Source organism: Mesorhizobium sp. P2_F7 (assembly GCF_056403695.1).
On sequence record NZ_JBFUFA010000015.1, the window covers coordinates 1 to 55407 of the forward strand.

The 55407-nt window shown below is 62.4% G+C and carries 57 protein-coding genes and 1 pseudogene (1 of these 58 only partly in view); 22 read left to right on the forward strand and 36 right to left on the reverse strand.

What is annotated here, in order from left to right:
• Positions 1–962 precede the first annotated feature (962 nt).
• A complete protein-coding gene (locus tag AC1DZ8_RS29480) occupies positions 963–1637 on the reverse strand; it encodes a recombinase family protein (RefSeq protein WP_477305380.1) in 675 nt (224 codons plus the stop codon).
• Positions 1638–1861: 224 nt separating this feature from the next.
• On the opposite strand from AC1DZ8_RS29480, the gene AC1DZ8_RS29485 reads away from it, so the two are divergent.
• The 12 genes from AC1DZ8_RS29485 to AC1DZ8_RS29540 all read left to right on the forward strand — a co-directional run bounded on the left by AC1DZ8_RS29485 (position 1862) and on the right by AC1DZ8_RS29540 (position 14180).
• Positions 1862–2587 carry an SDR family NAD(P)-dependent oxidoreductase gene (locus tag AC1DZ8_RS29485; protein WP_477305382.1) on the forward strand — a complete coding sequence of 242 codons (726 nt, stop codon included), beginning with the start codon at positions 1862–1864 and terminating at the stop codon, positions 2585–2587.
• A gap of 88 nt (positions 2588–2675) precedes the next feature.
• Positions 2676–3476: a class I SAM-dependent methyltransferase gene (locus AC1DZ8_RS29490; RefSeq protein WP_477305384.1), complete on the forward strand. Its 801-nt coding sequence runs from the start codon at positions 2676–2678 to the stop codon at positions 3474–3476.
• A 596-nt stretch (positions 3477–4072) separates the two neighbouring features.
• Complete coding sequence (locus AC1DZ8_RS29495; RefSeq protein WP_477402079.1) at positions 4073–5314, forward strand: pilus assembly protein TadG-related protein; 1242 nt, start codon at positions 4073–4075, stop codon at positions 5312–5314.
• 56 nt (positions 5315–5370) lie between these two features.
• Positions 5371–5760 carry a TadE/TadG family type IV pilus assembly protein gene (locus AC1DZ8_RS29500; protein ID WP_477305388.1) on the forward strand — a complete coding sequence of 130 codons (390 nt, stop codon included), beginning with the start codon at positions 5371–5373 and terminating at the stop codon, positions 5758–5760.
• Complete coding sequence (locus AC1DZ8_RS29505; RefSeq protein ID WP_477305390.1) at positions 5750–6160, forward strand: TadE/TadG family type IV pilus assembly protein; 411 nt, start codon at positions 5750–5752, stop codon at positions 6158–6160. Before AC1DZ8_RS29500 ends, AC1DZ8_RS29505 begins: the two co-directional genes overlap by 11 nt.
• A 484-nt stretch (positions 6161–6644) precedes the next feature.
• Positions 6645–7850 (forward strand): septal ring lytic transglycosylase RlpA family protein, encoded by a 1206-nt coding sequence (locus tag AC1DZ8_RS29510; protein ID WP_477402082.1) that lies wholly within the window; start codon positions 6645–6647, stop codon positions 7848–7850.
• Positions 7851–7953: 103 nt separating this feature from the next.
• The gene (locus tag AC1DZ8_RS29515) at positions 7954–9120 is read left to right on the forward strand and encodes a D-alanyl-D-alanine carboxypeptidase family protein (RefSeq protein WP_477402084.1); all 1167 of its coding nucleotides are present in this window, start codon (positions 7954–7956) and stop codon (positions 9118–9120) included.
• Between the two features lie 77 nt (positions 9121–9197).
• Complete coding sequence (gene tmk, locus AC1DZ8_RS29520) at positions 9198–9872, forward strand: dTMP kinase (RefSeq protein WP_477305394.1); 675 nt, start codon at positions 9198–9200, stop codon at positions 9870–9872.
• A complete protein-coding gene (locus AC1DZ8_RS29525) occupies positions 9869–10924 on the forward strand; it encodes a DNA polymerase III subunit delta' (protein ID WP_477305396.1) in 1056 nt (351 codons plus the stop codon). Before tmk ends, AC1DZ8_RS29525 begins: the two co-directional genes overlap by 4 nt.
• A gap of 92 nt (positions 10925–11016) precedes the next feature.
• Positions 11017–12570, forward strand: coding sequence for a methionine--tRNA ligase (metG, locus tag AC1DZ8_RS29530; RefSeq protein WP_477305398.1), 1554 nt, complete (start codon positions 11017–11019; stop codon positions 12568–12570).
• The gene (locus tag AC1DZ8_RS29535; RefSeq protein WP_477305400.1) at positions 12570–13358 is read left to right on the forward strand and encodes a TatD family hydrolase; all 789 of its coding nucleotides are present in this window, start codon (positions 12570–12572) and stop codon (positions 13356–13358) included. Before metG ends, AC1DZ8_RS29535 begins: the two co-directional genes overlap by 1 nt.
• Before the next feature lie 3 nt (positions 13359–13361).
• On the forward strand, positions 13362–14180 hold the full coding sequence (locus AC1DZ8_RS29540; RefSeq protein WP_477305402.1) for an MBL fold metallo-hydrolase: 819 nt from the start codon (positions 13362–13364) through the stop codon (positions 14178–14180).
• Between the two features lie 13 nt (positions 14181–14193).
• Here the strand turns inward: AC1DZ8_RS29540 and AC1DZ8_RS29545 are convergent, their stop codons facing one another.
• The 3 genes from AC1DZ8_RS29545 to AC1DZ8_RS29555 form a co-directional block, all read right to left on the reverse strand.
• Positions 14194–14955 carry a GNAT family N-acetyltransferase gene (locus AC1DZ8_RS29545; protein WP_477305404.1) on the reverse strand — a complete coding sequence of 254 codons (762 nt, stop codon included), beginning with the start codon at positions 14953–14955 and terminating at the stop codon, positions 14194–14196.
• A 157-nt stretch (positions 14956–15112) separates the two neighbouring features.
• On the reverse strand, positions 15113–15553 hold the full coding sequence (locus AC1DZ8_RS29550) for a hypothetical protein (RefSeq protein WP_477305406.1): 441 nt from the start codon (positions 15551–15553) through the stop codon (positions 15113–15115).
• Positions 15554–15693: 140 nt separating this feature from the next.
• Positions 15694–16176, reverse strand: coding sequence for a RidA family protein (locus tag AC1DZ8_RS29555; protein ID WP_477305408.1), 483 nt, complete (start codon positions 16174–16176; stop codon positions 15694–15696).
• 192 nt (positions 16177–16368) lie between these two features.
• On the opposite strand from AC1DZ8_RS29555, the gene AC1DZ8_RS29560 reads away from it, so the two are divergent.
• Positions 16369–17055 carry a TetR/AcrR family transcriptional regulator gene (locus AC1DZ8_RS29560; protein WP_477402088.1) on the forward strand — a complete coding sequence of 229 codons (687 nt, stop codon included), beginning with the start codon at positions 16369–16371 and terminating at the stop codon, positions 17053–17055.
• Positions 17056–17080: 25 nt separating this feature from the next.
• Here AC1DZ8_RS29560 and AC1DZ8_RS29565 read toward each other — a convergent pair whose 3' ends face one another.
• The 8 genes and pseudogenes from AC1DZ8_RS29565 to AC1DZ8_RS29600 all read right to left on the reverse strand — a co-directional run bounded on the left by AC1DZ8_RS29565 (position 17081) and on the right by AC1DZ8_RS29600 (position 22649).
• A complete protein-coding gene (locus tag AC1DZ8_RS29565; protein WP_477305411.1) occupies positions 17081–17410 on the reverse strand; it encodes a hypothetical protein in 330 nt (109 codons plus the stop codon).
• A pseudogene (locus AC1DZ8_RS29570) lies at positions 17407–18303 on the reverse strand (translation factor GTPase family protein); the annotation flags it as partial. The gene AC1DZ8_RS29565 and the pseudogene AC1DZ8_RS29570, both read right to left, overlap by 4 nt.
• The gene (locus AC1DZ8_RS29575; protein ID WP_477305413.1) at positions 18304–18663 is read right to left on the reverse strand and encodes a hypothetical protein; all 360 of its coding nucleotides are present in this window, start codon (positions 18661–18663) and stop codon (positions 18304–18306) included.
• Positions 18664–18665: 2 nt separating this feature from the next.
• The gene (locus tag AC1DZ8_RS29580; protein ID WP_477305415.1) at positions 18666–19460 is read right to left on the reverse strand and encodes a DUF2066 domain-containing protein; all 795 of its coding nucleotides are present in this window, start codon (positions 19458–19460) and stop codon (positions 18666–18668) included.
• Positions 19461–19552: 92 nt separating this feature from the next.
• Positions 19553–20425 (reverse strand): aldose 1-epimerase family protein, encoded by an 873-nt coding sequence (locus tag AC1DZ8_RS29585; protein ID WP_477305417.1) that lies wholly within the window; start codon positions 20423–20425, stop codon positions 19553–19555.
• Positions 20426–20598: 173 nt separating this feature from the next.
• Positions 20599–21318, reverse strand: a complete 720-nt coding sequence (locus tag AC1DZ8_RS29590) for a Bax inhibitor-1/YccA family protein (protein WP_477305419.1) — start codon at positions 21316–21318, stop codon at positions 20599–20601.
• Positions 21319–21342: 24 nt separating this feature from the next.
• Positions 21343–22119 (reverse strand): anti-sigma factor family protein, encoded by a 777-nt coding sequence (locus AC1DZ8_RS29595; protein ID WP_477305421.1) that lies wholly within the window; start codon positions 22117–22119, stop codon positions 21343–21345.
• The gene (locus AC1DZ8_RS29600; RefSeq protein WP_477305570.1) at positions 22116–22649 is read right to left on the reverse strand and encodes a sigma-70 family RNA polymerase sigma factor; all 534 of its coding nucleotides are present in this window, start codon (positions 22647–22649) and stop codon (positions 22116–22118) included. Before AC1DZ8_RS29600 ends, AC1DZ8_RS29595 begins: the two co-directional genes overlap by 4 nt.
• A gap of 175 nt (positions 22650–22824) precedes the next feature.
• On the opposite strand from AC1DZ8_RS29600, the gene AC1DZ8_RS29605 reads away from it, so the two are divergent.
• Positions 22825–23262: a DUF3592 domain-containing protein gene (locus AC1DZ8_RS29605; RefSeq protein WP_477305423.1), complete on the forward strand. Its 438-nt coding sequence runs from the start codon at positions 22825–22827 to the stop codon at positions 23260–23262.
• Positions 23263–23396: 134 nt separating this feature from the next.
• Here AC1DZ8_RS29605 and phnX read toward each other — a convergent pair whose 3' ends face one another.
• Positions 23397–24209: a phosphonoacetaldehyde hydrolase gene (gene phnX, locus AC1DZ8_RS29610; protein WP_477305425.1), complete on the reverse strand. Its 813-nt coding sequence runs from the start codon at positions 24207–24209 to the stop codon at positions 23397–23399.
• The gene (locus AC1DZ8_RS29615) at positions 24209–25369 is read right to left on the reverse strand and encodes a TIGR03364 family FAD-dependent oxidoreductase (RefSeq protein ID WP_477305427.1); all 1161 of its coding nucleotides are present in this window, start codon (positions 25367–25369) and stop codon (positions 24209–24211) included. The genes phnX and AC1DZ8_RS29615 overlap by 1 nt, the downstream gene beginning before the upstream one ends.
• 191 nt (positions 25370–25560) lie before the next feature.
• Between AC1DZ8_RS29615 and AC1DZ8_RS29620 the strand changes: the two genes are divergently transcribed.
• Positions 25561–26745 (forward strand): amino acid aminotransferase, encoded by a 1185-nt coding sequence (locus tag AC1DZ8_RS29620; RefSeq protein ID WP_477305429.1) that lies wholly within the window; start codon positions 25561–25563, stop codon positions 26743–26745.
• A 36-nt stretch (positions 26746–26781) separates the two neighbouring features.
• Here the strand turns inward: AC1DZ8_RS29620 and AC1DZ8_RS29625 are convergent, their stop codons facing one another.
• The gene (locus tag AC1DZ8_RS29625) at positions 26782–27000 is read right to left on the reverse strand and encodes a hypothetical protein (protein WP_477305431.1); all 219 of its coding nucleotides are present in this window, start codon (positions 26998–27000) and stop codon (positions 26782–26784) included.
• 151 nt (positions 27001–27151) lie between these two features.
• Here AC1DZ8_RS29625 and AC1DZ8_RS29630 point away from each other — a divergent pair, with 151 nt between their 5' ends.
• Together AC1DZ8_RS29630 and mazG are read left to right on the forward strand one after the other, a co-directional pair.
• Positions 27152–28639 carry a winged helix-turn-helix domain-containing tetratricopeptide repeat protein gene (locus AC1DZ8_RS29630; RefSeq protein ID WP_477305433.1) on the forward strand — a complete coding sequence of 496 codons (1488 nt, stop codon included), beginning with the start codon at positions 27152–27154 and terminating at the stop codon, positions 28637–28639.
• A gap of 149 nt (positions 28640–28788) precedes the next feature.
• A complete protein-coding gene (mazG, locus tag AC1DZ8_RS29635) occupies positions 28789–29613 on the forward strand; it encodes a nucleoside triphosphate pyrophosphohydrolase (RefSeq protein WP_477402126.1) in 825 nt (274 codons plus the stop codon).
• A gap of 6 nt (positions 29614–29619) precedes the next feature.
• Here the strand turns inward: mazG and hflX are convergent, their stop codons facing one another.
• From hflX to dusB, 8 genes are all read right to left on the reverse strand, one after another.
• A complete protein-coding gene (gene hflX, locus AC1DZ8_RS29640; RefSeq protein ID WP_477402093.1) occupies positions 29620–31011 on the reverse strand; it encodes a GTPase HflX in 1392 nt (463 codons plus the stop codon).
• Positions 31012–31257, reverse strand: coding sequence for an RNA chaperone Hfq (gene hfq, locus AC1DZ8_RS29645; RefSeq protein ID WP_006202172.1), 246 nt, complete (start codon positions 31255–31257; stop codon positions 31012–31014).
• A 145-nt stretch (positions 31258–31402) separates the two neighbouring features.
• A complete protein-coding gene (locus AC1DZ8_RS29650) occupies positions 31403–32263 on the reverse strand; it encodes a D-amino-acid transaminase (protein WP_477402095.1) in 861 nt (286 codons plus the stop codon).
• Positions 32264–32480: 217 nt separating this feature from the next.
• On the reverse strand, positions 32481–33842 hold the full coding sequence (ntrX, locus tag AC1DZ8_RS29655; RefSeq protein ID WP_112561767.1) for a nitrogen assimilation response regulator NtrX: 1362 nt from the start codon (positions 33840–33842) through the stop codon (positions 32481–32483).
• A complete protein-coding gene (locus tag AC1DZ8_RS29660) occupies positions 33832–36120 on the reverse strand; it encodes a sensor histidine kinase NtrY-like (protein ID WP_477402097.1) in 2289 nt (762 codons plus the stop codon). Before AC1DZ8_RS29660 ends, ntrX begins: the two co-directional genes overlap by 11 nt.
• 143 nt (positions 36121–36263) lie before the next feature.
• Positions 36264–37721, reverse strand: a complete 1458-nt coding sequence (gene ntrC, locus AC1DZ8_RS29665; protein ID WP_477305441.1) for a nitrogen regulation protein NR(I) — start codon at positions 37719–37721, stop codon at positions 36264–36266.
• A complete protein-coding gene (locus AC1DZ8_RS29670) occupies positions 37718–38863 on the reverse strand; it encodes a two-component system sensor histidine kinase NtrB (RefSeq protein ID WP_477305443.1) in 1146 nt (381 codons plus the stop codon). Before AC1DZ8_RS29670 ends, ntrC begins: the two co-directional genes overlap by 4 nt.
• A complete protein-coding gene (dusB, locus tag AC1DZ8_RS29675) occupies positions 38860–39888 on the reverse strand; it encodes a tRNA dihydrouridine synthase DusB (protein ID WP_477305445.1) in 1029 nt (342 codons plus the stop codon). Before dusB ends, AC1DZ8_RS29670 begins: the two co-directional genes overlap by 4 nt.
• A gap of 140 nt (positions 39889–40028) precedes the next feature.
• On the opposite strand from dusB, the gene AC1DZ8_RS29680 reads away from it, so the two are divergent.
• Together AC1DZ8_RS29680 and AC1DZ8_RS29685 are read left to right on the forward strand one after the other, a co-directional pair.
• A complete protein-coding gene (locus AC1DZ8_RS29680; RefSeq protein ID WP_477305447.1) occupies positions 40029–41252 on the forward strand; it encodes a bifunctional 2-C-methyl-D-erythritol 4-phosphate cytidylyltransferase/2-C-methyl-D-erythritol 2,4-cyclodiphosphate synthase in 1224 nt (407 codons plus the stop codon).
• Positions 41249–41758 (forward strand): CinA family protein, encoded by a 510-nt coding sequence (locus AC1DZ8_RS29685; RefSeq protein ID WP_477305449.1) that lies wholly within the window; start codon positions 41249–41251, stop codon positions 41756–41758. The genes AC1DZ8_RS29680 and AC1DZ8_RS29685 overlap by 4 nt, the downstream gene beginning before the upstream one ends.
• Here the strand turns inward: AC1DZ8_RS29685 and AC1DZ8_RS29690 are convergent.
• The 11 genes from AC1DZ8_RS29690 to eno all read right to left on the reverse strand — a co-directional run bounded on the left by AC1DZ8_RS29690 (position 41734) and on the right by eno (position 52108).
• Entirely contained in the window at positions 41734–42192 is a 459-nt protein-coding gene (locus AC1DZ8_RS29690) for a type II toxin-antitoxin system RatA family toxin (protein WP_477305451.1), read from the reverse strand. The two genes, AC1DZ8_RS29685 and AC1DZ8_RS29690, sit on opposite strands and share 25 nt — an antisense overlap.
• A gap of 10 nt (positions 42193–42202) precedes the next feature.
• Entirely contained in the window at positions 42203–43168 is a 966-nt protein-coding gene (gene lipA / locus AC1DZ8_RS29695) for a lipoyl synthase (RefSeq protein ID WP_477305453.1), read from the reverse strand.
• 208 nt (positions 43169–43376) lie between these two features.
• Positions 43377–43634: a GlsB/YeaQ/YmgE family stress response membrane protein gene (locus tag AC1DZ8_RS29700; RefSeq protein ID WP_477305455.1), complete on the reverse strand. Its 258-nt coding sequence runs from the start codon at positions 43632–43634 to the stop codon at positions 43377–43379.
• A gap of 102 nt (positions 43635–43736) precedes the next feature.
• Positions 43737–45185, reverse strand: coding sequence for a dihydrolipoyl dehydrogenase (gene lpdA / locus AC1DZ8_RS29705; RefSeq protein WP_181056889.1), 1449 nt, complete (start codon positions 45183–45185; stop codon positions 43737–43739).
• Between the two features lie 24 nt (positions 45186–45209).
• Positions 45210–45851, reverse strand: a complete 642-nt coding sequence (locus AC1DZ8_RS29710) for an SGNH/GDSL hydrolase family protein (protein WP_477305457.1) — start codon at positions 45849–45851, stop codon at positions 45210–45212.
• Positions 45848–46261, reverse strand: coding sequence for a hypothetical protein (locus AC1DZ8_RS29715; RefSeq protein WP_477305459.1), 414 nt, complete (start codon positions 46259–46261; stop codon positions 45848–45850). Before AC1DZ8_RS29715 ends, AC1DZ8_RS29710 begins: the two co-directional genes overlap by 4 nt.
• A 15-nt stretch (positions 46262–46276) precedes the next feature.
• Positions 46277–47647, reverse strand: a complete 1371-nt coding sequence (locus tag AC1DZ8_RS29720) for a pyruvate dehydrogenase complex dihydrolipoamide acetyltransferase (RefSeq protein ID WP_477305461.1) — start codon at positions 47645–47647, stop codon at positions 46277–46279.
• Positions 47648–47665: 18 nt separating this feature from the next.
• Positions 47666–49057 (reverse strand): pyruvate dehydrogenase complex E1 component subunit beta, encoded by a 1392-nt coding sequence (locus AC1DZ8_RS29725; RefSeq protein WP_477402101.1) that lies wholly within the window; start codon positions 49055–49057, stop codon positions 47666–47668.
• A gap of 15 nt (positions 49058–49072) precedes the next feature.
• Entirely contained in the window at positions 49073–50119 is a 1047-nt protein-coding gene (pdhA, locus tag AC1DZ8_RS29730) for a pyruvate dehydrogenase (acetyl-transferring) E1 component subunit alpha (protein WP_477305465.1), read from the reverse strand.
• 196 nt (positions 50120–50315) lie between these two features.
• Positions 50316–50639, reverse strand: a complete 324-nt coding sequence (locus AC1DZ8_RS29735) for an FtsB family cell division protein (RefSeq protein WP_352558862.1) — start codon at positions 50637–50639, stop codon at positions 50316–50318.
• A 194-nt stretch (positions 50640–50833) separates the two neighbouring features.
• Positions 50834–52108: a phosphopyruvate hydratase gene (gene eno / locus AC1DZ8_RS29740; RefSeq protein WP_477402103.1), complete on the reverse strand. Its 1275-nt coding sequence runs from the start codon at positions 52106–52108 to the stop codon at positions 50834–50836.
• Between the two features lie 263 nt (positions 52109–52371).
• Between eno and AC1DZ8_RS29745 the strand changes: the two genes are divergently transcribed.
• Both AC1DZ8_RS29745 and AC1DZ8_RS29750 read left to right on the forward strand, forming a co-directional pair.
• Positions 52372–53661 carry a glycoside hydrolase family 19 protein gene (locus AC1DZ8_RS29745; protein WP_477305471.1) on the forward strand — a complete coding sequence of 430 codons (1290 nt, stop codon included), beginning with the start codon at positions 52372–52374 and terminating at the stop codon, positions 53659–53661.
• Between the two features lie 152 nt (positions 53662–53813).
• The gene (locus tag AC1DZ8_RS29750; RefSeq protein ID WP_023688444.1) at positions 53814–53936 is read left to right on the forward strand and encodes a hypothetical protein; all 123 of its coding nucleotides are present in this window, start codon (positions 53814–53816) and stop codon (positions 53934–53936) included.
• A gap of 69 nt (positions 53937–54005) precedes the next feature.
• Here the strand turns inward: AC1DZ8_RS29750 and AC1DZ8_RS29755 are convergent, their stop codons facing one another.
• Positions 54006–54371 (reverse strand): PRC-barrel domain-containing protein, encoded by a 366-nt coding sequence (locus AC1DZ8_RS29755; protein WP_477305474.1) that lies wholly within the window; start codon positions 54369–54371, stop codon positions 54006–54008.
• An 86-nt stretch (positions 54372–54457) separates the two neighbouring features.
• A complete protein-coding gene (locus AC1DZ8_RS29760) occupies positions 54458–54661 on the reverse strand; it encodes a dodecin family protein (protein ID WP_112395110.1) in 204 nt (67 codons plus the stop codon).
• Between the two features lie 145 nt (positions 54662–54806).
• Here AC1DZ8_RS29760 and AC1DZ8_RS29765 point away from each other — a divergent pair, with 145 nt between their 5' ends.
• Positions 54807–55407, forward strand: partial view of a hypothetical protein gene (locus AC1DZ8_RS29765; protein WP_477402106.1) — the 5' portion only. It continues 68 nt past the right edge of the window; 601 of the gene's 669 nt are visible here — the first part of the coding sequence; its start codon is at positions 54807–54809; the stop codon falls past the right edge of the window.

Here is a 55407-nt window from a genome sequence, read left to right on the forward strand (position 1 = left end):
CATTTATCTCACTCACTCAGCGACTCTGGATCTCTTTGAGAGGCATGCTCACCTTGTTTCCTGTGCGCTCTTATTCACCGAGAAGGTCCTTAAGGGAACCGCGTGGCAGTTCATCTTCGGTGCGTAGGTGCTTTATCCGACCGGCGATGCCCGGCTTGTAGATGTTCTGACTTGGCAGAAGTGTTTTACTGCTAGCGGTTCCCCTTCCTGGCATCTAACCTGTGCACAAGGTCCGTCGGCTGCTAAGTTTTGCTACCTTCGCTCGGGCGACTCATTTACCCGGCGGATGATGGAACGGCGATACACCATACGAAGGGCCCACGACGACCGTTGGGATGTCTATGACATAGGCGACGGAGAGGTTGTCATCGTAGAGGGGGTCGCATTGACAGATCTTGAAGGCGAAGACGCGCTTGACGCGCTTGGATTGCTCAAGGAGGGGTTCCTGAGGCCAAGCCGGCGGAGAGCTACTTCTTCCCGAACTGGGTAAGCGGCGGGAGGCAAACGCCCGGTTGATAGCTGAAATGTTCCGGCGGGCCAAAAATACCCGCCAGCGCGGACTGGCGGCTTTGAATTGTGGTAGACGGCCAGGGGTTTGAATTCTCGCCCAAGGGCGCTGTAAGTCCGGTCCGGGCCAAAAGCAATCGCCATAGCCCACCTCCCCTCAGTGTTCCAATGTCTCACAGGGGCCGACTGCTGACAGTCCGCTAGTGATGGTCAACGCGGAAACTAGAAGATTAACGCGATACCGAACCGAGCGTCGTTACGCCGCGGCATCTTTTCGCGCTTCCTTCAATGGCGTCACCAAGACCGTTGCCTTTACAGCTGAAAGCTACGCGCGCTCCTATGCTGACGGGCAGGCGTTTCGACTTGGTGTTGAGGTGGTCAAGGCTAGGAAGAGCGCCTAATACCTTCGCGGCTGGAAGCAGGAGCACCGCTTCATTTTTCCCGCTTATCAAAGCTCATCTAACAGAGCGCGCCAGGATGTTTCGCACGTTAGAGACCTGCCACTGTCCGCCGCGAGCTGTTCGAACCCCTCGGTTGTTCAAAGCAGTCGCTACCCCGCGCAAGCTGGTGATGCCGGAGCGACGGATGGACTCGATGACCGGAAGGATGGTCTCGGCGAAACGATCGGCTGCATCCACCGAGATCTGTCGCCCCTTGGCAGCCGCCTGTGCGGAATTGGTTGGATTGCCGAGTTTCCTGCCGGTCATCTTGCGAGAGGCGAGGGCGGCTTTGGTGCGCTCCGAGATGAGACGTCGCTCCTTTTCGGCCAGTGCCGCATAGAGGTGCAGCATGAAAGGGTCGGCATCGGCTCCGAGTTCGGCGACGATGAATGGGACGCGCTGAACCATAAGTCCGGCTATGAAGGCAACGTCACGCGACAGTCGATCGAGCTTGGCAACAATGACCGGACACTTTGCCTGTCGTGCCTGGGCGAGGGCGGCTGCCAGCTGTGGGCGCCGGTCCAGGGCATCGGAGCCCTTGCCGGTCTCGACCTCTGTGAACTCGTGGAGGATTGCGATGCCTTCGGTTTCGGCGAAGCGGGCGACGGCTGCACGCTGAGCGTCAATACCAAGCCCCGAACGACCCTGCCGCTGCGTTGAAACGCGATAGTAGGCAACGGCGCTGTCCATGGCTCTGTTCCTCTGCGGGTGTTCAAACTGCAAACCACCGTTTGCAGTGTGCTCACTCCGATCAAATACGCAAGCTAACGCTCTGATACGGCTGAACTATTTCGCGATCTCCTGGCTTGTGGCCGCGCGGGTCTCTGGAGGTGCCAAAGGAGGAGTGTTTGTTATCCCGCCGCCCTGCTATCATTGCTCGTCGTAGCAAAAGACCATTCTATGGAGCGTGTGTCGTGCCCGTTTCCTATGACCTAACTGGAAAGACAGCCGTCGTAACCGGCGGGGCCAAAAGCATTGGCAAAGCAATTGCAGAGCGACTCCAGTCCTCTGGTGCGACAGTGCACGTGTGGGATCGAAACTCGAGTGAACTAAAGGGCGCAGTATCAACGCAGCTCGACATCACAAAGCGTGATCAGGTTAACCGAGCAATCAGCGAAATAGTTGGTCGCGGCGCGCGTATCGATATTTTGGTCAACAATGCGGGTTATCTCGGGACGCTTCATCCGTTCGATGATCATGAACTCGCAGACTGGCGAAGCATTATCGAAACCAACCTGGTCGGCACCATGCAGGTAACGCAACTGGTGTTGCCACATATGCGCCGTTGGGGCGGCGGGCGCATCGTCAATATGGGATCGCTAGCGGGCAAGGAGGGTCTAGCCAATCTTGCGGCTTATTCGGCATCAAGCGCAGGCATCGTCGTCTTCACGAAAGCTCTCAGTCGAGAAGTTGCGGACGCCAACATACGCGTTAACTGCGTCGCCCCGGGACCTATCGACACCGACATGATCCGAAACCTCGGAGCAACCGCAGTGGAGACCATGATCGGCGACAGCCCGATGAAGCGCCTTGGCAGAGTGGAGGAGGTTGCCCACATGGTTGCCTGGCTGTGCTCGGATGCTAGCGATTTCAATACTGGTGCCGTTTTCGACATGTCGGGTGGGCGAGCCCGCTATTGAGTGCAGAATGTGTCGGCCGAAGGCGATCCATTTGGACAAGGGTGTGCCCGTCCAGTAATCTTTGTGTGGCCAAGACATGGAGGCTTCCTTGACGTCCACATTCAATGTCGGAAAAGCCGCTGGCTATGAGCAGCTAATGGGCCGGTGGAGCAAACAGCTGGCACCGCTATTTATCAATTTCGCCGGATTGTCTGACGGGGAACGGATCCTGGACGTTGGATGTGGGACGGGCAGCCTCACGTTTGCCCTTCCGAAAGCGGCTAATATTCAAGAAGTTGCAGCAATAGATTTCTCGCCGGTTTTCGTAGAAGAAGCTAACCGGCTCAATACCGACCCGCGTATCCACATTCAGCAGGGCGACGCGACTTCGTTATCGTTTCCCGACGCATACTTCGATCGAGCTCTAGCGCTGCTTGTCTTGCATTTCGTTCCCGAAGCAGGTCGGGCGATCGGAGAGATGCGGCGGGTGGTCCGGCCAGGGGGCGTTGTCGCCGCCGCGGTGTGGGACCATCTGGGCGGCATGCCGGTTATGCGCATGATGTTGGACACGCTCGCGGTCATCGACGAGAACGCGCGAGCACTCCGAAGCCGGTACTGCTTCCAGCCCATGATGCAGCCGAATCAAATGAAGCAGAGCTTCATCGACCAAGGGCTCCACGATGTGGAGGAAACCCAGCTTTTGATCCGGATGGATTACTCTTCCTTCGATGACTATTGGGGTCCGATCACTTCGGGAGAGGGGCCGCTTGGAAAGTATGCAGCGGGTTTGGATTCTGCCATGCGAGCCAAAGCAGACGCGGCCGTTCGTGACGCCTACGAGGCGGGCCGTCCCGATGGTCCTCGTTCGTTCGTTTCAGTCGCATGGGCGTGCCGCGGGACCGTCGGGTAAGGCCTAGCTTTTCATTCTCTAAGCGTGTGCAGATCCTGGTCAATCGGCCTCACTGGTCTGAAACAAAAAACTGGAAATCGCGCCGCAAAGCTGCCGGCAACTCCAAAGAACGCCACGTGAACTCACTGCTACGCTTTTTGCAACGCAACGCTACGGTATGAGACGGGACAGCCGAGCACAATGGGCACCCCAAGCGACGCAACACGTTGATAGACAAGGATTTGACGGTATCAACCGGGAAGGGTAGGGATGCCAGCAACCGAATTTCAAGACCGGTGCCTTAAACCGCTCGGCCATCCCTCCAACGAATTGAAATCATTGTTCTTTTTTTGAATTTCCAAAAGCTCTTGGAGGGACCGGTTGCCAGGCACTGCCTTTTCGATCGCTGCGTATGGCGGCTTGAAGCGCAATGTCACCCCTTGCTCCGCTGCATCGGCCTGATGCCTGGCATTATAAGCCATGGCTTCGCAGCACATGACGCTGGCGGGGGAGCATGAGGCGCGGTCGCAACAATTTGTGCCTAAGCCGTCGGACTGCGTCGAATAGGAATGGAGTTTTTTATCATTCGTTTATCTATTCATGATCTCTAATAACCTATGGCATTCAATGCTTTCAGCCAGATCTGGCTTGCCTGGGGCCGCCTAAGACGCGCCATGGGCGGTAACGTTGCCGTCACCTTTGCCGTCACCTTGCCGGTCGTGGTCGGCGGCGCCGGCCTCGGTGTCGAGACATCCTTCTGGTATTACAGCAGCCTTAAGCTGCAGGCCGTCGCCGACGCCGCGGCCTATGCCGGTGCGCTCGAGAAAGTCGCGGGTTCCGACAACCCGACCATCATCGCCGCCGCCACGCAGTCGGCGACCTCGAACAACTTTTCCACGCCGGGCACAATCGAGGTCAACACGCCGCCATTGTCCGGCCCGAACACCGCGAAGAAGGCGGTGGAGGTCATCGTCAAGCAGAACCTCGATCGCTACTTCACGGCGATCTTCAACAACACGCCGGTTCCCGAACAGGCGAGGGCGGTGGCGCTCATCACCGACGCCTCGAAAGCCTGCGTGCTTGCGCTCAGCCCGTCGGCCTCGCAAGCCGCGCTTTTTTCCGGCAACACCAGCGTCAACCTCACCGGCTGCTCGGTCATGGCGGACTCGATTGCCTCGGACGCCATCAAGACGCAAGGGTCCGCGGTGCTCAAGGCAGACTGCCTGATCACGGTCGGCGGCATCGTGCTGAACAATCCAGCGACCACGGTCTGCAGCTCCAACATCACCCAGGCCTTGCCGGCAGCCGATCCGTTCTCCAGCCTGGCGACACCCGCGGCCGGCAACCCGTGCAAGAACGTCAACGGCAACAAGAACTCGCAAACGCTCCAGCCCGGCACCTATTGCAGCGGCATGGATCTCAAGGGCAATGTCACCCTGCAGCCCGGCGTCTACGTCGTGCAAGGCGCTCTGAAGGTCAACGCCAACGCGGTGGTCGCGGGCAGCGGGGTAACCATCTTCATGGCCGGCAGCAACACCGTCAGCATGAACGGCAACGCCACGGTGACGCTGAGCGCGCCGACTTCCGGAACCTATTCCGGCGTGCTGTTCTATGGCGACAGGACCGGGACTGCGGCGCAGAGCACCTTCAACGGCACCGCGGACTCGCTTCTGACCGGCGCCATCTATTTTCCCAGGCAGCAGGTCAACTACCTCGGCAACTTCTCGGGGAACGGCGGCTGCACTCAGGTCGTCGCGAACACCATCCAATGGTCCGGCAGTACGACCATCAAGCAGGACTGCACCAGCCTCGGGATGAAGGACATCCCGGCGACGCAGTCCGTTCAGCTCGTCGAGTAGCGGGGATGGGCGGGCGGATCCTGCGCATTGTCTTGGACAAATCCGGGATAGCTGCCGTGGAATTTGCCATGGTGCTGCCCGTCCTGTGCCTCGTCTGCTTCGGCATCGCCGACGGCTGGTCCTACGTGACGAGTTACCTGCAGATGCGCGCCGGCGTCAAAACCGCTGCCAATCTCGTGATGGCCGGCGCGTCCAATGACACAGGAACGCAGGCGGTCGCGCTTTCGAGCTGGAACAACAAGCCCGATGACGCCGCGGTCGTGCTGGTCCGCTCCTATATGTGCGGCACCACGGTTGTGGATGCGACCACCATCTGCGGCGGAGCGAAGCTGCCGACCATCTTCGTCCAGATAAGCGCGACGGGCACCTGGGTGCCCCCGTTCAACTTCGGTGTCTTCCCGGACCCGCGCGCGATCAGTCATCAGCAGGTGATCCGTGTCCGCTGAAAGGATCGGGTCCGGATGGCGCCGTGACTGCTCCGGCGCAGCAGGGCTGGAATTCGCCTTGATCGCGCCTTTCCTGGTGATGCTCCTGTTCGGAATCTTCGCCTTCGGCTGGGCCATGAATGCCGTGTCGACCGTCCGCTATACGCTGGAAACATCGTCCCGTGCCTTGCAGCTGAACAACACGTTGACGCAGAGCGACATCCAGGCCATCGCTACGCAGAAATTGGTGAACATGGGTCTGAAAAACGTCGTTGTGACGATCGCGACCGACCCTGCCAGCGGCGGCTTCAAGATGGCGCATCTGACCGCCAGCTATGCCTTCGTCATCGCCTTCCCGTATTTCGACCAATACCCCATCAATTACTCGACAACCGTCACCGTGCCGCTGGTTGCCAACTAAGGATAACCGCCGGTGCGCCGCAAAGACCTGTTAACAGCGCATGGTTATCGGCTGCCGATATCTGCCGAAACATGGCAGCGGACCCGCTCATTCTGGCGCCAACATTGACAATGCGGCGAAACACCGGCCAACCTGCATTTGCTAATATAAGAGCAAGGGGGAGACGATGAAGAAGACCTACGAGAAGCCGATCTTGACGAAGCGCCAGCGGCTGTCGCAGGTGACAGCGCAGGAGATCGGGTCCATCGAGCCGAAATGACTGATACGCCGGCACCGGTGTGATGGCACTGTCGCCACAATCTTGCCCGGTTCCGGACACAATCGATTAATACGCTGATAAGCAATTCCTGCGCACAAGGGGATGGGGATTGGCGCGTCGCAGGCATTGCAGCTTTGGCTCCGCCGAGATTCTAATTGCAGCTTTGGCTCCGCCGAGATTCTAAAAGCGGTGCCTGTGTCGACACGGTAGGGGACATCAGAAAACATGCAGACCACGACGCATCGGCGTCTTCGTCGCGCTCCTGCTTTGGTCTTGTGCGCCCTTTCGGCTGCGTTGCTGGCGGCCTGCGCGTCGCCGCAGCCCAAGGCCATGGTCGACACCCGCAAGCCTCGTTCCAAGGAATATTTTGCCGAGACCGAGTATGGCGTGAAGGCCAGCCCGCGCGTCCAGTACATGCGGCGCGGCGGCGGCCGCGACCAGCTGGGCAAGCCCTATCAGGTGCGCGGCAAATGGTATTATCCCAAGGAAGAGAAACGCTACGCCAAGGTCGGTCTGGCCTCCTGGTACGGCGACGCCTTCCATGGTCGTCTCACCGCCAATGGCGAAGTCTATGACATGACGCATCTGACGGCGGCGCATCCGACCATGCCGTTGCCGAGCTATGCCCGCGTCACCAACCTCGAAACCGGCAGTTCGGTTATCGTGCGCGTCAACGACCGCGGCCCGTACCATGAAGGCCGCATCATCGACGTCTCCGAGCGTGCCGCGCAGATGCTCGACTACGCCAAGGTCGGCACCGCCAAGGTCAAGGTCGAATATGTCGGCCGCGCGCCGCTCGACGGCGAYGACGACCAGTATCTGATGGCATCCTACCATCCAGGCAACCGCATACCGGACCCGTCGGACGGTTTGCCGACCGGCGTGATGGTTGCCATGAACGGACCTTCGCCAAGCCTGCCGGTCGGCGCCGCCGCCGTGCCGTTCCCCGGCCAGCTGACCAATTCCGGCACCGAGGCGCAGCCCGTAATGTCGGTGCAGGCGCCGGCTTTCGGCGACATCACGCTGCCCGAATTCGGGCCGATCGTGCCTCAGCGGCCCGAGTCGCCCTTTGCCGTGGCCTCGCTGTCCTATGCGGATGAACGCGTGCAGCGCGCCGACGTCTTTGCCGCACTGGACGACCAGGGCATGTCGCCGGCCGACATTCTGAAATCGTGGAAAAGATCCAATCCACAGGCCGCACCGGCAACGTCCGATTATGTCGCCGCCGGCTCCTTCGACGATGCCGCCGAGGCAAAGCGGGTGGCCGCTGCTCTCAAACCCTTCGGCAGAACCGAAATCCAGAGCACCGAACTCGACGGCAATGACTGGTACGCAGTCAATCTCTATCCGGACGGCCACGGCAATGTCGACGACCTCCTGCGCGCGGCGTGGTCGCATGGCGCGCCGGACGCACTGGCGGTGCGCGACTGATCAACAACGGCGTGCCGGTTTTCCCATTGCGCGGTTGATCCGCCGGGAAGAAGCCTGATAGCCTTGCGGCACGTTTCCTGCAGGCCAACGGGTCGAGCACCTCATGCGATTTCGCCTTGTCCACCCTTTTGCCGGGCTTTTGGGTATTGGCCTTTTGTTGGCCGCACTGGTTCCGGCCAACGCGCAGCTTTTTGAGACCAAGGCCACGCAGGCTTTCATGATCGATGCCGAAACCGGCACGGTGCTGTTTTCCAAGGATGCCGACCAACCGATCCCGCCGGCCTCGATGGCCAAGCTGATGACCATGGAGATGGTTTTCAACGCTCTCAAATCGAAGCGCATGACCCTCGACGACACCTTCGTGGTCTCGGAGAACGCCTGGCGCAAGGGTGGCGCTCCGTCGGGAACGTCGACCATGTTCGCCAAGCTCAAATCGGCGGTCCGGGTCGAGGACCTGATCCAGGGCGTCACCATACAAGCCGCCAATGACGGCTGCATGGTGCTGGCCGAGGGCATGGCGGGCTCGGAAGAGAATTTCGCCGCGCAGATGAACGATCGCGCCCGCCAGATCGGGCTGGTGAAATCGACATTCGTCAATTCGACCGGCCTGCCGGCCGACGGTCAGCAGACGACGGTGCGCGAATTGGCGCAGCTCGGCCTGCATATGTGGCGCGAATACCCCGAACTCTACCTCTATTATGGCCGGGCCGATTTCACCTGGAACAAGATCTCGCAAAGGAACCGCAACCCGCTGCTGGCCATGGGCATCGGCGCCGACGGGCTGGCGGTCGGTTCGAGCGAGGCGGGCGGTTTCGGCATCGTTGGTTCGGTCAGCCATGACGGTATGCGGGTGATCGCGGCGATGAGCGGGTTGGCCAACGATCGCGAGCGCGCCGAGGAAGCGCGCAAACTGCTCGAATGGGGCGTCCGTTCCTTCGAGAAGACCGAGATTTTCGCCAGCAATGAAGTGATCGGCGAGGCGCAAGTGTTCGGCGGCGCCAAATCCGGCGTGGCGCTGAAGGCAAAGGCGCCGATCAATGTGCTTTTGCCGATCGCCAACCGCGACAAGCTGACCGCCAAGATCGTCTATCAGGGGCCGGTATCGGCGCCGGTGGAGGAGGGCCAGCCCGTCGGTGTGCTGCGCGTCTGGATCGGCGACACGCTGAGCCAGGAGACGCCCCTGTTCGCCGCCGAACCGGTCGGCGTCGGCACGCTGCCGCAACGCGCCTTCGATGCCGCCAGGGAACTGGCCGTCGGCTGGTTGCGTTAGAGCAGCGTTAGAATCGTGGACCTTTGACAAGGTCCGGACTATGACGTCAGCGCAAAGCAGGACAGAAGGCCTTTCGGTTGGCGCGCGGATTTTTCATCACCTTCGAAGGCGGCGAGGGCGCCGGCAAGTCGACGCAGATCGAGCGGCTGGCCAGGAAGATGCGCGCCAAGAAATACGATGTCCTCCTCACCCGCGAACCTGGGGGGTCACCCGGCGCCGAGGCGGTCAGGCATGTGCTCTTATCCGGCGCCGCCGAGCCGTTCGGACCGAAGATGGAGGCGCTGTTGTTCGCCGCCGCGCGTTCCGACCATGTCGAGCAGGTCATCCGTCCGGCGGTGGAGCGCGGTTCCATCGTGCTGTGCGACCGCTTCCTGGATTCGTCGCGCGTCTACCAGGGCGTCACCGGCGGCCTCGATCCGGAGTTCATGGAGGCGTTGGAAGAGGTCGCCATCAACGGCATGATGCCTGACATGACGCTGATCCTCGACATCGATCCCGCCGAAGGCTTGCGGCGCGCCACCGCACGGCGTGGCGCCGGCGACGGTCCGGACCGCTTCGAAAAGGAGACGCTGGACATCCACCAGCGCCGCCGCGACGCTTTTCTGGCGATCGCCGCCGCCGAGCCGGATCGCTGCATCGTCATCGATGCCTCAGCCGATCCCGCCACGGTGGAGGACGTCGTCACCGCGGCAGTGTTCGCCGCACTCGAGGCGAGGGCGCCCGCGCGCAACAGACAGGCGGCGCCCGCATGATCTTCGAACGTATCGCCCCCGAACAGCACGACACGCTGGACGGCGTGCCGGAGCCGTCCGAGACGCTGCGCCTCGTCGGCCATGAGCAGGCGGCCGCGATGCTTGCTGCCGCCTACCGCTCGGGAAAATTGCCGCATGCGCTGATCTTTGCCGGACCGGTCGGCATCGGCAAGGCAACGCTGGCCTTTCACCTGGCGCATCATCTGTTGAAGCATCCGGCCTTCGAAACGGCGCCGGACATGTTTGCCGTTCCCGATCCTGCGTCGCCACTGTTTCGCCAGATCGCCACCGGAGCGCATCCCGGCGTACTGCATCTGACGCGGCCGCTGAACGACAAGACCAAGAGCTTCAAGACCGTCGTCACCGTGGATGAGATCCGCAAGGTCAACCGCTTCCTGTCGCTGACCTCGCATGACGGCAGCTACCGGGTGGTGATCGTCGATCCGGCCGACGACATGAACACCAACGCCGCCAATGCCTTGCTGAAGAACCTCGAGGAGCCGCCGTCCCGCACGTTGTTCATCCTCATCGTCCATGCGCCGGGCAGCCTGTTGCCGACGATCCGCTCGCGCTGCCAGATGGTGCGGCTGTCGCCGCTCGACCCCGGCAGCCTGATGAGCGTTCTGGAGACTGTCGAGCCGCCGCCACCGGTCGATCCGGCGGCGCGCGCAGCACTGGCCGAGCGGGCAGGGGGCAGCGCCCGCAACGCGATCCTTCTGACGCAGTATGGCGGGCTGGAGATCGCCGGCACGCTCGACGCCCTGGTGACGGCAGGCAAGAGCGACGTCGCCGGCGCCTATCGACTTGCCGAGGCCGTCGCCGGCCGCGACCAGGCAATCCAGTTCGACATCTTCAACCGCCGCGCGCTCGATCTGCTCTCGGCGGGCGCCAGCGACGCGGCACTGGCCGGCGACCTCAAGCGGGCGAAAACGCTGTCCGACACTTGGCACGAGGCGCTGAACGCTATATCTGAGACCGATACCTACAATCTCGACAAGAAGCAGCACGCCTTGACCATGATCGACCGCCTGAATTCCGCAATGCGAATGTGACCGGATCCGGCCTCGGGTCGGGATGGCAATCGCCGTCTCGATGCGATATCCACCGCCTCACATTCAATTCGGACATTCATGACGGTTCATTCATGTCACGCGACACATTCTACATCACGACCGCGATTTCCTATCCGAACGGCAAGCCGCATATCGGCCATGCCTACGAGCTGATCGCTACCGATGCGCTCGCCCGCTTCCAGCGGCTCGACGGCAAGGATGTTTTTTTCCTGACCGGCACCGACGAGCACGGCATCAAGATGCTGCAGACGGCCAGGCGCGAGGGCATTTCGGCACGCGAACTCGCCGACCGCAACGCGGCCGAATTCAGGAAGATGGCGACCGCGCTCAACGCTTCCAACGACGATTTCATCCGCACCACCGAAGAGCGGCATTACGCGTCCTCGCAGGCCATCTGGAAGGCGATGGACGCCAATGGCGACATCTACAAGGGCGGCTATGCCGGCTGGTACTCGGTGCGCGACGAAGCCTATTACGGTGAGGAAGAAACCGAAGTCCGCCCTGACGACATCCGCTATGGGCCGCAGGGAACGCCGGTCGAATGGGTCGAGGAAGAAAGCTATTTCTTCCGCCTCTCGGCCTATCAGGACAAGCTTATCGCCCTATACGAAAGCCAGCCCGATTTCATCGGACCGGCCGAGCGGCGCAATGAGGTGATGAACTTCGTCAAATCCGGGTTGAAGGATTTGTCGATCTCGCGCACCACCTTCGACTGGGGCGTGCCGGTGCCGGGTGACGAAAAGCATGTGATGTATGTCTGGGTCGACGCCCTGACCAATTACATCACCGGCGTGGGCTATCCCGATGAAAAGGATGAGAAATGGAAGTTTTGGCCAGCCGATGCCCACATCATCGGCAAGGACATAGTGCGCTTCCACGCCGTCTACTGGCCGGCCTTCCTGATGTCGGCGGGCATCCCGCTGCCGAAGCGCGTCTTTGGCCACGGCTTCCTGTTCAACCGCGGCGAGAAAATGTCGAAATCGGTCGGCAATGTCGTCGACCCGTTCACCATGGTCGAGCACTACGGCGTCGACCAGGTGCGCTATTTCTTCCTGCGCGAGGTGCCGTTCGGCCAGGACGGCAGCTACAGCCATGAAGCGATCGTCAACCGCACCACTGCCGACCTCGCTAATGGCCTCGGCAATCTGACGCAGCGCTCGCTGAAGATGATCGCCGCCAATTGCGGTGGCGTGGTGCCGCAGCGCGGTGAACTGACCGAAGCCGACAGCGCCATCCTCGACCAGGCGGTGGAAGCGCTGGCCACGGCACGCAAGGCGATGTCGGAGCAGGGCATCCATCTGGCGCTGGCGGCGATCTTCGGCGTGGCGGCCGAAGCCGATCGCTATTTCACGTCGCAGGCGCCATGGGCGCTGAAGAAGACCGATCCGGCGCGCATGGAAACGGTGCTGTGGACGACCGCCGAGATCGTGCGGCGTGTGGCCCTGTTGAGCCAGCCCTACATTCCGGGGTCGGCGACGAAGCTGCTCGACCTGCTGGCGGTGCCGGCGGACTCGCGCCAGTTCGCGCATGTCCATGCGGACTATGCGCTTGTCTCTGGCACGGCACTGCCCGTGCCGGAGGGCGTCTTTCCGCGTTATGTCGAAAAGCCGGAGGCGAGCGCCTGATGCTCGTCGACAGCCATTGCCATCTCGACTTTCCGGACTTCGCCGAGGAGCGGGCGGCCATCGTCGCCCGCGCCAAGGCCGCCGGAATTGGCCGCATGGTGACCATCTCGACACGCGTGAAGCGCTTTCAGCAAGTGCTCGAGATCGCTGAGAGTTTCGACGAGGTCTATTGCTCGGTCGGCACCCATCCGCACAATGCTAGCGAAGAGCTTGATGTGACGGCTGACGAGCTTGTGCGCCTGTCCGCGCATCCCAAAGTGGTGGCGATCGGCGAAGCCGGCCTTGACTACTATTACGACAAGGCGCCGCGCGACGCGCAGGCGCAGGGCTTTCGCACCCATATCGCGGCCGCGCGCGAGACCGGCCTGCCGCTGGTCATCCATTCGCGCGACGCCGACGACGACATGGCAGCGATCCTCGAAGACGAAACAGGGAAGGGCGCCTTCCCTTTCATCCTGCATTGTTTTTCCTCGGGGCGCCGGCTGGCCGAAGTGGGCGTGGCGCTCGGCGGCTATGTGTCCTTCTCAGGCATACTGACCTTCAAGAACTCTGCCGATTTACGCACCATTGCCGCCGACGTGCCGCATGACCGGCTGCTGGTCGAGACCGACGCGCCCTATCTGGCGCCGGTGCCGTTTCGCGGCAAGCGCAACGAACCGGCCTATGTCGCGCACACGGCCAACGTGCTGGCCGAAACCATCGGCGTTGGCGAGGCCGAGATCGCGACGCTGACGACGGCGAATTTCTTCCGGCTGTTCGGCAAGATGCCGCGGCCCGCCGGGCTCTGACGCATGAGCGACCGGCTGCGCCTTACCATTCTCGGCTGCGGCTCGTCGCCCGGCACGCCGCGCATCACCGGCGATTGGGGCAATTGCGATCCGGCCAACCCCAAGAACCGTCGCACCAGGTGCTCAGCACTGGTCGAGCGCATTGCGGCGAATGGCGGCAAAACCACCGTGGTTATCGACACCGGGCCGGATTTTCGCGAGCAGATGCTTATGGCAGCGGTCCGGCGCATCGACGCGGTCGTCTATACGCATCCGCATGCCGACCACATCCACGGCATCGACGATCTGCGCGGTTACGTACTCGAACAGCGCCATCTGATCGATGTCCATGCCGACCAGCCGACCATGCTTAGGTTGCGCCAGGCCTTCGGCTACTGTTTCGAGACGCCGCTGGGCAGTTCCTATCCACCGATCGTCAGGCCGCACATCATCGATCACGCAAGGCCGGTGACGATCGAAGGCGAGGGCGGTGCCCTCACCCTTGAGCCGCTGCCGCAGATCCATGGCGACATCATTTCGCTCGGCTTTCGCATCGGCGAGCTCGCCTATTGTCCTGATATCTCAGACTTTCCCGATGCCACGGCAGAGCGGCTGCGCGGCCTGGAAATGCTGGCCATCGATGCCTTGCAGTACAACACCCATCCCAGCCATTTGTCGCTCGGCCAAGCGCTTGGCTGGATCGAAAAACTGACGCCGAAACAGGCTGTGCTGACGCATATGCATGTGCCGCTCGACTATGCCACGGTCAAGGCGGAAGTGCCGGCCAACGTCACCCCGGCCTATGATGGCATGGTAATCGAAATTCCTTATGAATCAGCGTGATACGAACAGGAATTCATAAGAGCGTTCGGCTCTTAGGCGCGAAGATCAGCAGCGATCCAATCTGCTCATAACCCATGCGGGGATAAAGCAGCGCTCCGGCATGCGTCGCCAACAGCATCGAGCACCGCGACCCAAGCGCCCGGTCATCCCGCAGCATTTTGGCCATCAGCGCCTGGCCGATGCCGCGGCGCCGGTGCGATGGCTCGACATACATGGCCGAACACCACGTAGCGCCGACGGCGTCTATGCTGCGCACACGCCCGACGATGGCGTCGCCATCGAGCGCCACATATTGGCGGAACGGCGCGCTGTCGCCGAGCAGATCGGCCGCGATCGGCCGCCTGCGCACGATCTTTGCCAATTGCGCCGCTCGTTCGACTGTCTGCACGCGCTCGATCGAGACAGCGGCTGGCGGATCCGGGATCTGGCGCAATGGCTGGACGAAGAATCCTTCCGTCCGCAGCAAGCGGTAGCCGAGCGCCTTGTAGGCGGTTCGCGCCGGCTGATCCGGTTCGTCGCTGGCGATCACGACGGAAACAGCAAAGCCCGGCCGCGCGTGCTGCCGCACGATCGCATCGGCTTCCTCAGCGGTGACGTCATGGACGACCCATTCTTCGCCGCGATAGTCGCGAGGATTCTTGCGCTCGGCATCGCGCATCAGCCACAAGGGTCCGACGCGGCTGGCTTGGTAAGGAAAGCTGCGGCTCTTGTCGGTGCTGAAGCCATGCACAAACACTTCGATCGCCGCTTCGATCTCTCGCTTTGCTGTAATCATCCAGGCAGCGTAGCGTTGGCTGTTCGCCTAAGGCAACACGCATCGATCGTGCCAAGCCTATGAAAATCAGCAGCAATTCCCGGCAACAGCCTAACACATAGGTTCCATAATCTATCTTATGCGACTTCTTGACGCCGGTTGGTGGATGCAGAATTTCCTATCCTTCCAGCCTCGATGATGGCTCCAGCTCTTCCTCATCTTCACTGAACCGGCCTCGCCCAAGCATAAGGCCGAGCGCCTGCTGCGCCACGGGTTGAATTCGGGCCGGCCAACCGGTTGCGATGAATTCATCCGCCGTCATCAGTTGAGGCGTTGAATCACACGCCAGATCCAGAATCTTGCTGACATCGGAAAGCCCGCTCTGCTCTTCAGCGCTTACTGCACCGTTCGGGCGTTGCATCCCACGATGCGGAACCCAATCGTAGAAGCTTTCAAAATACTCGCTCGGATCCACCGCCCGCACGCCTTCGTTACCGTCAGCCAGCGTTGCCAACGCTTCCATGATCCGGTTGCGAATTCGCTGGTCGATAACCCGGTCCGATGGTGGCTCTTCAGTCATGCCGTCATTCAACGCGTCGAACCCCAATGCCCTAGCCATGCACTTTCCAGGCGGCGTGCCAAGACGCCTCAATGGCTATGCTAGCTGCCCGCATGTTTGTCCCTGATGAAGGATCACCATGCGCCGTGCCAACGCCTGAGCTGGCGGCGCGCTCAACTCATTTCGAGCGATCAGACCCCCTAATCAAGCACAACCACCGCCTCGACCTCGAACAGCATCGGGTCGATCGCAAGCTTGGGAACGGGAACCAGCGTCTGCGCCGGCAGCGCGTCGCCGAACATCTCCTTGACGTTGCTGGTCAGCACCCCAAGCTTGGACATGTCGTGGTCGACCACAAAGACCGTGAGCTTGGCGACCTGATTGGGTTTCGCACCGATACCTTCGAGCGCCGCCCGCAGGTTCGCATAGGCCTGCTTCACCTGGACGGCGAAGTCGGGCGACAAGCCTCCCGTTGCGTCCTGGCCACCCTGCCCGGAAATATACGCCACGCGGGCTCCGGGCGACGTGATTACCGCCGTGCTGTAACCGTTTGGCGACGGGTCGTAGAGGGTCTGCGGATTGACGATGGTCAGCTTATTCTCAGTCGCCGTCGTCGCTGTGGGAATTGATACGTTCATGATGATTAGCCCTCCGATGAGCAGGTGCCTGATTGCGCGTGACATGATTTTCTCTTGGCTCCGCGGACCGCGAGCGACACCCCCGCGGCCGCATGATTGAACTTTGCCCGTATCAGCCATAGCATGACTAATACAATGTACGAGTCATGCTATGGTACAACGTACTAGTCAAGCGGCCAGCGTCGACATTCCTGACGCTGCCTGCCAAAATCGACGCTCAGTCAGCGAGGAAGACAGATGGCAGCAAAACGCAGCGGCGCCCCGAGCAAACGGGCAAGGAAGCCGCTCCAGCCTTCGCAGGAGGCGCTTGGCGAACCGCCTCTCTCCCGGGACCRTATTGTCGCGACCGCGGTGGAATTGCTGGACGCTCAGGGGCTGGACGGATTGACGATGCGCCGGCTGGCGGATCGCCTCGGCGCCGGCGTGATGAGCCTGTATTGGCACGTCGACAAAAAGGAGGATGTCCTGGATCTGGCGCTCGACTCGGTGCTCGATTATCGCGCGCTACCGCAGGAGGACGAGCCTCAGGACTGGCGCGCGGACGTCGTTCATATGCTGGAGGACTGGCGTGCCAGCATGCTCCGCCATCCCTGGTCGACATCGCTGTTGCCGCGCCGGGCGCTCGGCCAAAACATCCTCAGTCGCCTGGAACGCATGAGCAAGACCTTGTCCAGGGCCGGCGTGGCGGACGCGGATCTGAACGCAGCGATATGGTCGCTCTGGAACTATGTGATGGGCGCCACCATCACCCGGGCGAGCTTCGATGTCTCGGACGAAGACAGGGCCGTCGCCCAGCAGCGCCTTGAGCAGCTTAGCGGACCCTACCCGACAATCGGGCGCTCCCGCCTGCTGTTGGACGATGATTGGGACGGCGCCTTCCGCAAAGGCCTCGGCTTCCTGCTCGATGGGCTCGCTCCGAGATAAGCGGTCCATCGCGAAGTTGGCGATTTCATCCCGAAAAACTCGCCAGAGCCCCGCTGAAGGCCGCTACGGTTGCGATACCATGGAAGACGCCAAGCGCCAGCCACCTGAGGCGCCCGCCCCGAGCAACAAATGTCCCATAGGCAGGAAACTGCAGCGCAGCCAATCCGATGGAAAGGCCGGTGATGGTTGTGTTGGTCAACAGCGTCGCAAGCATGGGAACCGGGTAGAGAAGTCGCGCCAGCACATAGTCTCCATGCCCCGAGCCGGCCGAATAGAGTGCCAGGAAGAAGGCAATGGGCGTGATGCCGAGGCCGACAAGGAACCCTGCCCGCGAGGAGAAATTTGGCGGCGTCATCGGGCCATCGCCATGGCGGCCGACGGATCGCGGTCATCGGGCGGCAGAGGAACGAGGGCGTATCCGGCATAGCTGACGGTCATGCGTGCCTGTCCTTTCGAGTGCGACCTGAGTGCGTCCTCAAGCTTGAACATATTCGCGAGCGGCACGGTCGCGTTGACGACGACGGCGTCGCCGCGGGTTTCCCGGCTCTGGATCAGGCCGCGGCGGCTGTGCAGTTCGCCAACAACGCTCGTGACATAGTTTTCAGGTGTTACCACCTCGACCTTCATGATCGGCTCGAGCAGCCGCACGCCGAGGTACGGAGCGGCCTCGCGAAAACAGGCGCGGCCGGCGACCTCGAAAGCCAGGGCAGAGGAATCGGTACGGTGATACGCGCCGTCGATCAGCGTCGCCCTGATGCCCAGCATCGGAAAGCCGGCGAACGGACCCGAGGACAGAATGCTGCGCAGCCCCTTTTCGACGCCCGCAACATAGTCGTCGGGGACAGCGCCATCGACGACCCTGGACCCGAACAGGAAGTCCCAGCTGTCTGTGTTTGGCCCGAACGCAATCTTGACGCGGGCGAACTGACCGATACCGCCCGACTGCTTCTTGTGCGTGTAGTCCTGCTCGTGCGCGTGGGTGATTGTCTCGCGATAGGCCACTTGCGGCGCGCCGACATTCACCTCGACGTTGAACTCGCGGCGCAAGCGGTCAATGACGGTGTCGAGGTGACGCTCGTCCCTGCCGGCGATGATCGTCTGACCCGATTCCGCATCGTGTTTGACGACGAACCAGGAATCCTCGTCAGCCAGCGTCGACAAGGCGACAGTCAGCTTCTCCTGATCGGCCCTCCGCTTCGGCTCGATCGCGATTTGCAGCAAAGGCCATGGCGCAGCAGGCATTTCCATCTATTTGCTGTCAGGCGCCATAACTGACCCGAACCGAAGCGTCGAAAACGCACTGCCGCGCAGTTGATCGAGAAAGGCCGCAACGGCAGACACATCGCTGCCGGGCGGAAACAGGATGAGGAGTTCCGGCCCTTCCGGCGCGTCCACTATTTGCCTGCAGGGAAAGCCGCTCTTGCTCGTAAATGCCTGCAATCGATCGAGATCGGCCTGTGCCCCCCAGGCCGCAATGCCGATCAATTGCTTGTCTGGAGTGGTCAAGCTGGGAGGCGAAACCTCACCCGCAACAGCAGGCATGGAGCATGCACCGATAACAGACGCTGCGGCCAGAACGGGCAAAAGGAAACGTCCGACGCTGCGCATGATCATGGCTCCGGCTGCCCGTTGCCCGACAGAATCTGCAGCGTCCCGCGGACAGCGTTGCGGAACGCATCGTCGAAGCTGACGCCGCGCACCTGCCAGCGATACTCCTTGCCTTTGAAGCCAAGCCGCCAGTTGCCAACCCAACCCAGCGCTTCCTGGCGCCAGGCCAGAGTGCCGGCGAGCACGGCATCGCCACCCAGGGTTTGCGTCACGTCGGCAAGCACGACGTCCTGCGCTTTGGGAAGTTCCAGCGGCAAGCCGGTCCGGTATGCGGCGGCGGCCAGCGCACCGCGCATATCCTGTGCAAGCTCGCTGCCGCCATCGCGCACCAATGTGAAGCCGTCGCCTTTCATCGGCTTTATGTCGAGCAATGCGGCGATTGCAGGCCGCGGCAGCGGCCACGGTTTATGCCCGAGCGACGCCAGCAAGGCATCGATCTTGTCCGGAGCGAAGTCGGCGGTGATGTATTGCGGCCGGTCGTGCGTGCCCTGCTCGTCATGTGGGGGCCGATTGTTGAGCAGGTCGCGATAGCCGATTTCAGTGGCGTAGTCGGCTGCATGCCGGCTCATCTCCGCAACGCGCGGATCGCCGATCAGCCGCGGGTCGCCGGAAACTTTGACCAGCACCTCTTCAAGGCACGGCGCCAAGCCCCAGGCCCGGTTCTCCTCGCCAGTGCCGTTGGTCACCGATTGCGCGCGATAGAGGCTGGCCCGATCGATATCGGCGGCTGCGACCGGAAAGGCAATCAGCGTAGCCAGCACAGCTGCCACAACTCTGAATTTCAAGCATCCAGGCATCAGCCGCTCCTCCCGAACGCTCCAGAATATCCGTGGATACATATTCCGGATCATTTCAAGGAAATTCAAGCACCTGAAGGCGCAGCGCCAGTTCAGGTGGATGTCAGCTTTATCTGATAGCTCAGCACGCGCTTCTCTCCGGGCGCGATCAGCATCACGCCCGGCTTGTCCGCGAACTCGCCATCGAAATCGACAGGGCTGGCAAGGCCATGCCACGGTTCGAGGCACAAGAAAGGCGCGCCGCTGGGTTTCGACCAGACGCCCAATTCGTTGAAGCCCTGCCACGACACCTCAATCGCCGGACCGCGCGCCGCGGCATAGCGCACGCTGCTGCTGGCCGGCCGGTCGAGGATGACGGCGTCAGCGTCGAACAGCCCTTCGGAGAGCGCCAGCGTTCTGCCTTCGATGGGCGTGGGTTGCGGTGCCGCCAGCACCAGGCCGTCCTTCAACCGGCGGATCGGCGCCGGCTCGTCGGCGGAAAAAGTCAGGCGGTAATCGGTCTTGGCAAGGCCCGCCTGCAGTGGCCAGTTGAAGGCAGGGTGCGCCCCGACCGAGGCCGGAAGCATCTCGTCGCCGGTGTTGGTGATGTCGAAGGAAATATCAAGCTGCTGGGGTTGCAGCGTGTAGGTGACCGCCAGGCGAAACGCGAAAGGATAGCGCGCGCGTGTGTCGGCATCGTCGGTCAGCACCAGCGTGCAGGACCGGGGGGTCGTCTCAGCCCACGCAAATGGCTTGTCGCGCGCAAATCCATGCTGCGTCAGCGGATAGACCTGGCCGCGATGGCGCAATTGGTCGCCCTTCAACCGGCCGACGATCGGAAACAGCACCGGCGAATGCCGCCGCCATTCAGGCCCTGCCTGCCACAAAAACTCCAGGCCTCCAGCGTTGCGCAAGGAAACCAGTTCGGCCCCCTGCCCGACAATGGTCGCCGAGATGCCGTCGCCGTGAAGCGTCACTTGTTCCATGCGTCCTCGCGGAGAGCTGCGTGCGGGCGGCAGGTTAGCAAAAGCCCGCGTGGACTCAAGGCGGCAAGACACCGCTCACAGAGCCGCGAGAAATGACCCCATGGCAAAAACAACAGTGGCCGGAGGTTTCCCCGGCCACTGCGAGATCGAGATTGTTGCCTGCTACGGTTCGACTATTCGCGTTCGCCGGTGAAATTCAGCAGCAGCTGGAAGATGTTGACGAAGTTCAAATAGAGCGACAGCGCACCGAAGACAGCAAGCTTCTGCTGCGATTCCGCGTCGAAATTCTCGGCATACTGTTCCTTGATCGTCTGCGTGTCCCAGGCGGTCAGGCCGACGAACACGGCGATGCCGATCACCGAGATGGCGAACTGCAGCGCGGTTGAGCCGAGGAAGAGATTGACGACGCTGGCGATCACCACGCCGATCAGGCCCATGATCAGGAAGGACGAGAACTGCGTCAGGTCGCGCTTGGTCGTGTAGCCGTAGAGGCTGGTGGCGCCGAACATGGTGGCGGTGATGAAGAAGGTGCGGGCGATGCTGGTGCCGGTGAAGACCAGGAACACCGAAGCCAGCGACAGGCCCATCACCGCACAGAAGGCCCAGAACATCGCCTGGGCGCTGGCCGCCGACATCGTCTGCATCTTGAACGAGAACAGCAGCACGAAGGCCAGCGGCGCCAGCATCACCACCCATTTCAGCGGGCTGGAAAAGATCGGCACGTAGAGAGCCGGCGTCGAGGCCACCACCATGGCGACGATGCCGGTGACGACCAGGCCGATGCCCATATAGTTGTAGACGCGCAGCATGTGGCTGCGCAGGCCCTCGTCATAGACGGCGCCGGCGCGGGCGCCAGCGCCGCCCATGCGGTAGCCAAGGTCAGGGGTGTTCATGCGGGTTCTCCTTGTATGAGGTCTTTAGTAAAGCGTTTTGGCGAGCGTCTCGGCGGCGCGGTCGAGGTCACGGACATCGCTGCGCGCAACGACCGCGTAGGCGACCTCGCCGATCTGGAAATAGGCCGAGGAAATATCGCCCGAGGGCGCTATTGCCGGCTTGACCACGTCGAAGGTTCCGGGACGGATCGCAAACAGCGAGACCAGCCCCATATCCTTCGTCTCCAGCGCCACCTCGACGCTCGGCCCGAAGCGCGAGGGATAGATCTGCACGTCGCGGACCGTCCAGTCCTTGGGCAGCGACGGCATGACGATGGCGGTCGCCGCGCGGATTTCGTCGGCATTGTAGTTGGGCGCCTCGAGCTGCGAGGGCATCGCCTCGCGCATGAGCGTCGTCCTGTGCGCCTGGATGGCCTCTTCGACATAGGCCGGCGGTGTCGGCGAGGCCACGACCTTGGTCACAAGCAGCGGCCCGAACAGGCCGTTTGCCAGCCAGCCGGCGGCGACGAAGACGGCGACCGCGGCCGCCCGCTGCAGCACGGCTAAGACGCGGCGGCTGGCCAGCCCCCTGCCCAACCGGCGCGCGACTTCCGTCGTCGCCGGCCGTGCCATCCCGGTGGACGCGGCCAGCGCCAGGCGCAATTCGTCGCGTGTCCGCAAATCGGACATCACCCGCGCCGCCGCTTCCGGACGAGCCGACAGAAACGCTTCGACCTCGATGCGGCGCGCAACATCCAGCTGGTCGTCGACATAGGCGTCGAGGTCGGTATCGGTCACTGGGTCCCGCAACAGATCGGTCATGACGGGTCTCCCACGATCCTCAGATGGTTCTTGGCCGGCGCAGGGGCAGCGCTTTCCATCTCGCGCAGCGCGGCGCGCGCCCTACCGATGCGCGACATCAGCGTGCCCAGCGGCACCCCGCTGGCATCGGCAGCCTCTTGGTAGGAAAGGCCCTCGATGGCGACCAGATGCAGCGCCGAGCGCTGTTCTTCGGGCAGGCTGAAAAAGGCCTCGCGCACCTGCGTTAGCCGCACGGAATGTTCCTGCGGCGCCGGCGTGCTGGTGGCAGTGAGATAACCAGCCTGCTCGACGCGCGCCGCTTCCGAGCGGCGCGAGCGCATCTTGTCGATGAAGGCGTTGTGGACGATCGACAGCAGCCATGCCCGCAGATTGCCGCCGGAGCGGAATGTGCCGCGCCGTTCATAGGCGCGCACCAGCGCGTCATGCACCAGGTCCTCGGCATCAGCACTGTCGCGCGTCAGCGACCGTGCATAGCGCCTGAGCGAACCCAGCTGTCCAACTATATCGAAGCGTGGCATCGATCGTTTCATGCCCTGTGTACGGAGCATGTGGGGATTTTAATCCCGCGCCCGCCAAAAACATTTTGCGCCGCCACAATAGGTATCATGCAGTCATAAGTCTGCCTCGCAACGCCTATCTCCCGCGCGGCAGATGTTTGCCTTATGCTGTTGGCTTAGCCTTCCTGTCTTTCCAGAGGAGCAAAAGATGGTCGGTGGGGGACGTGTGACGGGTGCGGCGGCCCTGCCGATCGTCGGCAGGGTGTTCATCATCCTTGGCATCGTCGCGTTTGTCGTTTCCGGCGTGTTGACGATCATGGAAATGTACGGCCCCCGCACGGCTTCGGCGGCGGGCAAGATCGTCGCCGCAGAATATTATCCGCTCATCGAATTCTCGACCGGTGACGGCACCGTCATAAGCTTCACCAATTCCGTCCACAGCTCGTCATGGGGCGATGGCGACAGCGTCCCTGTCGCCTACGATCCAACCAATCCGCAAAATGCCTCCGTCGACAGCTTTGCCGGGCGCTGGTTTCTCTCGGGCCTGGCCGGCCTGTTCGGCGGCATCTTCCTGCTGATCGGCATCGTGCTCATCGTTCTCGGACGGGTCCTCACGCGGCGGATCATCACGAATTCAAGGCCATAACCGCCTTTCTGTCAGAGGGGCGCACCGCGCCCGTCGCACAGCATCGAGGGGGAGCCGCGGGAAAAGGGATCCGCATCAGGCCGCTAAAGGGATCCGCATCAAGCCGCTGGCAACGCATTGATCGCTTGGCGCCCTCAGGGTCGCTCGCCGCGCCGCAGCCTGCCCTCGATTACGGCAACCACCGGCAGCAGATCGGCAACCCCGTTGACGACATAGTGCGCACCGGCGGCGCTGAGCCTGGCCGAGGCCTCGGCGCGCTTTCTGCGAAACACTTCCGGCGCCATTGCCTGCGTTTCGGCCAGTGAGTGGCCGAAGACATTGCCGGTGACCGACACGCCGACCGTCCAGGCGCCGGCATTGATGCCTTCGGAGATGCCGACCTCGGTGTCGTCGACCTTGACGCTGAGCCATGGCGGATAGACGCCGAGTTCGGTCAGCGCCTTCCACAGCATGAACGGCGTCGGCCTGCCGTCCGGCGTATCGCCGGTGCAGACCAGGCAATCCGGGGCAAAACCGTGCGCTGCCGCCCCCGGCAGGATTTCGGCCATGATGTCGCGCGTGTAGCCGGTGGTCGAGCCGATCTTGAGGCCGTGCGCTCGCAGCGTGGCGACCACATCGGCGACACCTGGAATGACATCGGAAAAGCGCGCCGCCACCGCCCGGTTCTTCGGCTCGAACACGTTGTAGACGGCGTCGATGTCGGCCTCGGTCGGCACATGCCCGTGCTGCTTGGCCCAGGCGGCCGAGATCCTCGGTAGCGCCATCAGCGCGGCAATGTGCGGGCGCTTGGCCATGCCCATCGGTCCGCGCGCCTCCTCGATGCTGATGGCGACGCCGAATTCCTGGAACGCTTCGACGAAGACCCCCATCGGCGCCAGCGAGCCATGATCGACGACGGTGCCGGCCCAGTCGAAAACGACGGCGCGAAGCAGGTGCTGGGGGGTCATCAGGCGATCTTTCTGGCGTCTGCCGTGGTTGAACCGAAGAGATCGCCGATCACCTCTTCGGCGATGGCGAACGACGTCGAGGCGCCGGTGCCGCTGGTAATCATCACCATGCGCACATTCTCCTGCGGCGCGTCGGCAAACATCGTGCGGTCGGCGGCCGAGGCATAGATGCCGGTCCAGCGTTCCAAAACCCGCGGCGGCGGGCCGCCGAAGACGGCGCTGAATTCTTCCAGGATGATCTCGTCGACCCGCTCCGAGGCGAACGGATCGGGTGTTGCTGCGTAGTGATGCGAATCGCCGACCACCAGCGTGCCGTCGGCGCTCTGCACGACGATCAGGTGCACGCCATTGTCCAGCGCGTGCTGTTGATCGCTCTCGAGCTGCCGCCGCAAGGCTGTGGCCTCAGGCAGGGCCCCGAAGCCGGAATAGCGCGCCAGCCCGAGATCGGACATCACCGGAGACGGAAGCCTGAAACCTGGATCGGCAAGCCGCATCATCTGCAATTTGCAGCGCCTGACTCCGTAGAGCGCAATGCGCTCGGGATAGAGCGTCGCCAGATCGTCGCCGGGGCAGACAACCACCTTGTCGGCGTGGATTTTGCCACGGCTGGTCTCGATAACTGGAGGCTCGATTCCCCGCACCGCCGTTTCACGCCGGAACTCGACGCCGTGCCGTTCGGCAAGGAAGGCAGCAAGCTGCGGGATCGCCTGGCGTGACTCGACGCGCACCTCGTGCGAACTCCACAGCGCGCCGGCAAAGTCCTGCCCGGCAAGCTGTGGGTATTGGCGGTGCAAATCGTCTGGTTCGAGCAGCGAACATCCCTCGCCCATCTCGGTCCGCAGGAACGCTTCGACCACGCTGCGCGCCTCGGGGCGACGCGCGACGACGACCGTGCCGCGCTGGATGATGTCGATGCCGGCCGGTCCGGCCACTTCCAGCCAGATGTCGCGGGAGCGCATGGCGCGCCGCCACACCTTGCCCCGTTCCTGGCCGCTCACCGTGACGAAGCCGAAATTGCGTACCGAGGCGCCGTTGGCCTGCGCGTCACGGTCGATGACGACGACGGAAAGGCCGCGGCGGACGGCAGCGAGCGCATGCGCAAGACCGACAATACCGGCGCCGACAATGGCGAGATCGAATTTGTCTTGCTGGCTTATCATTGTCCTTTCGCCGCAACGCTTTGTCCGTCCCGGCTAAGCTATTCAAACTACGCCCATGTGACAGGAACGTGTAAGCGGGATTCCGCCGCCGCCGACGGTCTTCGCCCGGCTTTCCGTCTGGTGCATAGGAAAGCGCTGGCGGAGCCCGGCCGATTTGCGTATCAATCCGCCGCCACCGGAAACCGCTCCCCATGTTCGAAACCCTGCAGCCTGCTCCCGCCGACAAGATCATCGCCCTGATCGGCCTCTATCGCGCCGATCCGCGGCCCGACAAGATCGACCTCGGCGTCGGCGTCTACAAGGACCGCGACGGCAAGACACCGGTCATGCGCGCCTTGCGCGAGGCCGAGAAGCGGCTGCTGCAGGGCCAGGACACCAAGACCTATCTCGGCCTTCCCGGCGACACCGGCTTCAACACGGCTATGGTCAAGCTGGCCTTCGGCCCCGCCGCCGACATGACGCGCATCCGCGCTGCGCAAGCGCCGGGCGGTTCCGGCGCGCTGCGGCTGGTGGCGGAGCTGCTTAGCCGGACGCGCCCCGGCGCAACCGTCTGGCTGTCGGATCCGACCTGGCCGAACCACCCGCCGGTGATGCGCGGAGCCGGGCTCAAGGTGCGCGACTATCCCTATTTCGATGCCGCGTCCGGCGCGGTGCGCTTCGACGACATGCTGGCGGCGCTGGGTACGGCCGAGGCCGGCGACATCGTGCTGCTGCATGGCTGCTGTCACAACCCGACCGGCGCGAATCTCGATGCCGCCCAGTGGGCCAAGGTCACCGACCTTGTGGTCGAGCGCGGGCTGTTGCCCTTTGTCGACATTGCCTATCAGGGCTTTGGCGAAGGCCTGGATGCCGACGCCGCCGGTCTGCGCCTGCTGGCCTCCAAGGTGCCCGAAATGGTCGTTGCCTCGAGCTGTTCGAAGAACTTTGCCGTCTACCGTGATCGTGTCGGCGCGGCGATGATCCTGGCCAGGAACAGCGCCGAGGCCGATGTGGCGATGAGCCAGATGCTGGCGGCGGCGCGCGCCATGTATTCCATGCCGCCGGACCATGGTGCGGCCGCCGTGCGCATGGTGCTGGAAGACGATGGCCTTCGCGCCGACTGGGAGGCGGAACTCGAGGAGATGCGCCTGCGCATGCTGAGACTGCGCGTCCAGTTTGCCGATGCGCTGCGCCGGCAGTCCAATTCCGACCGTTTCGATTTCGTCGCCAGCCACCGCGGCATGTTTTCAAGGCTTGGCCTCACCGAGGCGCAGGTCGAACGGCTGCGGGCCGAATACGGCGTCTACATGGTTGGCGACAGCCGCATCAACGTCGCCGGCCTGCCCGAAGACGGCATGGACGCTCTCGCCAAGGCGGTTGTCTCGGTGCTCGACTAGAGCAATTCCCGAAAAGTGTGAAACGGGTTCCGCCGCTCACCAGGTGGGATCCCGACCCTCAAGGTCGTCGTCCGGGGCGACCTCCGGCTGGCGACGGCGACTGGCGTAGGCGCCAACGTATGCCATTTTGAGTGCATCTCCCACCACGCTGGATATGGCGGCAAGCGATGCGCCGATTTCGAACCTCGGAAAGCTTGGCCGTAACCGGCTAAGGCTGCGGAGGGTGATCGCGGCGGTGGTGGAGATGTCGGTCATGGTGTCCTCCTTGACCATGAGAATGACAGCCCTTCCCACTCAGGTCCTTGGCTCGGGCCTGAATAATCCTGACCATATCTGAACAGCCCTGAAGTTCGCCTTCAGAACCGTCCTGAGTTATCCTCGCCCCCGAGGGACGGGTTCTTGGCAAATGGACTTGGAGTTCGGGAACTATCACCTGAAACGCACCGAAAGGCTGCTGCTAGGCCCCAATGGGCCGGTGGAGCTTTCGGGGCGATCTTTCGACATTCTCACAATGTTGCTGGAGAGGCCCGACGACGTGATCAGCAAGACCGAACTCTTCGATGCGGTCTGGCCCGGCTTGGTGGTGGAGGAGAACACGCTGCAGGTCCACATTTCGGCGCTGCGAAAACTGCTGCCGGCCGAAATGATCGTAACCGTGCATGGCCGCGGCTATAAATATGCCGGCCCCAAGCCCTTCGCGGCTACGGCCGAGGCTACGGCGCCGTCGCGACCGTCCATCGTCATACTTCCCTTCGACAATATGAGCGGCGACCCGGAACAGGACTATTTCAGCGACGGGATTACCGAAGATATCATCGCCGAGCTTGGCAAGTTCAAGGAGTTTCTGGTCATCGCACGGAATTCCTCCTTCCGGTTCCGCGGCAAGGCGAATGATCTGGCCGAGGTGGCAAAGAAACTTGGCGTGCAGTACGTCGTGGAAGGCAGCGTGCGCAAGATCGGTAACCGGGTGCGGGTGACCGTGCAGTTGATTGACGCTTCTTCAACGGCTCACATCTGGGGCGAGCACTACGACCGCGACCTCGACGACATTTTCGCCATCCAGGACGAAATCACCCAGATGATTGCGACGCGTCTGGCAAGACAGACCAGAACCGCGATTGCGTCACGCGCCAGGGCGCGGCCGACGGACAACATGTCGGCTTATGAGTTCTACTTGCGAGCCCTGCAACTGGCGGCAGTCTATGAAGCCGCACACGAAGCGGAACCGTTTCTGCACCAGGCGGTAAAGCTCGACCCGCAGTTTGCTGCTGCCCACGCCATGCTCGGCGTTGTCGAGACCCTCAAGTTCTTCTGGGTCTTCTACGATCCAGCTTCTCTGCGTCCCGCGCTGGAAATGGCAAAGACCGCGTTGCAGCTCGACCCCGACGAGGCGTACGGCCATCTCGCCAGCAGCTTTGCTCACTTGTACTTGCGCCAATTCAGGCAGGCTGAAATCAGTCTTGACCGTGCAATCGCCCTCAATCCGAACGATCCGTTCATTCTCAGTATCCGTGCGCTTTTCCTCAACTACACGGACAGGCCGGATGAGGCGCTTGTTGAAATAACCGAAGCCCAGCGCCGCGACCCATACGCTGTGGGATGGTATGACGACTTTCGCGGCATCATCCTGACGACTGCTGGACGATATGGCGAAGCAATTGCCTGCTACGCGAAAATGGCTGATGTACCGCGGTGGTCACTCGTTCGTCTTGTCGTTTGCCATTTTGAACTCGGCGAAATGAAGCAAGCGCAAGACGTCCTGGCAAACGTCAAAGCGCACTATCCCGGACTACGCCTTGACGAGATCGTTGACGCGGAAGTCGATTACTACAGGGACGCCGCCGTTTGCACCCGTTATCGCGCGATCCTGCAGCGCGTTGACAGCGAAGGATAAGCTTCACCACGACCCGGCGGCGAGAAGTCCCCGCTCTGGTCAACCGACCTTCGCAGCGTGGCTGGTTCCGCGCCGCCACCTGTGGACAATCTCCCCTCGCCGACCGACGGCATTGGCCGGCCAGCCACATGCACGATAGCATCCCGGCCATGAAACCTTCGCGCGACATTTCCCGGTTGATCGAAATCATGGCAGCACTCAGAGCGCCGAAGACCGGCTGTCCCTGGGACATCGAGCAGGACTTCTCGACCATCGCGCCCTATACGATCGAGGAAGCTTACGAAGTGGCCGACGCTATCGCGCGCGGCGACCTCGACGATCTGCGCGATGAACTCGGCGACCTCCTGCTGCAGGTCGTCTACCACGCGCAGATGGCGCAGGAGACTGGCGACTTCGCCTTCGGCGATGTGGTTGAGGCCATCACCACCAAGATGATCCGCCGCCATCCGCATGTCTTCGGCGACGAAGAGGCGCGCAGTGCCGGCATGGCCAAGGGCATGTGGGAAAAGATCAAGGCTGAGGAGAAGGCGGAAAAGCGAAGCGCCCGCCTCGCCCGCGGCCTCGACCCAGAAGACAATGGCACGGGGTTCCTGGACAGCGTGCCGGTCGCCCTGCCCGCTCTGACGCGCGCCTTGAAGCTTCAAGAAAAGGCAGCCCGGGTCGGCTTCGACTGGAGCGAGGCGGCCCCGATCCTCGACAAGATCGAGGAGGAGATCGGCGAGTTGCGCGAGGCGCTGGCCAAGGGCGAAACAGCCGAGATCAAGGACGAATTCGGCGACATGCTATTTGCCGTCGTCAATCTGGGGCGTCACCTCAAGCTCGATTCGGAAGCAGCACTCAGCGGCACCAACGAAAAATTCCGCTCGCGCTTCCACTATGTCGAGCGCGCAATCGATGCGTCGGGAAGCACCCTGGAAAAGGCCACGCTGGACGAAATGGAAGCGCTCTGGCAGCAGGCCAAATGCAAGAAATAAGCAGGCTTATGCCTTGTTTTTACGGTGCAATCGGCTTTCGATCTCTTGCCGGGCGGTGTGCGTTGCCTTGAGCGCTATGGTCGTGCTGCCATCTTCGTTATCGGCGCGCGAAACGATGTCGCCATTGCGGTAGAGCCAGTCGACGAGACCGAACTGCGCCGGCTCGATCGTCACCGTCAGCTCTTCCAGCTCGCCCGACATCCTGGTCTCGATCAGCGCCTTCAGGGCATCGATGCCTTCGCCGGTGATGGCTGAGATGGCGATCGGCGGCGCCTTGTTGGCATCGGTGCCGTCGGCAAGCAGCCGCTCCCGGTTGCCGTCGTCGAGCAGGTCGACCTTGTTCCACACCTCGATGACCCGCTTGGCATCGCCGGCGTCGACGCCGAGATCGGCCAGGATGCGTTCGACGTCCTCGGCCTGCGCAGCGGTGTCCGGATCCGAGATGTCGCGCAGATGGATGACCAGGTCCGCCTCGACCACCTCTTCCAGCGTGGCGCGGAAGGCGGCGACCAGATGCGTCGGCAGGTCGGAAATGAAGCCGACCGTGTCCGACAGGATGATCGGCGTGCCGTGCGGCAGCCGCACGCGGCGCAGCGTCGGGTCAAGCGTGGCAAACAGCATGTCTTCGGCCAGAACGTCCGCCCCGGTCAGCCGGTTGAACAGCGTCGACTTGCCGGCATTGGTGTAGCCGACGATCGCCACAACCGGGAACGGCACCTTCTTGCGCTTGGCGCGGTGCAGGTCGCGAGTGCGGCGCACCGTTTCCAGCTCATGCTTGAGCTTGATGATCTTTTCCTGCAACTGCCGCCGGTCCGACTCGATCTGGGTTTCGCCGGGGCCGCCGAGGAAGCCGGCACCGCCGCGCTGGCGTTCAAGGTGGGTCCAGCTCCGCACCAGGCGGCCCTTCTGGTAGTTGAGATGGGCAAGCTCGACCTGCAGTGTGCCTTCTTTGGTCCGCGCGCGTTCGCCAAAGATTTCCAGGATCAGCCCGGTGCGGTCCAGCACCTTGGCGTTGAATTCCTTCTCGAGATTGCGCTGCTGCACCGGCGTCAGCGGATGGTCGACGATGACCACCTCGGCGTGACCCTCTTTGACGATCTCGGCAAACTCCGCGACCTTGCCGCTGCCGAGCAGGGTTGCCGGGCGTGGATCATTGACGGTCACCACCGCCGTGTGGATCAGATCAAGGTTGATGGCGCGGGCAAGGCCGACAGCTTCGTCATGGCGGGCGTCGGCCGAACGCGTCAGCCGTGGACGGTTTGTTTCGTCATCGCTGCGCTGATGCCGGGTAAGCACCGGCACAATGACAACCGCCCGGGTCGGACCATTGGCTTCCGTCCCGGGGTGATGCGCTGGTTTCCCGCGGACGCTGCGGTCCGCGTCTTTCTCACGTGCCAATCAGGCGCCCTGGCTTTCCTCGCCATCGAACATCTGAACCGGCTGGCTCGGCATGATCGTGGAAATGGCATGCTTGTAGACGAGCTGGGAGTGGCCGTCGCGGCGCAGCAGAACACAGAAATTGTCGAAGGAAGTGACCACGCCGGTCAGCTTGACGCCGTTGATGAGAAAGATGGTGAGTGGGTTTTTGCTCTTGCGAACAGAATTCAGGAACAGGTCCTGAAGGTTTTGCGATCGTTCCGCCATTGTTCTTGTCTTTCGCCGATCCCCTTCGGTTTGCAGGCCAATGCGCCAAATTAGCGGGCACATGTCAAGCTTGCAAACACCCCCTTGCCGTCAGTAACGACAACCAGAACGAGATATATTGATGTGCAGTCCGTCTGTGCGGTTATCAGGCTGGACTTTTTTCCGCAACGTCAAAAAAGGCTTGCCGCAATGAAAGTGTTATTGAGCCGGGGTGGCCATTGGCGACGGCGGCGCCGTCGATTGCCACCACCGGCATGGCTATTGTCGTCGCCGAACTGATGAAAGCTTCGCGCGCCGCCTTGGCCTCGGCGACCGAAAACCCGCGCTCCTCGATCTTCAAACCAAGCTTGGCCGCCACCTCGAACATGGTGGTGCGGGTGATGCCGCGCAGGATGCCGTGCTCGGCCGGCCGGGTCACCAGAACGCCGTCCCGGGTCACGATCCAGGCATTCGACGAGCCGCCTTCCTTGACGTTGCCGTCGGTATCGACGAACCAGGCTTCCTGCGCGCCGGCTTCCTTGGCTTTCTGCTTGGCCAGCACATTGGGCAGCAGGCCGGTGCTTTTGATGTCGACCCGGTCCCAGCGGTTTTCCGGTATGGTGATCACCTTGATGCCGGTCTCGGCCCGCTTTGCGGCCGCCGCCGGGTCGGCTTTTCTGGCCGTAATGACAAGCGACGACAGAGTGTCGGCCGGGAAAACGAAGTCGCGGCTGGCAACACCGCGCGTCACCTGGACATAGACCAGACCGTTGACGACCTGATTACGCCGCACAACCTCGCGCAGCAGAAGCGGCAACACGCCCTTGGTAACCGGCCAGTCGATCGACAGTTCGCTCAGCGACCGGTTCAGCCGGGCAAGATGGCGCGGCATGTCGACGATGTAGCCTTGCGCCACCTCGCAGACCTCGTAGACGCCGTCGGCGAATTGGTAGCCGCGATCCTCGATATGCACGGCAGCGTCGGCATGGGCGACATAGCGCCCGTTCACATAGGCAATGCGCGGCATTCAGTGATCCCTCAGAAAAGTCCTTGTTTTTCTATGCGATTCCGCCGCCGCCGTAACCGGCAATTGTATGGGCCACGATGTGTTGAGATTCAGGTCAGGCCTGGTCGAGAATGGTGGCTTCCGAGAACCGGAGCGGAGCGTACTCAAAGTACGTGAGCACCGGAAGCGCAGGAAGCCGCCTTTCGCAGGCAGGCCTCACCTGAACATCAGCGCATCGTCAGACGCCCAGCGACTTCAGCTTGCGATGCAGCGCGGAGCGCTCCATGCCGATGAATTCCGCCGTCTTCGAGATGTTGCCGCCGAACCGGTTGATCTGGGCGATCAGATAGTCCTTCTCGAACTGTTCGCGGGCTTCGCGCAGCGGCAGCGCCATGATGTGCTGGTCGGACTGGTTCGGCGTACGCGGCATGACATCGCCGATCTCGGATGGCAACAGGTCGGCGGTGATCGGTGAATCGACATCGTCGCCGCGCGCCAGGATCATCAGCCGTTCGACATTGTTGCGCAGCTGGCGGACATTGCCCGGCCAGTTGTGCGCCTGCAGCACGGCAAGCGCATCATCGCCGATGCGGCGCGGCTTGATGCCGGCCTGACGCGCGATCTGCTTCATGAAATTGTCGACGAGGTAGGGAATGTCCTCGCGCCGCTCGGCCAGCCCCGGCACCATGACCGGAACCACCGCCAGGCGGTGATAGAGGTCCTCGCGGAAGCGACCGTCGGCGATCATTGCTTCCAGGTTTTGCGAGGTCGAGGAAATGATGCGGACATCGACCTTGACCCGCTTAGTGCCGCCGACCCGCTCGAACTGCTGCTCGACCAGCACGCGCAAAATCTTGTTTTGCGTCTCGCGCGGCATGTCGGCGACTTCGTCGATGTACAGGATGCCGCGATGCGCCTCTTCCAGCGCGCCGACCTTGCGCTCGGTGCCGTTGGATTCGGTGCCGAAGAGCTCGATCTCCATGCGTTCGGGCGTGATGTTGGCCGCACTCAGCGTCACGAACGGCGCGCCCTTGCGCGCCGACAGCGTGTGGATGGCGCGCGCGGCGAGCTCCTTGCCCGAGCCGGACGGACCGATGATCATGACGCGGCTGTTGGTCGGCGCGACGCGCTCGATGGTCTGGCGCAATTGGCTCATCGCCGACGACATGCCGATCAGGTCGAAGGTTTCGCCGCTGCGCTGCTTGAGGTCGGAGACCTCGCGCCGCAATTTCGACGTCTCCAGCGCCCGCTCGGCAATCAGGATCAGCCGGTCGGCTTTGAACGGCTTCTCGATAAAATCATAGGCGCCGCGGCGGATGGCGGACACCGCCGTCTCGATATTGCCGTGGCCGGAGATCATCACCACCGGCAGGCTCGGATGCATCGTCTTGATCTCGTCGAGCAGCGCCAGCCCGTCCAGGCGCGAGCCCTGCAGCCAGATGTCGAGGAAAATCAACCGCGGCGCACGGTCGGCGATTGCTGCCAGCGCGCTGTCGGCATCGAATGCCGTACGGGTTTCATGCCCCTCGTCGCTCAGTATGCCCGCGACGAGTTCACGGATGTCTTCCTCGTCATCGACGATGAGAATATCAGACGCCATTACCGACCTTTTCAGTTTCTCTTTCGAGTTCAGTTTCGCCTTGACCGCGTGGCGGCGCGGTTGCGGCAGCGGGTGGCAGGATGATCGAGATCATCGCGCCACGTCCACCGTGGAAGTCCGCAGGCGCATCGTGCAGTTCGAGCCGCCCGCCATGGTCCTCCACGATCTTCTTGACGATGGCGAGACCGAGCCCGGTGCCCTTCTCACGCGTCGTCATATAGGGCTCGAGCAGCCTTTGGCGATTCTCGCGCGGCAAGCCTTTGCCATTGTCGATGACGTCGATTCTGATCGCGCCATTCTGCCGGGCGGCTTGAATCCGGATTATGCCGTGCGAGCCGTCCTTTTGTTCCAGTCCGTCAATCGCTTCGGCGGCGTTCTTGATGACGTTGCCGAAAGCTTGCGCCATCAGGCGGCTGTCGAACGTGCCCTTCAGCGGCTCGTTGCCAAATACGCGTTCGAAGGCGATGTCGGCACGGCTGACTTCGACCAGGAACGACGCCTCGCGCAACGATTCGCGCAGATCGATCGTCTTCATCTCGGGCTTCGGCATGCGGGCGAAAGCGGAGAATTCGTCGACCATGCGGCCGATGTCCTCGACCTGGCGGATGATGGTGTCGGTGCACTGATCGAAAATCTCGCGGTCCTCGGTGATGACCTTGCCGAAACGGCGTTTGATGCGCTCGGCCGAAAGCTGGATTGGCGTCAACGGGTTCTTGATTTCATGCGCGATGCGCCGCGCCACGTCCGCCCAGGCCGAGGAGCGCTGCGCCTGGACCAGATCGGTGATGTCGTCGACCGTCACCACGTAGGATTTCTCCTCCGAGCCGTCGTCGCCGGCCTCGATGGTGATCTGCACGTTGAAGGTCCGCTCGGCGCCGGTGCGGTAGAAGGTGACCTGCTCGCGATAGACCGGTTTGCCGGATTTGCGGCCGATCTCGAAGACGCGGCCGACATGCGGCAGCACGGCCGACAGGTTCTGCCCGAGCGCTGCCGTCGCCGATATGGCCAGCATCGTTTCGGCCGACTTGTTGACGATGGTGACGATGCCGTAGGGGTCGACGCCGATGACGCCGGCGGTGACGCCGGCCAGCACCGCCTCCGAGAAACGCCGCCGTTCGTCGATCAGATCCTTGGCCGACAGGATCTCGTTGCGCTGCGATTTCAGCTCCAGCAGCATCTTGTTGAACGTATCGCCAAGCGACGCGACATCACCGTCGGAAGGCCGCACCGGCACGGCGACATCGAGATTACCGGTCRCAACCTCGTCAGCCGCGCCGATAAGCTGGCGAATGGGCCGCACCAGACGGTCGGCCACCGCTATGCCGGTCCAGATGGCCGACAGGATGATGATCAGCGTCAGCGACAGATAGGGTAGAGCGAACGCCACCTGAGAGGTGCGTCTGTTTTCTTCCAGGCCGCGATATTCCGCGGTGTTGGACTGGACGATCTGCCGCGCCTTGATCACTTCGGGATCGACGAGGCGGATGGTGTAGAGGTAGAGGCCTTCGATCTCCCGCAATTTGACGATGGCGCCCATGATGTTGCGCGTCTTCGGCTCGATCAGCACCGGTTTGCCGCCGGCCGCCTCCGCCACGGCCCCTTCCGGCGGCTCCGGCATGGCGAAATTCGTATCGGTCTTGGCGCTCATGACGAAGGAGCCATCCGGCTTGATCAGCGCCGCATGCGCCAAGGTCCTGCCCACGGCTTCCTTGTTCATCAGGTCGAGAAAGCCGGTTCGATCGAGGCCGTAAAGCGTGCGTGAAGCGTCGAGATCGTAGGCCATCGACAGCGTCGTGCCCTGAAGATTGCGAGCATTTTCCTGCACATAGGCATCGGCGATCGACAGCGACGAATTGACGATCGTCTTGGTGCGGATTTCGAACCAGCGGTCGAGACCGATGTCGAGCGTGATCGAGGCGATGATGGCCACCATGATGGCGGGGATGGCGGCGACCAGCGCAAACATCGCCACGATGCGCACATGCAGCCGCGATGCCGCCTTGCCGTGCCGGCGCGCCATGACGATGCGATGCACCTCGCGGCCGACCAGGGCGATCAGCGCCAGCACGAACCCGGCGTTGACCGCAATCAACGTCAGAGTCGTGTTTGCGTCCGGCGTGATCGGCGTCGCGCCGACGAGGATTGCAAATGAGATTGCCGCCGTAACCAGCGCACCGGCTATTGCGACGACGCCGGGCAGCGCAAGCAGCCGGCGTCCATCCCTTCCGCCGGGTCTGCTGAAAAGCGGTTCGTTTGATGTAAGAGCCTGCGAAGCCATGTCGCCGTCTAAGAGCCAGTGATTGCGTCGGATGTATGCAACGCATTGTGGCGATTATGCAACAAGTGTGGCCGCGAGGGAAACTTTCAGCCGCCGATCCCCTGAAAAGGGGATGACCACGCGTCACTTCGGGCGGTACGCGCTCACGATCTCGACGATTTGTAGACGTTGACGCCCAATTCGCGAATCTTCTTGCGCAGCGTGTTGCGGTTCAAACCCAGCAATTCGGCCGCCTTAATCTGGTTGCCGCGCGTTGCCGTCATTGAAGCCAGCACCAGCGGATATTCGACCTCGGACAGGATGCGCTGATAGAGGCCGGCCGGCGGCAATTCGCCGGCGAAAGAGGCGAAGTAGCGCTGCAGGAAGTGCTCCACCGCCTGGCCGATGGACAGGTCGTCCGGGATCAAATTGCCGCCCCCGGGAACGACCGGCCTTTCGCCGGTCTTGAGCTCGGCTTCGATGATTTCGGCGGATATTTCGTCCTGCGAGTAGAGCGCGGCAAGCCGGCGCACCAGGTTTTCCAGTTCGCGCACATTGCCCGGCCAGGGATAGCGCTTCATCAATTCGATGCCGCCGGTCGAAATGCGCTTGGTCTGCAGGCCTTCGCTGGCGCCGATCTTGAAGAAGTGCCGCACCAGATCGGGAATGTCTTCCGACCTCTCACGCAAGCCCGGCAGCCGCAGCGGCACGACGTTCAGGCGATAGAACAGATCCTCGCGGAAAAGCCCCTGGTTGATCAGCGTGCGCAAATCCTTGTTGGTGGCGGCGACGATGCGCACATCGGTCTTGATCGGTGTGCGCCCGCCGACCGTGGTGTATTCGCCCTGCTGCAGCACGCGCAGCAGCCGCGTCTGCGCCTCCATCGGCATGTCGCCGATCTCGTCGAGGAACAGCGTGCCGCCCTCGGCCTGCTCGAAACGGCCGGTGGAGCGGTTCTGGGCGCCGGTGAAGGCGCCCTTCTCATGGCCGAACAGTTCCGATTCGATGAGGTCGCGCGGGATCGCCGCCATGTTGATGGCGACGAACGGACCGCCACGGCGGCGGCCATATTCGTGCAGCGCGCGCGCCACCAATTCCTTGCCGGTACCGGATTCGCCCGAGATCATCACCGTCAGGTCGGTCTGCATCATGCGCGCCAGCATGCGGTAGATGTCCTGCATTGCCGCCGAGCGGCCAACCAGCGGCATCGCGTCAGGCTGCTCTTCCGGCCGCGCATCGATCTTCGGTCGCCGCGGCTCGGACAGCGCCCGATTGACGATGCTGAGCAGTTCAGTCAGATCGAACGGCTTCGGAAGATACTCATAAGCACCTGTTTCGGAAGCACGAATCGCCGTCATGAAGGTGTTTTGCGCGCTCATCACGATGACCGGCAGTTCGGGCCGCGCCTTCTTGATGCGCGGCAGCATGTCGAACGCATTTTCGTCCGGCATCACCACGTCGGTGATGACCAGATCGCCTTCGCCCGCCGCCACCCAGCGCCACAGCGTCGAGGCGTTGGAGGTTACGCGCACCTCATGGCCGACGCGCGACAGCGCCTGGTTGAGCACGGTGCGGATGGCCGCATCGTCGTCGGCGACGAGAATATTGCCGCGAACCGTCATTTGCGGTCTCCTTCGCCTTCATCATCGGCAGTGTCGATCGGTGTCTCTTTCCAGGCCGGCATCAGGATGCGGAAGGTGGTGCCGCGCGGCGTCGAATCGCATTCGATGATGCCGCCATGCTCGCCGACGATTTTCGCCACCAGCGCCAGGCCTAACCCCGAGCCGTTCGGCTTGGTGGTGATGAACGGGTCGAACAGGATCGGCAGGATGTCTTCCGAAACGCCCGACCCATTGTCGCGCACACAGAACTCCAGCGGCAGCGACACACGGTCCTGCGTTCCCGGCACGGAAACGCGAATGCCCGGCCTGAACGCTGTCGACAGCACGATCTCGCCTTGCGGGTCGCCGCCAATCGCCTCGGCGGCGTTCTTGACCAGGTTGAGAAACACCTGGATCAACTGATCGCGGTTGGCAAAAACCGGAGGCAATGATGGATCATAATCCTCCAATATTCTGATTCTTTTGGCAAAACCGTTCTTGGCGATCGCCTTTACGTGATCCAGCACGACGTGAATGTTGACGGGATAGCGGTCGATCGGCCGCTCATCGGAAAACACCTCCATGCGGTCGACCAGCGACACGATGCGGTCGGTCTCGTCGGTGATCAGCCGGGTCAGCGCGCGATCCTCGTCGGAAGCCGAGAGTTCGAGCAACTGGGCCGCGCCGCGTATGCCCGACAGCGGGTTCTTGATCTCATGCGCCAGCATGGCGGCAAGGCCGGTGACCGAACGCGCCGCACCGCGATGTGTCATCTGCCGGTCGATCTTGTCGGCCATCGAGCGTTCCTGGAACATCACCACCACCGAGCCCGGAAATTCCGGCACCGGGGCGACATAGAGATCGACGACCTTTTCGATGCCGAGGCGCGGCGACGACACGTCGACCCGGTACTCGTTGACCGGCGCGCGGCGCTCGCGCACCTGGTCGACCAGCTGTAGCAGCGGGCTGCCGAACGGGATCAGCTTCGAGAGCGTGTTGCGGGCAAGCATATTGGCGCTGGAGCGGAAGAAATCTTCCGCATCGGCATTGGCGTAGGTGATGAACCCATCGGGATCGACCATGATCACCGGACGGCGAATGGTGTTGAGCACGATATGGGCGGCATCCGCCATCTCGGTGCCCGGTGCAGCAGGCGCGTTCATGCGGCACTCCGCAGGGGCGCCGCTTCGCCTTCGCCGGAAAACACCTCACGAAGTAGGGCAATGACGCGGGCAGGCTCGAACGAGGTGAGGATGGCTTTGCGCCGGTCGTCAGTGACACCGGCGGCGTGGCGGTCGAGATACCAGCCGAGATGCTTGCGCGCCTGGCGCAGGCCGCTTTCGACGCCGTAAAGCGCCAGCATGTCCTCGTAATGGGCGGCAATGTAGTCGGCCATGGCTTGCGGGCTTTCCGGTAAACCGGAGGGCGCCTCGCCCGCTGCCGTCGAGGCGATACGGCCTGCCGTCCACGGTGCGCCGTAATGCGCGCGGCCGATCATCACCGCATCGGCGCCCGACTGTTCGAGGATCTCGGCAGCCTCCGCCGGCGAACCGACATCGCCATTGGCGACGACCGGGATCGAGACAGCGTCCTTGATCCGGGCAATCGCGCCCCAGTCGGCCTTCCCTTGATAAAACTGGCAGCGCGTGCGGCCATGCACGGTCACCATTTTGACGCCGGCCTCTTCGGCGCGGTGCGCCAGAGCCGGCGCGTTCAGCGCATTCTCGTCCCAACCGAGCCGCATCTTGACCGTGACCGGCACCTGGACCGCGCCGACCACCGCCTCGATCAGTGACAGTGCGTGGTCGAGATTGCGCATCAGCGCCGAGCCGGCATAGCCGCCGGTCACCTTCTTGGCCGGGCAGCCCATATTGATGTCGATGATGTCGGCGCCCTCGCCGGCGGCGATGCGCGCGCCCTCGGCCATGTGCACAGCCTCGCGGCCGGCAAGCTGAACCATATGGACAGGCAGCCCGGAATGACGAATGCGCAAGTCGCAGCCGGCCCTGCCTTTGGCAAGCTCGCCGCTCGCCACCATTTCCGACACGACCAGGCCTGCGCCATGCGCGTAGGCGCGCTGCCGGAACGGCTCGTCCGTTATTCCCGACATCGGCGCGAGGAAGACGCGATTGCGTATCGTCACGCCGCCGACATCGAGCGGCAAAGCCAATTTGGTCACTTCAGGCATGCACAAAAACCAAGCATATCGGATTACTGCACATTCTCTAGCCATAAGAAAGGCATTGTGCAACGCGCAATGACGTCACACTGCGGCGCATTTGGGAAAATGCTGGCCTTCGGCTTTTACCCCGACTACCACCAATCGCAATGAGAGACACAAGTGAAAATCGGGCTATGGGCGACGAAGGCAAGGTCGGCTTGGTCATCGTCGCCGCAGGCCGCGGCGCGCGCGCCGGGCAAGCCGACGGGCCGAAGCAATATCAGCGCATCGGCGGCCAAGCCGTCATTGCGCGCACGCTGGAGACATTCCTGGCGCATCCGGCAATCGGCCCGGTCGTCGTCGCCATCCACGCCGATGACCGCGCGCTATTCGACAAGGCGGCCGGCGTGCACGCTGAGCGGCTTACCACTGTCGTCGGCGGTGAATCGCGCCAAGCCTCGGTCCGGCTCGGGTTGCTGGCGCTGAGAGACCAAGCGCCGTCCCGCGTCCTGGTGCACGATGCGGTGCGGCCGTTTGTCGACGCAGCCCTGATCGACCGCACCATCGCGGCCATTGGCGAGCGCCAGGGTGGGCTGCCGGCGCTGCCCGTCGCCGACACGCTGAAGCGCGAATCAGCCACCGGCATGATCGAGGAGACGGTGCCGCGTGCCGGCCTTCATGCTGCACAGACGCCGCAAGGCTTTCCGTTCTGGCCACTGCTCGCGGCACACGAAAAGGCCCATCATCTCGGCAAGTCGGATTTCACCGACGATGCCGCGATCGCCGAATGGGCGCATATTCCGGTGAAAATCGTCCAGGGGTCGCCGGACAATGTCAAACTCACCTGGGCAAGGGATATTGCGATGGCGGACCAGCGGCTTACCGGCGAACGTTTCCCCGACATCCGCACCGGCAATGGCTACGATGTGCACGCCTTCGAGCCCGGCGACCATGTCACGCTGTGCGGCGTCGCCATTCCGCACGGCAAAAAACTGGCGGGCCATTCGGATGCCGATGTCGGCCTGCACGCGCTGACCGACGCGCTGCTCGCCACCTGCGGCGCCGGCGACATCGGCACGCATTTCCCGCCCTCCGATCCGCAATGGAAAGGCGCTGCGTCAAAGATCTTCGTTGAGCATGCGGCAAAGCTGGTGCGCGAACGCGGCGGGCGCATCGCCAATGCCGACATCACGCTGATCTGCGAAGCGCCCCGCGTCGGCCCGCATCGCGAGGCCATGACCAAGGCGTTGTCGGCGATGCTTGGCATTTCCGGCGACCGCATTTCGATCAAGGCGACGACCAACGAAAAGCTCGGCTTTGTCGGCCGCGAGGAAGGCATTGCGGCCATCGCCACGGCCAGCGTCGTCTTCCCTGGGGACGTCCCGGCATGACCAACAGCGACCTCGCAAGCGCCCTGCTCCAGGCCTGCCAGCAGCGCGGCATCATGCTGGCGACCGCCGAAAGCTGCACCGGCGGCATGATCATTGCCGCCCTCACCGACATTGCCGGCTCGTCCGCCGTCGTCGATCGCGGCCTCATCACCTATTCCAACGAAGCCAAGATGGAGATGCTCGGCGTCTCTGCAGCTACGCTTCAAGCGCATGGCGCCGTCTCGCGCGAAACGGTTCTGGAGATGGCGGCGGGCGCGCTCACGCACTCGCGCGCCGGGCTGGCGCTTGCCGTCACCGGTATAGCCGGCCCGGGCGGCGGCTCGCCGGAAAAACCGGTCGGCCTGGTCTGGTTCGGGGTAGCGCTCAAGGGCGGTCCGGTGGCTGCGGAGCTCAATATGTTTGCCGACAATGGCCGCGATTTCATCCGCCGCGAGACGGTCAGGCATGCGCTGGAGATCGGCCTGCGTGCGCTTGGCGACACTCAGGAAATGGGCGTCGTTCCGTAGATGATGTCGGCGCGTTTCTCGAACGCTTCGGAAAACATGCGGAAGGCGCGGTCGAACATGGTGCCCATCAACGCGCCGAGAATGCGGCTCTTGAACTCGTAGTCGATGAAGAAGCGGACGCTGCAGCCGCCGTCGGCCGGCTCGAAGCGCCAGATATTGCTCAAATATTTGAACGGCCCATCGATGTATTTGACGTCGATGGTGTTCTCGTCCGGCTTCAACAGAACCTGCGTCGTAAAGGTCTCGCGGATCGCCTTGTAGCCGATGCTCATATCGGCAACGAGAATGGTGCGGCCGTCACGCTCCTTGCGCGAGCGCACCGTCAGCGCTTCGCAAAGCGGCAAAAATTCAGGATAGGTCTCGATGTCGGCGACCAGCGCAAACATCTGCTCGGGCGTGTGGGCAACGCGGCGAGTGGCTTCGAATTTCGGCATTAAAGCAGGATTAGCTGGCTTTTTTGAGCTGCGCCTCGCGCGCCGCCCGCAGCCTGGCGAAATCGTCGCCGGCGTGATGCGAGGAGCGCGTCAGCGGGCTCGACGCCACCAGCAGGAACCCCTTGGTCTTGCCGATCGTCGCGAAGGAGTTGAACTCCTCCGGCGTCACGAAGCGGATCACCGGGTGGTGCTTCTTCGACGGCTGCAGATACTGGCCGATGGTCATGAAGTCGACATTGGCCGACCGCAGATCGTCCATCAGCTGCAGGATCTCGTTCCGCTCCTCGCCGAGGCCGACCATGATGCCTGACTTGGTGAAGATCGACGGATCAAGCTCCTTGACCCGCTGCAACAGCCGGATCGAGTGGAAATAGCGCGCACCGGGCCGCACCGTCAGATAGTTCGACGGCACGGTTTCGAGATTGTGGTTGAAGACGTCTGGCTTGGCCGCCACGACGATCTCCAATGCGCCTTCCTTGCGCAGGAAATCGGGCGTCAGGATTTCGATCGTGGTCAAGGGTGTTGCCGCCCGGATGGCGCGGATGACCTCGGCGAAGTGTTGCGCACCGCCATCGGCGAGATCGTCGCGGTCGACGGAGGTGATGACGACATGGGTCAGCCCCATCTGCTTGACGGCATGCGCGACGCGCGCCGGCTCATCGGCATCGAGTGCCGTCGGGATGCCGGTGGCGACATTGCAAAAGGCGCAGGCGCGTGTGCATATCTCGCCCATGATCATGAAGGTGGCGTGCTTCTTTTCCCAGCATTCGCCGATATTGGGGCAGCCGGCCTCTTCGCACACCGTCACCAGCTTGTGCGACTTCACGATCTCGCGTGTCTCGGCATAGCCCTTGGACACCGGCGCCTTGACGCGGATCCAGTCGGGTTTGCGCAGCACGTCCTGGTCGGGCTTGTGCGCCTTTTCGGGGTGCCGCAGGCGCGGCGCGTTGGCGATCGTATCGATGACGGTGACCATCTCAAACCTGACTTGTTGGCGTCCGCCCGTCGGCGTCAGCCTTTAGAACGTCACTTAAGACTTTTCGGGGCAAAGAAAAAGGCCGCGGCGGCGCATGCCGCCACAGCCTTTTTCGCATAGCGGTTTTCCAGAGCAATTCCAGGAAAAGTGTGAGACGGTTTTCCGTCCGGAATTGCGTCTGAAGAAGCAGATAAAACGGCGAGCCGTTTTATCGGCGTATGACCCGCCCTGCAAAGATCAGCAGACAGGCGCCGATGAAGCCGGTGATCAGATAGGCGAGCCAGCCGACGCCGAAGGGCTCGATGTTGAGGGCCCTGAGAATGGCGTTGAGCACCACCGCGCCGACAATACCCATAATGATGTTCATCAAGATGCCGGTGTTGCTCTTCATCACCATCTCGGCCAGCCACCCGGCCAAGCCGCCGATGATGATGGCTGCAATCCAGCCCACGCCATTCACGTCCATATGCCAACTCCTCCAGTGTCAGGTGAAAATGCATCCGGAAACGAACTGTCTTGCCGCAAGGTTCCTCCGGCGCATGCGTCTGAGTCTTGCGGCAGCAATTTGTCATGCGTTGAGCGCGCGCCCATAGGCATCAAGCACGCTTTCCTTCATCATCTCCGACAGCGTCGGATGCGGGAAGATGGTGTGCATCAGTTCTTCCTCGGTGGTTTCGAGGTTCATCGCCACGACAAAGCCCTGGATTAGCTCCGTCACCTCGGCACCGACCATATGCGCGCCAAGCAACTGACCGGTCTTCTTGTCGAAAATGGTCTTGATGAAACCCTGGTCCTCGCCGAGCGCGATCGCCTTGCCGTTGGCGCCGAACTGGAAGCGGCCGACGCGGATGTCCTTGCCTTCGGCCTTGGCCTTGGCTTCGGTCAGGCCGACGGAAGCGACCTGCGGGTTGCAGTAGGTGCAGCCCGGGATCTTCAGCTTGTCGGTCGCGTGCACGCCGGGGAAGTTGGCGATCTTTTCGATGCAGACCACGCCTTCATGCTCGGCTTTGTGGGCGAGCATCGGCGGTCCGGCGACATCGCCGATGGCGTAGATGCCGGGAACATTGGTCTTGCCGTAGCCATCGACGACAACGCAGCCGCGGTCCGTCTTCACGCCCAGCGTCTCGAGGCCGAGATTCTCGATGTTGCCTTGCACGCCGACAGCCGAAATCATGCGGTCGGCGGTGATCTTCTCGACCTTGCCGTCCTTCATCTCGACATGCGCGGTGACGGAGTTGGCGCCCTTCTCGACCTTGGTCACCTTGGCTTCGAGGATGATTTTCATCCCCTGCTTCTCGAATTGCTTTTGCGCGAATTTCGACACCTCGGCATCCTCGACCGGCATCACCGCCGGCAACAGCTCGACCACGGTCACTTCCGCGCCCATGGTGCGGTAGAAGGAGGCGAATTCGATGCCGATAGCGCCTGAGCCCATGACCAGCAGCGACTTCGGCATTTCCTTCGGCACCATCGCCTCGAAATAAGTCCAGATCAATTTGCCGTCCGGCTCGATACCGGGCAGCGCGCGCGGCCGGGCGCCGGTCGCCAGGATGATATGCTTGGCGGTGTAGGTGCCCTCGCCCTTGACACCCTTCGGCACCGGCGGCTGGGGCTCCATCGGCTTCTTGGCCGTCTTGGAAACGACGATCTCGCCCGGCTTGGACAGCTTGGCCTCACCCCAGATGACATCGACCTTGTTCTTCTTCATCAGGAAGGCGACGCCGCCATTCAGCCTCAACGACACTTTGCGCGAGCGGTCGACCACGGCGGCCGTATCGGCGCTGACCTTGCCGCCTTCGAGCTTCAGCCCGTAGTCCTTGAGATGGTCGGAATAATGCATGATCTCGGCCGAGCGCAGCAGCGCCTTGGTCGGGATACAGCCCCAGTTGAGGCAGATGCCGCCGAGATGCTCGCGCTCGACGATCGCCGTCTTGAAGCCGAGCTGGGCGGAGCGCACCGCCGTGACATAGCCGCCGGGGCCGGAGCCGATGATGATGACGTCGTAGGATTCTGCCACGGGGTTTCTCCCTGATTGTCTTGTCTAGAGTTCCAGCATCACGCGCACCAAAGGCGCCAATGCCTCACCTATATTGCGTGTGTTTTCCGCATCGAGATGGACACCGTCGAGTGGCGTGGTCGTAGCCACGGTTCCGGCATCGAAAAAGCCGCAGCCGGCCTCGTCGGCGAGGATCGAATATTGCGGTGCCAGCCGCTTCGAGGCCTCGTCGCCGCCGGCAAACATTTCCTTGAATTCGGCATTGTCGGTGCGGCTGACGGCGGGCGGCGCCACGAGCAGGATCTGCGGCGCGTCCCAATCGAACGGATAGTCATGGCCGCGTACGATGTCGATCAAGCGCTGCATGCCTTGCTTGGCGGCGACCGGATTGCCGTGGATCCAAGGCTTCATGTCATTGGCGCCGAGCATGATGACGATCAGGTCGATCGGCGCATGGCTAGTCAGGATCGTCGGCAAAAGCCTGGCGCCGTTGCGGTCTGCTCCGGCCAAGTGATCGTCGAACGCTGTGGTTCGGCCGTTCAACCCTTCGGCGATTACTTCGATACCATCGTCGTCCAGTGCTGCCTTGAGCACGCTCGGCCAGCGGTCTTCCCGCGCATGACGCCCGAGGCTGGCGGCATCATAGCCCCAAGTCAGGGAATCGCCGTAGCAGAGGATCGTCTTCATGCACTTGCCTCCGCCTTAAGCCCGCGCCGCACGCGCCATCTCACGAACAACCACTGCACCAGCACGGTAGCGATGCCAGGCAAAACCAGGCCGGCGCCAAAGCGAAAATCGCCTGACCACTGGGCTTTTCCCGGCGGCTGCGAGAAGGTCCAGGCAATCAGGCCAATCCCGATGACCACGAAGAAGGCCACCGCAACAAGCGCCGTGAGATTTACCGCCCTTTGCGGATCCGACATGAACTGGGCGATGAAGAACACGACCGTCAGAACGACGGCGACCAGCGCCGACAGCATGAAGACAAGGATGTATTCCGAGTCCGCATTGGTGGCGATTGCGAGCCACATCGCCACCAGCCCGCCGGCCAGGCCGGAAAGGATCAGGGCAAAAAGGCTGGTGAAGAATTTCCGCACCGCCCTTTTCCCCTCCTAGACCAGCATGCCCATCGGGTTTTCGATCAGCCGCTTGAAGGCGACGAGCAGTTCGGCGCCGAGCGCGCCATCGACGGCGCGGTGATCGGTCGACAGCGTCACCGACATCACGGTGGCGACCTTGATCTCGCCATTCTTGACCACGGCGCGTTGCTCGCCGGCACCCACCGCCAGGATCGTCGCATGCGGCGGGTTGATGACGGCGGCAAAGTCCTTGATGCCGAACATGCCGAGATTGGAGACCGCCGTGGTGCCGCCCTGATATTCCTCGGGCTTCAGCTTGCGGCTGCGGGCGCGGCTGGCCAGATCCTTCATCTCGTTGGAAATGACCGACAGCGTCTTTTCATCGGCGTGGCGGATGATCGGCGTGATCAGGCCACCGGGGATCGACACGGCAACGCCGACATCGGCATGCTTGTGCTTGACCATGGCGGTTTCGGTCCACGACGCATTGGCATCCGGCACCGCCATCAGCGCCATCGCCATCGCCTTGATCACCATGTCGTTGACGGAGAGCTTGTAGACAGGCGCTTCGCCCTTGTCCGTCTTCTTCGTCGGAGCGGCAGCATTCAACTGCGTGCGCAGCGCCAGCAGCGCGTCGAGCTCACAGTCGAGCGTCAGGTAGAAATGCGGGATGGTGGCCTTGGCCTCGACCAGGCGCCGCGCAATGGTCTTGCGCATATTGTCGTGCGGGACGAGCTCGTAGGAGCCTTCCGCGAACAGCTTCAGCACCTGCTCGTCCGACATCGCCTTGGGTGCGGCAGCAGGAGCGGCAGGCGCCGGAGCGGCGGCAGGTGCTGCTTTCGCGGCCGGTGCCGCCGCTTTGGCGCCGCCGCCGGCAATCGCTGCCTCGACATCGGCCTTGACGACACGGCCATGCGGGCCGGTGCCGGTCACGGCGGACAGATCGACGCCGGCGTCCTTGGCGATGCGCCGGGCCAGCGGCGAGGCGAAGGTACGTTCGCCATCGGCGTGACCATTGGCAACCGGAGCGGCTTCCGCCTTGGGAGGCGCCGCGGCAGCGGCTGCCGGCTTCGGCGCCTCAGCCTTTGGCGCATCGGCTTTCGGAGCTTCAGCCTTGGGAGCGGCAGCGCCGCCGCCCTTTGCCGCGGCACCGGCATCCTCGCCTTCGCCGGCCAAAATGGCGATCAGCGCATTGACCTTGACGCCTTCGGTGCCGGCGGGAACGACCAGCTTGGCAACCGTGCCTTCATCGACCGCTTCGACTTCCATCGTCGCCTTGTCGGTCTCGATCTCGGCGATCACGTCACCCGGCGAAACCTTGTCGCCTTCCTTGACCAACCACTTGGAAAGATTGCCCTCTTCCATCGTGGGCGAGAGCGCCGGCATGGTGATGTTGATTGGCATGATGTCCTCCCGACCGGCTCAGCGATACGTGACGGCTTTGACCGCCTCGATGACCTCGCCGACATTGGGCAAAGCCAGCTTTTCGAGATTCGCCGCATAAGGCATCGGCACGTCCTTGCCGGCGATGGTGATGACCGGCGCGTCGAGGAAATCGAAGGCGCGCTGTGACACCTGGTTGGCGATGTGGTCGCCGACCGAGCTCTGCGGGAAACCTTCTTCCACCACGATCAGGCGGTTGGTCTTCTTTACCGAGGCAATGACGGTGTCGAGGTCGAGCGGACGGATGGTGCGGAGATCGATGATCTCGGCATCGATGCCCATGCCGCGCAGTTCGGCTTCCGCCTTGATCGCGTAGGTCATGCCGATGCCGAACGAGACGATGGTGACGTCCTTGCCCTGCTTGTGGATGCGCGCCTTGCCGATCGGCAGCACGAAATCGTCGAGCTTCGGCACGTCGAAGGACTGGCCGTAGAGGATTTCGTTTTCGAGGAAAATGACCGGGTTCGGATCGCGGATCGCCGCCTTGAGCAGGCCCTTGGCGTCGGCCGCCGTATAAGGCATCACCACCTTAAGGCCGGGAATATGGCTGTACCAGGCGGCATAGCACTGTGAATGCTGGGCGCCGACGCGGGCGGCAGCACCGTTCGGTCCGCGGAAGACGATCGGCGCGCCCATCTGACCGCCCGACATGTAGAGCGTCTTGGCGGCGGAGTTGATGATCTGGTCGATCGCCTGCATGGCGAAGTTGAAGGTCATGAACTCGACGATAGGCCTCAAGCCCGCCATCGCCGCACCGACGCCGACGCCGGCAAAGCCGTGCTCGGTGATCGGCGTGTCGACGACCCGGCGCGGCCCGAACTCCTGCAGCAACCCTTGCGTAATCTTGTAGGCGCCCTGGTACTCGGCGACCTCCTCGCCCATGACAAAGACATCGCCGTCACGGCGCATTTCCTCGGCCATAGCGTCGCGCAGGGCTTCGCGCACCGTGGTCGAAACCATCTCGGTGCCGGCGGGAATATCCGGATCGGCGGCAACTTCCGTCTTCGGCGCCGCCGCGACAGGTGCCGCGGCCTCGCTCTTGGCCGCGACAGGCGCCGGCGCGGGTGTGGCTGCTTCAGCCTTGGCGGGCTCCTCGCCGATGCCTTCGCCGGCTTTGTCGACATCTTCGCCGTCGACCGCCAGCACGGCGATCACCGCGTTGACCTTGACGCCTTCGGTGCCGGCCGGAACCACGATCTTGGCAATCGTGCCTTCATCGACCGCCTCGACTTCCATCGTCGCCTTGTCGGTTTCGATCTCGGCGATGACGTCGCCGGCGACAACCTTGTCGCCTTCGTTCTTCAACCACTTGGAAAGATTGCCCTCTTCCATCGTCGGCGAGAGAGCGGGCATGAGAATTTCGATCGGCATGTCCTTGCCCTCCCGTTACAATACGATGTCGGTCCAGAGCTCGGACGGATCCGGCTCTGCGTCGTGCTGGGCAAATTCGGCGGCGTCGGCGACGATGTCGCGGACCTCCTTGTCGATGGTCTTGAGTTCGTCCTCGCTCGCCCACTTCTTGGCTGTCAGCCGCGCCTTGACCTGTTCGATCGGGTCATGGTCGGACCGCATCTTCTGCACTTCTTCCTTGGAGCGGTATTTCGCCGGGTCCGACATCGAGTGGCCGCGGTATCGATAGGTCTGCATTTCGAGGATGATCGGCCCGTTGCCGGCACGGCACCATTCGGTCGCCTGATCGCCGGCGGATTTGACCGCACGAACATCCATACCGTCGACCTGGATGCCGGGAATCTTGAACGAGGCGCCGCGATGCGAGAAATTGGTTTCGGCCGATGAGCGCGACACCGAAGTGCCCATGGCGTAGCGGTTGTTCTCGATGATGTAGATCACCGGCAGCTTCCACAGCGAGGCCATGTTGAAGCTCTCATAGACCTGGCCCTGGTTGGCAGCGCCGTCACCGAAATAGGTCAGCGACACATTGTTGTTGTCGCGGTAGCGGTTGGCAAAGGCGAGACCGGTGCCTAGCGACACCTGCGCGCCCACAATGCCGTGGCCGCCATAAAAATGCTTCTCCTTGGAGAACATGTGCATGGAGCCGCCCTTGCCTCTCGACAGGCCGCCACGGCGTCCTGTCAGTTCGGCCATGACGCCGCGCGGGGAAAGCTCCATCGCCAGCATGTGACCGTGGTCGCGATAGGCGGTGATCATCTGGTCGCCATTGATCAGCGACATCTTCATGCCGGTGACGACCGCTTCCTGGCCGATATAGAGGTGGCAGAAGCCGCCGATGAAGCCCATGCCGTAGAGCTGGCCGGCCTTCTCCTCGAAGCGGCGGATGAGCAGCATGTGCCGGTAGGCGGCAAGCTCCTCGTCCTTGGTGAATTCAGCTGGCTTTGGGGCGGAAAGTCCCGTGGATTTGGCGGATGTCGATTTGACGGATTTGGCAGGCGCTTTTTTGGCGGCGGTGGCCATGCATCACTCCCTGTTGGCGTCTCTTTGCGGACACTAAAGCAGATCAAGTCTGCTCTGGGGAGGATCAGTTCCTCCCCACCGATTTAAAGCGAGGCTAACATGCGAGAACGCGTTTCGCCATGCAGAAAAATGCATGGCTGGCATGCGTCTAAACGGTTAGAATCATTTGATATAACAGCGATTAACTGGAATTCAGTTATTTGGAATTCGCCGGCAGCATGATGGTGATTTCATCCGCCTGGGACAGATTGAGCGCCCGGCGCGCCTGCTCGTCAAGCATATCCTTCTCCAGCGTGCCCTCATGCATCAGCTGGACACGCCGCTCCAGATCGACCCGGCGCGCCTTGATGGCATCGTACTTGGCCTGCAATTCGACGGTCTGCGCTTCGAGCTGGTATTTGGAATAGATGCCGAACTCGCCGTGATAGGCATGGAAGCCGAAATAGGCCAGGAACGCCACGCAAAGCGACGGGATGATCAGCCGGCCGGTGTTTCTCTGCTTATGCTGACGTGTCCACATGGTCGCAATCCAACTCTTGTTGGAGCATGACCTTTTCCGAAAACCGGTTCCCACTTTTCGGGATCATGCTCTGACCGTCTTATCTCGCCCGATTGTGCTTAATGGACGGTTACGGACAGGGCCTCTGGCGGTGAACACAACGAAAAAGGGCGGGAAAAATCCCGCCCTTGGTCATTCCTGGCTATTCGGCTTGATTATGCCTTGACCACCGACTTACCGGCGTAGCGCGCCTGCTTGCCGAGCTCTTCCTCGATGCGGATCAGCTGGTTGTACTTGGCCATGCGGTCGGAGCGCGACAGCGAGCCGGTCTTGATCTGCCCGCAATTGGTGGCGACCGCGAGATCGGCGATGGTCGAGTCCTCGGTTTCGCCCGAACGGTGCGACATGACGGCGGTGTAGCCGGCCTTGTGCGCGGTCTCGACGGCGTCGAGCGTCTCGGTCAGCGAGCCGATCTGGTTGACCTTGACCAGGATCGAATTGGCGACACCCATGCGAATGCCGTCGCGCAGCCGCGCCGTGTTGGTGACGAACAGATCGTCGCCGACCAGCTGCGTCTTCTTGCCGATCAGGTCGGTCAGGTACTTCCAGCCTTCCCAGTCGTCCTCGGCCAGGCCGTCTTCGATCGAGATGATCGGATAGTCGGCGGCAAGCTTGGCCAGGTATTTGGCCTGCGCCTTGGGATCGCGGGTCTTCTTCTCGCCTTCATAGACGTAGTTGCCGTCCTTGAAGAATTCGGTCGCCGCGCAATCGAGGCCGAGCGCGATCTCTTCACCCGGCTTGAAGCCGGCTTTCTCGATCGATTCCATGATGAAATCGAGCGCCACCGGCGCGCTCTTCAAGTTCGGGGCAAAACCGCCCTCGTCACCGACATTGGTGTTGTGGCCGGCATCCTTGAGCTTCTTGCGCAGCGTGTGGAAGATTTCCGAACCCCAGCGCACGCCTTCGCGCAGCGTCGGCGCACCGACCGGCATGATCATGAATTCCTGGAAATCGATCGGGTTGTCGGCATGCGCGCCGCCATTGATGATGTTCATCATCGGCACCGGCAGGATGTGCGCCTTGGTGCCGCCGACATAGCGGTAGAGCGGCAGGCCGGCAGCTTCCCCGGCCGCCTTGGCCACCGCCAGCGAGACACCGAGAATGGCGTTTGCGCCGAGCCGGCTCTTGTTGGGGGTGCCGTCGAGCTCGATCATCGTCTGGTCGATATGGATCTGGTTTTCGGCTTCCATGCCGCCGATCGCCTCGAACAGCTCGCCATTGACGGCCTCGACTGCTTTCAGCACGCCCTTGCCGAGATAGCGGGCGCCGCCGTCGCGCAGCTCAACGGCCTCATGCGCGCCGGTCGAGGCGCCCGATGGCACCGCTGCACGGCCCATCGAGCCGTCTTCGAGAACGACGTCGACCTCGACGGTCGGATTTCCACGGCTATCCAGGATTTCACGCCCGATAATGTCGATGATGGCGGTCATTGCGATGTCCCCGATTGATCGATGAAGCGTCGCGCCCCTCTTAGCCAAAGTGCCGCAAAAGGCAATCAGGAATGGCATGAAATAATAGTGACAGCCGCCACCGACCGGGCTCAGCTCGCCGTGACTTGAGCTTCAGAAAGACGCGCTGGCCGACGCCTCACACAGCAATGCGGCTATACCCCAAATAATGGTGCCGGATCTGCTGCACCAGTATTTGACGATAGAAATAAAAATCAATATCTTGACCTCCCTGGGAGGCGGCAATGGCGACGATATCAGGTAGTGGCTGGGAATTGCTTATCACCCGGCAAGTTGAACACGTGCGGGGCACCAGGTACAGGACGGTTGGAACCTACCAGGTCTTTCACAACGGAGCGCCGGCAAAGGGGTTGCCGGGCCTGGCGGGGTTCGTCTGCGAGTCGCGAGGCCCGGGCGACAATTCCCACCCCAACAGGCGCCTCGAAGCCGGCACCTACCCGCTGGCGACGTCTGCGGGAGAGCACCATGCAACGTACGGCTACACAAGCGGCAAGGCGTCGCCCAAACCAGGACTCGAAGTGCTTAACGCCAATGAGCGCAGCGAAATCTTCATCCAGCCGGGCGACGACTTCCTCTCCGGTGTCGGCTGCATCAATCCGACCAAGAAGCTGGATGGTCCGCTTTCCGACATGGATTTCGTCGAGAGCCGGGCGCGTGCGATCACCCTCATCAATGATCTGAAGGCCTTCGCCGGCGACGCTTTTCCGGCAACCAACGGCAAGAAAATTCCCAATGCTTTTGTTGTTGTCGACGGCGAACCAATGTTGTCGGCCGACAGCGTCGACACGACAATGGAGGCAGTCCCGGCTGACCCCAGGAAAGGCCTGCCTGCGGCGGTCTTCCAGAAATTCGCGGCGCGGCCTGCAAGCGGCTCCAGGCAAACGGTCTATGATGGCTACATCGGCGCCTTCACCTCCGACAAAGGGCTGAAGACGCTTGGCGACTATGGCGTGTCGGCTAACTACGACAGGCTGATGCATTTCTTCGCGCAAGCGGCAATGGAAACGGGCGGCTTCACGCTTATCCGCGAATCCCTGACCTACACGACCGTGGCCGCGATCCGGAAGGCGTGGAAATCGCGAGCCGCCGGCAGGACCGATCAATGGATCGAGGACAACCTGCTGCGCAAACCGCAAGCTCTGGGCGACTGGGCCTATGGCGGCCGCATGGGCAATGTGAAAGGGACGTTGGACGGGTTCAATTTTCGCGGCGGCGGCACGTTCCAGACCACCGGACGAAACGCCTACACAGCCAAGGGCAAACTCGCCAAGGTCGACCTCGCCGGTCATCCTGAGCTGATCGAGGATCCGCAGATTTCCTTGCTCGCCGCCTGCGCCGAATGGAAGGAGTCAGGCTGCAATGCCTTTGCCGATGCCGGCCAGATTCGCAAGATTTCGCGCGCCATCAATGTCGGCAACGCCAATTCCACCACTCCAGCCAATGGCGAGGCGGATCGGATTGCCTGGCATGACAAGATCTTCAAGGCGGTAAAGAATGCCGGACTGCTCGGCTGAGCATGCCGGGCTGCTCGGCTGAGCATGCCGGGCTGCTCGCTTGAGCATGCCCCGATCACGTTCGACAACATTGCGTCACGATAATTCACGAGCAACAATCGAGACGTCCGCTAGGATCATGCCGCGCGGGGCGAAACAGGAGGAGTTTCGCCATGTCCGAGTTGAGCGGTATCGTGAGTTTGTTCCTGATCGCGGCGGCGTTCCTGACGTCATGCGACACCCAGCAGCCGCCGAAGGCGGCAACGCAACTGTCGACGCTTTACGCCGCAGAATAGGAACCGTCCTGTTGCACTGAAAAGGCCCCGATCTCGGGGCCTTTTCACGTCAGCCATCAGTGCCGCTGATCAATGCCAGTAGGGCCTGACCTTGTAATAGTCATACGAAGCGTCACGCGCGGTCTCGCCATCGGCGCCGGCCAGTTCATTGATCGAATAGGACGGCGCCGCCTTCAGCTGATCCTTGGAAAACGGCACGACGTAGCCGCCTCTGTCCTCGTCATAGTCAAGGCTTGCCCACGGAATGGCATGATACTTCTCGCCAATGCCGAGGAAGCCGCCAAACCCGATCACCGCGAACATGATTCCGTTCGACGTCTTGTCGAGCATGATGTCCTCGATGCTGCCGATGCTCTTGCCTTCGGTGTTGTAGACCGACGTGCCGATGACGCGCGAAGCGGCGATGGCTTCGGTGTGGCCTGTCTGGGTGGTCATGTCTGATGCTCCTCATTGTCGTTGATGGTATTTTGACAATGAGGCGCGCGGGCGAAAGTTCCCGATTTTTTGAAAACGTTAGACGGTCATTCCGCGAGGATGAACGTCACCTTCATGTTGACGCGATAGGCCGCGATCTTGCCGTCCTCGACGACGATCTTCTGGTCCTGAATCCAGGCGCCTTCGACGTTCTTCAGGGTTTTGGATGCGCGCCCAATTCCCTTCTCGATGGCGTCCTGAAAGCTCTTTTTCGATGACGACGTGATTTCGGTGACGCGGGCAACAGACATGGCTTCCTCCTGCCAAGACGCTCATTTGCGAGGAGGAGCCTACAGCCGGCTTATGCCTTCCACAAGCGTCGGCGCCTCAGGGGCATTGTCACGCTGCCGCCCGGCATGTCATTGAAACAACGTCCCGGTCTTTGGTGAGGCGGCAATGGCCCGAAGGCGCAGTCAGCAGCCAGCAGCGGCGCAGCCGCCTGTGGTCGACGCCAATGCCGCGAATGAGTCCAGCGGCTACTTCTTCGCCGGCGCCATGCTGCTGACCGCCGTCCTGATCCCGTGGTATTTCGAACTGCCGCTCAATTTCAATGTCACCGACCGCGAATTCAATCCTCTTGTCTTCGTCCCGGTCGTGTTTGCGGCCATCGGGCTCTACACATTGCTGAAGGCGATCCGCGACACGCTGCGCGTGCGCAAGTTTGGCGCGACGACTCTAGAGGCGGGCGCGGCAAAATCCGGCGGCCGCTTCCAGGGCCTGCTGCGGTCGAGCCGCGATCTGGCTCCGACCGGCGACTACATCGTCAAATTGCGATGCATCCGCACCTACCGCGTCGGCGGACCGGCAGTGAATACGATCGCCGGGGACAAATCGACCTACAAGGAAGAGCTCAAATTCGAGGAAAAGCTCGTCGTTCCGCGCGGTTCGGTGCAGTCGAGCGTGGGCATCCCGTTCGCCTTCGCAATTCCGGCCGATGCGCTGCCGTCGAACGGACCGCCGGTTTACGAGCGCCAGCACGGCAATGTGCGCTGGATCC

Excerpts from the sequence above, each read along its gene's own strand:
- AC1DZ8_RS29480 (WP_477305380.1), bottom strand. The coding sequence starts at position 1,637 with ATGGACAGCGCCGTTGCCTACTATCGCGTTTCAACGCAGCGGCAGGGT.
- AC1DZ8_RS29495 (WP_477402079.1), top strand. The coding sequence starts at position 4,073 with ATGGCATTCAATGCTTTCAGCCAGATCTGGCTTGCCTGGGGCCGCCTA.
- AC1DZ8_RS29515 (WP_477402084.1), top strand. The coding sequence starts at position 7,954 with ATGCGATTTCGCCTTGTCCACCCTTTTGCCGGGCTTTTGGGTATTGGC.
- AC1DZ8_RS29525 (WP_477305396.1), top strand. The coding sequence starts at position 9,869 with ATGATCTTCGAACGTATCGCCCCCGAACAGCACGACACGCTGGACGGC.
- metG (WP_477305398.1), top strand. The coding sequence starts at position 11,017 with ATGTCACGCGACACATTCTACATCACGACCGCGATTTCCTATCCGAAC.
- AC1DZ8_RS29535 (WP_477305400.1), top strand. The coding sequence starts at position 12,570 with ATGCTCGTCGACAGCCATTGCCATCTCGACTTTCCGGACTTCGCCGAG.
- AC1DZ8_RS29540 (WP_477305402.1), top strand. The coding sequence starts at position 13,362 with ATGAGCGACCGGCTGCGCCTTACCATTCTCGGCTGCGGCTCGTCGCCC.
- AC1DZ8_RS29545 (WP_477305404.1), bottom strand. The coding sequence starts at position 14,955 with ATGATTACAGCAAAGCGAGAGATCGAAGCGGCGATCGAAGTGTTTGTG.
- AC1DZ8_RS29550 (WP_477305406.1), bottom strand. The coding sequence starts at position 15,553 with ATGGCTAGGGCATTGGGGTTCGACGCGTTGAATGACGGCATGACTGAA.
- AC1DZ8_RS29555 (WP_477305408.1), bottom strand. The coding sequence starts at position 16,176 with ATGTCACGCGCAATCAGGCACCTGCTCATCGGAGGGCTAATCATCATG.
- AC1DZ8_RS29565 (WP_477305411.1), bottom strand. The coding sequence starts at position 17,410 with ATGACGCCGCCAAATTTCTCCTCGCGGGCAGGGTTCCTTGTCGGCCTC.
- AC1DZ8_RS29575 (WP_477305413.1), bottom strand. The coding sequence starts at position 18,663 with ATGCGCAGCGTCGGACGTTTCCTTTTGCCCGTTCTGGCCGCAGCGTCT.
- AC1DZ8_RS29580 (WP_477305415.1), bottom strand. The coding sequence starts at position 19,460 with ATGCCTGGATGCTTGAAATTCAGAGTTGTGGCAGCTGTGCTGGCTACG.
- AC1DZ8_RS29585 (WP_477305417.1), bottom strand. The coding sequence starts at position 20,425 with ATGGAACAAGTGACGCTTCACGGCGACGGCATCTCGGCGACCATTGTC.
- AC1DZ8_RS29590 (WP_477305419.1), bottom strand. The coding sequence starts at position 21,318 with ATGAACACCCCTGACCTTGGCTACCGCATGGGCGGCGCTGGCGCCCGC.
- AC1DZ8_RS29595 (WP_477305421.1), bottom strand. The coding sequence starts at position 22,119 with ATGACCGATCTGTTGCGGGACCCAGTGACCGATACCGACCTCGACGCC.
- AC1DZ8_RS29600 (WP_477305570.1), bottom strand. The coding sequence starts at position 22,649 with ATGAAACGATCGATGCCACGCTTCGATATAGTTGGACAGCTGGGTTCG.
- AC1DZ8_RS29605 (WP_477305423.1), top strand. The coding sequence starts at position 22,825 with ATGGTCGGTGGGGGACGTGTGACGGGTGCGGCGGCCCTGCCGATCGTC.
- phnX (WP_477305425.1), bottom strand. The coding sequence starts at position 24,209 with ATGACCCCCCAGCACCTGCTTCGCGCCGTCGTTTTCGACTGGGCCGGC.
- AC1DZ8_RS29615 (WP_477305427.1), bottom strand. The coding sequence starts at position 25,369 with ATGATAAGCCAGCAAGACAAATTCGATCTCGCCATTGTCGGCGCCGGT.
- AC1DZ8_RS29620 (WP_477305429.1), top strand. The coding sequence starts at position 25,561 with ATGTTCGAAACCCTGCAGCCTGCTCCCGCCGACAAGATCATCGCCCTG.
- AC1DZ8_RS29625 (WP_477305431.1), bottom strand. The coding sequence starts at position 27,000 with ATGACCGACATCTCCACCACCGCCGCGATCACCCTCCGCAGCCTTAGC.
- AC1DZ8_RS29630 (WP_477305433.1), top strand. The coding sequence starts at position 27,152 with ATGGACTTGGAGTTCGGGAACTATCACCTGAAACGCACCGAAAGGCTG.
- mazG (WP_477402126.1), top strand. The coding sequence starts at position 28,789 with ATGAAACCTTCGCGCGACATTTCCCGGTTGATCGAAATCATGGCAGCA.
- hfq (WP_006202172.1), bottom strand. The coding sequence starts at position 31,257 with ATGGCGGAACGATCGCAAAACCTTCAGGACCTGTTCCTGAATTCTGTT.
- AC1DZ8_RS29650 (WP_477402095.1), bottom strand. The coding sequence starts at position 32,263 with ATGCCGCGCATTGCCTATGTGAACGGGCGCTATGTCGCCCATGCCGAC.
- ntrX (WP_112561767.1), bottom strand. The coding sequence starts at position 33,842 with ATGGCGTCTGATATTCTCATCGTCGATGACGAGGAAGACATCCGTGAA.
- ntrC (WP_477305441.1), bottom strand. The coding sequence starts at position 37,721 with ATGACGGTTCGCGGCAATATTCTCGTCGCCGACGACGATGCGGCCATC.
- AC1DZ8_RS29670 (WP_477305443.1), bottom strand. The coding sequence starts at position 38,863 with ATGAACGCGCCTGCTGCACCGGGCACCGAGATGGCGGATGCCGCCCAT.
- dusB (WP_477305445.1), bottom strand. The coding sequence starts at position 39,888 with ATGCCTGAAGTGACCAAATTGGCTTTGCCGCTCGATGTCGGCGGCGTG.
- AC1DZ8_RS29680 (WP_477305447.1), top strand. The coding sequence starts at position 40,029 with ATGAGAGACACAAGTGAAAATCGGGCTATGGGCGACGAAGGCAAGGTC.
- AC1DZ8_RS29685 (WP_477305449.1), top strand. The coding sequence starts at position 41,249 with ATGACCAACAGCGACCTCGCAAGCGCCCTGCTCCAGGCCTGCCAGCAG.
- AC1DZ8_RS29690 (WP_477305451.1), bottom strand. The coding sequence starts at position 42,192 with ATGCCGAAATTCGAAGCCACTCGCCGCGTTGCCCACACGCCCGAGCAG.
- lipA (WP_477305453.1), bottom strand. The coding sequence starts at position 43,168 with ATGGTCACCGTCATCGATACGATCGCCAACGCGCCGCGCCTGCGGCAC.
- AC1DZ8_RS29700 (WP_477305455.1), bottom strand. The coding sequence starts at position 43,634 with ATGGACGTGAATGGCGTGGGCTGGATTGCAGCCATCATCATCGGCGGC.
- AC1DZ8_RS29710 (WP_477305457.1), bottom strand. The coding sequence starts at position 45,851 with ATGAAGACGATCCTCTGCTACGGCGATTCCCTGACTTGGGGCTATGAT.
- AC1DZ8_RS29720 (WP_477305461.1), bottom strand. The coding sequence starts at position 47,647 with ATGCCAATCAACATCACCATGCCGGCGCTCTCGCCCACGATGGAAGAG.
- AC1DZ8_RS29725 (WP_477402101.1), bottom strand. The coding sequence starts at position 49,057 with ATGCCGATCGAAATTCTCATGCCCGCTCTCTCGCCGACGATGGAAGAG.
- pdhA (WP_477305465.1), bottom strand. The coding sequence starts at position 50,119 with ATGGCCACCGCCGCCAAAAAAGCGCCTGCCAAATCCGTCAAATCGACA.
- AC1DZ8_RS29735 (WP_352558862.1), bottom strand. The coding sequence starts at position 50,639 with ATGTGGACACGTCAGCATAAGCAGAGAAACACCGGCCGGCTGATCATC.
- eno (WP_477402103.1), bottom strand. The coding sequence starts at position 52,108 with ATGACCGCCATCATCGACATTATCGGGCGTGAAATCCTGGATAGCCGT.
- AC1DZ8_RS29745 (WP_477305471.1), top strand. The coding sequence starts at position 52,372 with ATGGCGACGATATCAGGTAGTGGCTGGGAATTGCTTATCACCCGGCAA.
- AC1DZ8_RS29750 (WP_023688444.1), top strand. The coding sequence starts at position 53,814 with ATGTCCGAGTTGAGCGGTATCGTGAGTTTGTTCCTGATCGCGGCGGCG.
- AC1DZ8_RS29755 (WP_477305474.1), bottom strand. The coding sequence starts at position 54,371 with ATGACCACCCAGACAGGCCACACCGAAGCCATCGCCGCTTCGCGCGTC.
- AC1DZ8_RS29760 (WP_112395110.1), bottom strand. The coding sequence starts at position 54,661 with ATGTCTGTTGCCCGCGTCACCGAAATCACGTCGTCATCGAAAAAGAGC.